This window comes from Brevibacillus sp. HB1.1 (assembly GCF_013332445.1).
Classification (GTDB): domain Bacteria; phylum Bacillota; class Bacilli; order Brevibacillales; family Brevibacillaceae; genus Brevibacillus; species Brevibacillus porteri.
Window position 1 is genome coordinate 1 of record NZ_JABMIV010000005.1, and the last position, 55,856, is coordinate 55,856.

Annotated in this window: 61 protein-coding genes, 7 tRNA genes, 2 riboswitches and 1 other annotated feature (1 of these 71 running past the window's edge); of the genes, 44 read left to right on the plus strand and 24 right to left on the minus strand. The window is 46.9% G+C overall.

From position 1 onward, the window contains the following. Window positions 1-38: 38 nt before the first annotated feature. From HPY27_RS14635 to HPY27_RS14670, 8 genes are all read left to right on the plus strand, one after another. A tRNA-Phe gene (locus HPY27_RS14635) sits at window positions 39-111 on the plus strand. Window positions 112-118: 7 nt separating this feature from the next. Further along, a tRNA-Trp gene (locus HPY27_RS14640) sits at window positions 119-192 on the plus strand. Between the two features lie 27 nt (window positions 193-219). After that, window positions 220-295: transfer RNA gene (locus HPY27_RS14645), tRNA-His, on the plus strand. A 26-nt stretch (window positions 296-321) separates the two neighbouring features. Further along, window positions 322-396: transfer RNA gene (locus HPY27_RS14650), tRNA-Gln, on the plus strand. A gap of 7 nt (window positions 397-403) precedes the next feature. Next, window positions 404-479: transfer RNA gene (locus HPY27_RS14655), tRNA-Gly, on the plus strand. A gap of 28 nt (window positions 480-507) precedes the next feature. Next, window positions 508-581: transfer RNA gene (locus HPY27_RS14660), tRNA-Cys, on the plus strand. 8 nt (window positions 582-589) lie between these two features. Continuing rightward, a tRNA-Leu gene (locus HPY27_RS14665) sits at window positions 590-671 on the plus strand. A gap of 128 nt (window positions 672-799) precedes the next feature. After that, window positions 800-2,128, plus strand: a complete 1,329-nt coding sequence (locus HPY27_RS14670) for a purine/pyrimidine permease (RefSeq protein WP_174225323.1) — start codon at window positions 800-802, stop codon at window positions 2,126-2,128. A gap of 15 nt (window positions 2,129-2,143) precedes the next feature. Here HPY27_RS14670 and HPY27_RS14675 read toward each other — a convergent pair whose 3' ends face one another. Beyond that, a complete protein-coding gene (locus tag HPY27_RS14675; RefSeq protein ID WP_174225324.1) occupies window positions 2,144-2,815 on the minus strand; it encodes a B3/B4 domain-containing protein in 672 nt (223 codons plus the stop codon). A gap of 115 nt (window positions 2,816-2,930) precedes the next feature. On the opposite strand from HPY27_RS14675, the gene rnhA reads away from it, so the two are divergent. The 4 genes from rnhA (at window position 2,931) to HPY27_RS14695 (ending at window position 6,170) form a co-directional block, all read left to right on the plus strand. Beyond that, window positions 2,931-3,365, plus strand: a complete 435-nt coding sequence (gene rnhA, locus HPY27_RS14680) for a ribonuclease HI (protein WP_174225465.1) — start codon at window positions 2,931-2,933, stop codon at window positions 3,363-3,365. Beyond that, window positions 3,362-4,513 (plus strand): tRNA epoxyqueuosine(34) reductase QueG, encoded by a 1,152-nt coding sequence (gene queG / locus HPY27_RS14685; RefSeq protein ID WP_174225325.1) that lies wholly within the window; start codon window positions 3,362-3,364, stop codon window positions 4,511-4,513. The genes rnhA and queG overlap by 4 nt, the downstream gene beginning before the upstream one ends. Before the next feature lie 26 nt (window positions 4,514-4,539). Beyond that, window positions 4,540-5,076, plus strand: a complete 537-nt coding sequence (locus tag HPY27_RS14690) for a methylated-DNA--[protein]-cysteine S-methyltransferase (RefSeq protein ID WP_069853095.1) — start codon at window positions 4,540-4,542, stop codon at window positions 5,074-5,076. A 125-nt stretch (window positions 5,077-5,201) separates the two neighbouring features. Then, on the plus strand, window positions 5,202-6,170 hold the full coding sequence (locus HPY27_RS14695) for an amidase domain-containing protein (protein WP_174225326.1): 969 nt from the start codon (window positions 5,202-5,204) through the stop codon (window positions 6,168-6,170). Here the strand turns inward: HPY27_RS14695 and HPY27_RS14700 are convergent, their stop codons facing one another. Beyond that, window positions 6,171-6,878, minus strand: coding sequence for a ferric reductase-like transmembrane domain-containing protein (locus HPY27_RS14700; protein WP_174225327.1), 708 nt, complete (start codon window positions 6,876-6,878; stop codon window positions 6,171-6,173). Between the two features lie 138 nt (window positions 6,879-7,016). Between HPY27_RS14700 and trmL the strand changes: the two genes are divergently transcribed. The 3 genes from trmL to HPY27_RS14715 all read left to right on the plus strand — a co-directional run bounded on the left by trmL (window position 7,017) and on the right by HPY27_RS14715 (window position 8,943). Next, a complete protein-coding gene (trmL, locus tag HPY27_RS14705; protein ID WP_048031461.1) occupies window positions 7,017-7,487 on the plus strand; it encodes a tRNA (uridine(34)/cytosine(34)/5-carboxymethylaminomethyluridine(34)-2'-O)-methyltransferase TrmL in 471 nt (156 codons plus the stop codon). 25 nt (window positions 7,488-7,512) lie between these two features. Next, window positions 7,513-8,238 carry an HAD family hydrolase gene (locus HPY27_RS14710; RefSeq protein ID WP_069853086.1) on the plus strand — a complete coding sequence of 242 codons (726 nt, stop codon included), beginning with the start codon at window positions 7,513-7,515 and terminating at the stop codon, window positions 8,236-8,238. Window positions 8,239-8,382: 144 nt separating this feature from the next. Continuing rightward, on the plus strand, window positions 8,383-8,943 hold the full coding sequence (locus HPY27_RS14715; RefSeq protein WP_174225328.1) for a hypothetical protein: 561 nt from the start codon (window positions 8,383-8,385) through the stop codon (window positions 8,941-8,943). 222 nt (window positions 8,944-9,165) lie between these two features. Here HPY27_RS14715 and HPY27_RS14720 read toward each other — a convergent pair whose 3' ends face one another. Beyond that, the gene (locus HPY27_RS14720) at window positions 9,166-9,381 is read right to left on the minus strand and encodes a hypothetical protein (protein WP_174225329.1); all 216 of its coding nucleotides are present in this window, start codon (window positions 9,379-9,381) and stop codon (window positions 9,166-9,168) included. A 358-nt stretch (window positions 9,382-9,739) separates the two neighbouring features. Between HPY27_RS14720 and HPY27_RS14725 the strand changes: the two genes are divergently transcribed. The 3 genes from HPY27_RS14725 to HPY27_RS14735 all read left to right on the plus strand — a co-directional run bounded on the left by HPY27_RS14725 (window position 9,740) and on the right by HPY27_RS14735 (window position 13,210). Further along, on the plus strand, window positions 9,740-11,638 hold the full coding sequence (locus HPY27_RS14725) for a PrkA family serine protein kinase (RefSeq protein ID WP_173623242.1): 1,899 nt from the start codon (window positions 9,740-9,742) through the stop codon (window positions 11,636-11,638). Window positions 11,639-11,708: 70 nt separating this feature from the next. Further along, window positions 11,709-12,866: a sporulation protein YhbH gene (yhbH, locus tag HPY27_RS14730; protein ID WP_017251936.1), complete on the plus strand. Its 1,158-nt coding sequence runs from the start codon at window positions 11,709-11,711 to the stop codon at window positions 12,864-12,866. 56 nt (window positions 12,867-12,922) lie between these two features. Further along, window positions 12,923-13,210 carry a YiaA/YiaB family inner membrane protein gene (locus HPY27_RS14735; RefSeq protein ID WP_017251937.1) on the plus strand — a complete coding sequence of 96 codons (288 nt, stop codon included), beginning with the start codon at window positions 12,923-12,925 and terminating at the stop codon, window positions 13,208-13,210. Between the two features lie 110 nt (window positions 13,211-13,320). Here HPY27_RS14735 and HPY27_RS14740 read toward each other — a convergent pair whose 3' ends face one another. From HPY27_RS14740 to HPY27_RS14765, 6 genes are all read right to left on the minus strand, one after another. Continuing rightward, the gene (locus HPY27_RS14740) at window positions 13,321-14,370 is read right to left on the minus strand and encodes an alpha/beta hydrolase (RefSeq protein ID WP_174225330.1); all 1,050 of its coding nucleotides are present in this window, start codon (window positions 14,368-14,370) and stop codon (window positions 13,321-13,323) included. 120 nt (window positions 14,371-14,490) lie between these two features. Then, entirely contained in the window at window positions 14,491-15,981 is a 1,491-nt protein-coding gene (locus HPY27_RS14745; RefSeq protein WP_017251939.1) for a methyl-accepting chemotaxis protein, read from the minus strand. Next, a complete protein-coding gene (locus HPY27_RS14750; protein ID WP_174225331.1) occupies window positions 15,974-16,528 on the minus strand; it encodes a GNAT family N-acetyltransferase in 555 nt (184 codons plus the stop codon). The genes HPY27_RS14745 and HPY27_RS14750 overlap by 8 nt, the downstream gene beginning before the upstream one ends. Window positions 16,529-16,722: 194 nt before the next feature. Further along, window positions 16,723-16,806: riboswitch (cyclic di-GMP riboswitch) on the minus strand. Window positions 16,807-16,979: 173 nt separating this feature from the next. After that, the gene (locus HPY27_RS14755) at window positions 16,980-17,642 is read right to left on the minus strand and encodes a peroxiredoxin-like family protein (protein ID WP_174225332.1); all 663 of its coding nucleotides are present in this window, start codon (window positions 17,640-17,642) and stop codon (window positions 16,980-16,982) included. 84 nt (window positions 17,643-17,726) lie between these two features. Then, window positions 17,727-18,404 (minus strand): Crp/Fnr family transcriptional regulator, encoded by a 678-nt coding sequence (locus HPY27_RS14760; RefSeq protein ID WP_174225466.1) that lies wholly within the window; start codon window positions 18,402-18,404, stop codon window positions 17,727-17,729. Further along, entirely contained in the window at window positions 18,404-19,243 is an 840-nt protein-coding gene (locus HPY27_RS14765) for a DNA alkylation repair protein (RefSeq protein WP_017251943.1), read from the minus strand. The genes HPY27_RS14760 and HPY27_RS14765 overlap by 1 nt, the downstream gene beginning before the upstream one ends. Window positions 19,244-19,377: 134 nt before the next feature. On the opposite strand from HPY27_RS14765, the gene HPY27_RS14770 reads away from it, so the two are divergent. The 5 genes from HPY27_RS14770 (at window position 19,378) to HPY27_RS14790 (ending at window position 22,824) form a co-directional block, all read left to right on the plus strand. Then, window positions 19,378-19,563, plus strand: a complete 186-nt coding sequence (locus HPY27_RS14770) for a hypothetical protein (RefSeq protein WP_017251944.1) — start codon at window positions 19,378-19,380, stop codon at window positions 19,561-19,563. Between the two features lie 123 nt (window positions 19,564-19,686). Then, the gene (locus HPY27_RS14775; RefSeq protein WP_174225333.1) at window positions 19,687-20,394 is read left to right on the plus strand and encodes a DNA alkylation repair protein; all 708 of its coding nucleotides are present in this window, start codon (window positions 19,687-19,689) and stop codon (window positions 20,392-20,394) included. Between the two features lie 160 nt (window positions 20,395-20,554). Beyond that, window positions 20,555-21,331, plus strand: coding sequence for an amino acid ABC transporter substrate-binding protein (locus HPY27_RS14780; protein WP_174225334.1), 777 nt, complete (start codon window positions 20,555-20,557; stop codon window positions 21,329-21,331). 72 nt (window positions 21,332-21,403) lie between these two features. After that, window positions 21,404-22,063, plus strand: a complete 660-nt coding sequence (locus HPY27_RS14785) for an amino acid ABC transporter permease (RefSeq protein ID WP_173623239.1) — start codon at window positions 21,404-21,406, stop codon at window positions 22,061-22,063. A 14-nt stretch (window positions 22,064-22,077) separates the two neighbouring features. Then, the gene (locus HPY27_RS14790; RefSeq protein WP_017251948.1) at window positions 22,078-22,824 is read left to right on the plus strand and encodes an amino acid ABC transporter ATP-binding protein; all 747 of its coding nucleotides are present in this window, start codon (window positions 22,078-22,080) and stop codon (window positions 22,822-22,824) included. 65 nt (window positions 22,825-22,889) lie between these two features. Here the strand turns inward: HPY27_RS14790 and HPY27_RS14795 are convergent, their stop codons facing one another. Next, complete coding sequence (locus HPY27_RS14795) at window positions 22,890-23,153, minus strand: KTSC domain-containing protein (protein WP_174225335.1); 264 nt, start codon at window positions 23,151-23,153, stop codon at window positions 22,890-22,892. A 466-nt stretch (window positions 23,154-23,619) separates the two neighbouring features. Between HPY27_RS14795 and HPY27_RS14800 the strand changes: the two genes are divergently transcribed. The 3 genes from HPY27_RS14800 to HPY27_RS14810 all read left to right on the plus strand — a co-directional run bounded on the left by HPY27_RS14800 (window position 23,620) and on the right by HPY27_RS14810 (window position 27,137). Next, window positions 23,620-23,946 (plus strand): PadR family transcriptional regulator, encoded by a 327-nt coding sequence (locus HPY27_RS14800; RefSeq protein ID WP_173621031.1) that lies wholly within the window; start codon window positions 23,620-23,622, stop codon window positions 23,944-23,946. After that, window positions 23,939-24,706: a VanZ family protein gene (locus HPY27_RS14805; protein ID WP_238144666.1), complete on the plus strand. Its 768-nt coding sequence runs from the start codon at window positions 23,939-23,941 to the stop codon at window positions 24,704-24,706. Before HPY27_RS14800 ends, HPY27_RS14805 begins: the two co-directional genes overlap by 8 nt. A gap of 139 nt (window positions 24,707-24,845) precedes the next feature. Next, complete coding sequence (locus tag HPY27_RS14810) at window positions 24,846-27,137, plus strand: glycoside hydrolase (RefSeq protein WP_174225336.1); 2,292 nt, start codon at window positions 24,846-24,848, stop codon at window positions 27,135-27,137. 54 nt (window positions 27,138-27,191) lie between these two features. Here the strand turns inward: HPY27_RS14810 and HPY27_RS14815 are convergent, their stop codons facing one another. Further along, complete coding sequence (locus HPY27_RS14815) at window positions 27,192-28,118, minus strand: LysR family transcriptional regulator (RefSeq protein WP_017251954.1); 927 nt, start codon at window positions 28,116-28,118, stop codon at window positions 27,192-27,194. Window positions 28,119-28,254: 136 nt separating this feature from the next. Between HPY27_RS14815 and HPY27_RS14820 the strand changes: the two genes are divergently transcribed. The 6 genes from HPY27_RS14820 (at window position 28,255) to HPY27_RS14845 (ending at window position 34,866) form a co-directional block, all read left to right on the plus strand. Continuing rightward, a complete protein-coding gene (locus HPY27_RS14820; protein WP_017251955.1) occupies window positions 28,255-29,010 on the plus strand; it encodes an SDR family NAD(P)-dependent oxidoreductase in 756 nt (251 codons plus the stop codon). A gap of 41 nt (window positions 29,011-29,051) precedes the next feature. Further along, on the plus strand, window positions 29,052-29,795 hold the full coding sequence (locus HPY27_RS14825; protein WP_017251956.1) for an SDR family NAD(P)-dependent oxidoreductase: 744 nt from the start codon (window positions 29,052-29,054) through the stop codon (window positions 29,793-29,795). Between the two features lie 153 nt (window positions 29,796-29,948). Further along, window positions 29,949-30,209 (plus strand): spore germination protein, encoded by a 261-nt coding sequence (locus tag HPY27_RS14830; protein WP_017251957.1) that lies wholly within the window; start codon window positions 29,949-29,951, stop codon window positions 30,207-30,209. 125 nt (window positions 30,210-30,334) lie between these two features. Then, window positions 30,335-31,480 carry an alpha-hydroxy-acid oxidizing protein gene (locus HPY27_RS14835; RefSeq protein WP_174225337.1) on the plus strand — a complete coding sequence of 382 codons (1,146 nt, stop codon included), beginning with the start codon at window positions 30,335-30,337 and terminating at the stop codon, window positions 31,478-31,480. Between the two features lie 241 nt (window positions 31,481-31,721). Beyond that, a complete protein-coding gene (locus HPY27_RS14840; RefSeq protein WP_017251959.1) occupies window positions 31,722-33,848 on the plus strand; it encodes a bifunctional diguanylate cyclase/phosphodiesterase in 2,127 nt (708 codons plus the stop codon). A gap of 112 nt (window positions 33,849-33,960) precedes the next feature. Next, entirely contained in the window at window positions 33,961-34,866 is a 906-nt protein-coding gene (locus HPY27_RS14845; protein ID WP_017251960.1) for a DMT family transporter, read from the plus strand. 56 nt (window positions 34,867-34,922) lie between these two features. On the opposite strand, the gene nadD is transcribed toward HPY27_RS14845, so the two are convergent. The 4 genes from nadD to HPY27_RS14865 all read right to left on the minus strand — a co-directional run bounded on the left by nadD (window position 34,923) and on the right by HPY27_RS14865 (window position 37,833). After that, the gene (gene nadD, locus HPY27_RS14850; protein ID WP_017251961.1) at window positions 34,923-35,561 is read right to left on the minus strand and encodes a nicotinate-nucleotide adenylyltransferase; all 639 of its coding nucleotides are present in this window, start codon (window positions 35,559-35,561) and stop codon (window positions 34,923-34,925) included. A 30-nt stretch (window positions 35,562-35,591) separates the two neighbouring features. Continuing rightward, window positions 35,592-36,137: a cysteine hydrolase family protein gene (locus tag HPY27_RS14855; RefSeq protein ID WP_017251962.1), complete on the minus strand. Its 546-nt coding sequence runs from the start codon at window positions 36,135-36,137 to the stop codon at window positions 35,592-35,594. Between the two features lie 66 nt (window positions 36,138-36,203). Further along, window positions 36,204-36,992 (minus strand): NUDIX hydrolase, encoded by a 789-nt coding sequence (locus tag HPY27_RS14860; RefSeq protein WP_017251963.1) that lies wholly within the window; start codon window positions 36,990-36,992, stop codon window positions 36,204-36,206. A gap of 154 nt (window positions 36,993-37,146) precedes the next feature. Continuing rightward, on the minus strand, window positions 37,147-37,833 hold the full coding sequence (locus HPY27_RS14865) for a YceI family protein (protein WP_173623233.1): 687 nt from the start codon (window positions 37,831-37,833) through the stop codon (window positions 37,147-37,149). Between the two features lie 280 nt (window positions 37,834-38,113). Here HPY27_RS14865 and HPY27_RS14870 point away from each other — a divergent pair, with 280 nt between their 5' ends. The 5 genes from HPY27_RS14870 (at window position 38,114) to HPY27_RS14890 (ending at window position 43,444) form a co-directional block, all read left to right on the plus strand. Beyond that, window positions 38,114-38,797, plus strand: a complete 684-nt coding sequence (locus HPY27_RS14870) for a response regulator transcription factor (RefSeq protein WP_020477559.1) — start codon at window positions 38,114-38,116, stop codon at window positions 38,795-38,797. Then, window positions 38,794-40,290, plus strand: coding sequence for a sensor histidine kinase (locus tag HPY27_RS14875; protein ID WP_174225338.1), 1,497 nt, complete (start codon window positions 38,794-38,796; stop codon window positions 40,288-40,290). Before HPY27_RS14870 ends, HPY27_RS14875 begins: the two co-directional genes overlap by 4 nt. A gap of 49 nt (window positions 40,291-40,339) precedes the next feature. Then, window positions 40,340-40,581, plus strand: a binding site (T-box leader). 126 nt (window positions 40,582-40,707) lie between these two features. Beyond that, window positions 40,708-41,208, plus strand: a complete 501-nt coding sequence (locus tag HPY27_RS14880; protein ID WP_173623232.1) for an Lrp/AsnC family transcriptional regulator — start codon at window positions 40,708-40,710, stop codon at window positions 41,206-41,208. Further along, window positions 41,205-42,383 carry an aminotransferase gene (locus tag HPY27_RS14885; protein ID WP_017251967.1) on the plus strand — a complete coding sequence of 393 codons (1,179 nt, stop codon included), beginning with the start codon at window positions 41,205-41,207 and terminating at the stop codon, window positions 42,381-42,383. The genes HPY27_RS14880 and HPY27_RS14885 overlap by 4 nt, the downstream gene beginning before the upstream one ends. A 149-nt stretch (window positions 42,384-42,532) precedes the next feature. After that, a complete protein-coding gene (locus HPY27_RS14890; protein ID WP_174225339.1) occupies window positions 42,533-43,444 on the plus strand; it encodes an aminoglycoside phosphotransferase family protein in 912 nt (303 codons plus the stop codon). A 71-nt stretch (window positions 43,445-43,515) separates the two neighbouring features. Here the strand turns inward: HPY27_RS14890 and HPY27_RS14895 are convergent, their stop codons facing one another. From HPY27_RS14895 to HPY27_RS14920, 6 genes are all read right to left on the minus strand, one after another. After that, window positions 43,516-44,571, minus strand: a complete 1,056-nt coding sequence (locus tag HPY27_RS14895) for a TolC family protein (protein WP_174225340.1) — start codon at window positions 44,569-44,571, stop codon at window positions 43,516-43,518. A 217-nt stretch (window positions 44,572-44,788) separates the two neighbouring features. Continuing rightward, complete coding sequence (locus HPY27_RS14900; protein WP_173623229.1) at window positions 44,789-44,935, minus strand: hypothetical protein; 147 nt, start codon at window positions 44,933-44,935, stop codon at window positions 44,789-44,791. Then, window positions 44,928-45,119 carry a hypothetical protein gene (locus HPY27_RS14905; RefSeq protein WP_173623228.1) on the minus strand — a complete coding sequence of 64 codons (192 nt, stop codon included), beginning with the start codon at window positions 45,117-45,119 and terminating at the stop codon, window positions 44,928-44,930. Before HPY27_RS14905 ends, HPY27_RS14900 begins: the two co-directional genes overlap by 8 nt. Window positions 45,120-45,225: 106 nt before the next feature. Then, a complete protein-coding gene (locus tag HPY27_RS14910) occupies window positions 45,226-46,083 on the minus strand; it encodes a hypothetical protein (protein WP_174225341.1) in 858 nt (285 codons plus the stop codon). A 218-nt stretch (window positions 46,084-46,301) separates the two neighbouring features. Next, complete coding sequence (locus HPY27_RS14915; RefSeq protein ID WP_017251973.1) at window positions 46,302-47,750, minus strand: amino acid permease; 1,449 nt, start codon at window positions 47,748-47,750, stop codon at window positions 46,302-46,304. A gap of 113 nt (window positions 47,751-47,863) precedes the next feature. Continuing rightward, window positions 47,864-48,049, minus strand: a riboswitch (Lysine riboswitch). Window positions 48,050-48,133: 84 nt separating this feature from the next. Further along, window positions 48,134-48,628, minus strand: coding sequence for a DinB family protein (locus HPY27_RS14920; RefSeq protein WP_174225342.1), 495 nt, complete (start codon window positions 48,626-48,628; stop codon window positions 48,134-48,136). 168 nt (window positions 48,629-48,796) lie between these two features. Between HPY27_RS14920 and HPY27_RS14925 the strand changes: the two genes are divergently transcribed. Then, the gene (locus HPY27_RS14925; RefSeq protein ID WP_173623225.1) at window positions 48,797-49,354 is read left to right on the plus strand and encodes a CGNR zinc finger domain-containing protein; all 558 of its coding nucleotides are present in this window, start codon (window positions 48,797-48,799) and stop codon (window positions 49,352-49,354) included. A gap of 107 nt (window positions 49,355-49,461) precedes the next feature. Next, complete coding sequence (locus HPY27_RS14930; RefSeq protein ID WP_017251976.1) at window positions 49,462-50,214, plus strand: alpha/beta fold hydrolase; 753 nt, start codon at window positions 49,462-49,464, stop codon at window positions 50,212-50,214. On the opposite strand, the gene HPY27_RS14935 is transcribed toward HPY27_RS14930, so the two are convergent. The 3 genes from HPY27_RS14935 to HPY27_RS14945 form a co-directional block, all read right to left on the minus strand. Further along, entirely contained in the window at window positions 50,192-50,590 is a 399-nt protein-coding gene (locus tag HPY27_RS14935; RefSeq protein ID WP_017251977.1) for a hypothetical protein, read from the minus strand. The two genes, HPY27_RS14930 and HPY27_RS14935, sit on opposite strands and share 23 nt — an antisense overlap. Window positions 50,591-50,623: 33 nt before the next feature. Beyond that, window positions 50,624-51,148, minus strand: a complete 525-nt coding sequence (locus tag HPY27_RS14940; protein ID WP_017251978.1) for an ImmA/IrrE family metallo-endopeptidase — start codon at window positions 51,146-51,148, stop codon at window positions 50,624-50,626. A 72-nt stretch (window positions 51,149-51,220) separates the two neighbouring features. Continuing rightward, complete coding sequence (locus HPY27_RS14945) at window positions 51,221-51,667, minus strand: helix-turn-helix domain-containing protein (protein ID WP_026043354.1); 447 nt, start codon at window positions 51,665-51,667, stop codon at window positions 51,221-51,223. A 180-nt stretch (window positions 51,668-51,847) separates the two neighbouring features. Between HPY27_RS14945 and HPY27_RS14950 the strand changes: the two genes are divergently transcribed. The 5 genes from HPY27_RS14950 to HPY27_RS14970 all read left to right on the plus strand — a co-directional run. Then, the gene (locus tag HPY27_RS14950) at window positions 51,848-52,042 is read left to right on the plus strand and encodes a BhlA/UviB family holin-like peptide (protein WP_017251979.1); all 195 of its coding nucleotides are present in this window, start codon (window positions 51,848-51,850) and stop codon (window positions 52,040-52,042) included. 190 nt (window positions 52,043-52,232) lie between these two features. Beyond that, complete coding sequence (locus HPY27_RS14955; RefSeq protein WP_174225343.1) at window positions 52,233-53,210, plus strand: homoserine kinase; 978 nt, start codon at window positions 52,233-52,235, stop codon at window positions 53,208-53,210. Window positions 53,211-53,305: 95 nt separating this feature from the next. Beyond that, the gene (locus HPY27_RS14960) at window positions 53,306-54,238 is read left to right on the plus strand and encodes a cysteine peptidase family C39 domain-containing protein (protein WP_174225344.1); all 933 of its coding nucleotides are present in this window, start codon (window positions 53,306-53,308) and stop codon (window positions 54,236-54,238) included. 189 nt (window positions 54,239-54,427) lie between these two features. Continuing rightward, window positions 54,428-55,594 carry a dicarboxylate/amino acid:cation symporter gene (locus HPY27_RS14965; protein WP_017251983.1) on the plus strand — a complete coding sequence of 389 codons (1,167 nt, stop codon included), beginning with the start codon at window positions 54,428-54,430 and terminating at the stop codon, window positions 55,592-55,594. Between the two features lie 210 nt (window positions 55,595-55,804). Next, on the plus strand, window positions 55,805-55,856 hold the beginning of the coding sequence (locus HPY27_RS14970; protein ID WP_017251984.1) for a hypothetical protein. The gene runs 329 nt beyond the window's last position; only the first 52 of its 381 coding nucleotides appear in the window; its start codon is at window positions 55,805-55,807; the stop codon falls past the right edge of the window.

Here is a 55,856-nt window from a genome sequence, read left to right on the forward strand (position 1 = left end):
CTATTCAAATGAAATTGGCGCGTAAAGCATAGATATAAGGCTCGGTAGCTCAGTCGGTAGAGCAGAGGACTGAAAATCCTCGTGTCGGCGGTTCGATTCCGTCCCGAGCCACCTTTATAGGGGCATAGTTTAACGGTAGAACGAAGGTCTCCAAAACCTTTGGTGTGGGTTCGATTCCTACTGCCCCTGCCATTTTTCAAAACATTAGTAGTAATCATGGCGGTCGTGGCGAAGGGGTTAACGCACCGGATTGTGGCTCCGGCACTCGTGGGTTCAAGTCCCATCGATCGCCCCATAAATACATAGTTGGGGATTACTTATTGGGGTATAGCCAAGCGGTAAGGCAACGGACTTTGACTCCGTCATTCCTAGGTTCAAATCCTAGTACCCCAGCCATTAAAATGCGGACGTAGCTCAATTGGTAGAGCGTCGCCTTGCCAAGGCGAAGGTCGAGGGTTCGAGACCCTTCGTCCGCTCCATTTCTCAAATTGTTTCACCTTATATCATGGAGGCATAGCCAAGTGGTAAGGCACGGGTCTGCAAAACCCTCACCCCCGGTTCAAATCCGGGTGCCTCCTCCAAAGTATTTGCCGGTGTGGCGGAATGGCAGACGCGCGCGACTCAAAATCGTGAGGGAAACCGTGGGGGTTCAAGTCCCTTCACCGGCACCATACATTTACAAGCTAACCCTGAATGTCAAGATATCTTGATGATTGGGGTTTTTTTCTGCATTGATATGCGCATAGTGTAGACAGGGGAAATAGACAACTTGTGTAAGTAACAGGACGAGGTGGTTGAGGTGTTTTACAAACTGCAAGACAAACCGCCAATGGGGATCACGACGCTGTCCGTATTGCAATGGATGATCGTAACTGTTTCCAGCAGTGTGGCGGTACCACTAATGATTGGAGATATGTACGGCTTGCAGGCTGATGAAATTGGAAAGCTGATGCAGCAGACCATGTTTTACATTGGGCTCGCGTCGTTACTGCAAGTGTGGATTGGACACCGCTATCCGATGATAGAAGGACCGGCTGGATTATGGTGGGGGATCTTTATCATTTTGGCTCAACTCGGAACGAGCATGGGTATTCATCCACAAGAAATTGGACAATCCTTTCAAGTGGGGATGATATTAGCAGGTCTACTCTTTTTCATTTTTGGCTTATTAGGCTGGATTGGAAAATTACAGAAGTGGTTTACACCACTGGTATCAGGTACGTATATGATTTTGCTTGCTGTTTCTTTGTGTAGCAACATTCTCACGGGCATGCTCGGTATTGGTTTTCAGCATTCAAAAGAGGTACAACCGGGTGTAGCAATCGTGTCCATAGGGATCGTAGCCCTTGTTGTGTTCATTATGAGAACGAAACGATTCTCCAGTTTTGCGGTTTTGTTTGGCATGGTTGGGGGCTGGATCGTGTACGCGCTTCTTGGATGGACAGAACCTGTCCGACCTACTGAGCAATTATTTTCATGGCCTTCCATTTTCTTTTGGGGACCCCCACGTTGGGATTGGGGCGTTGTATTAACAAGTATGCTGACAGGATTCGTTCTGTTGACAAACCTCATGACGAGTTTGTCAGTCATGGGAAAAGCGACAGACACTGTGCCTACTGAAAAGCAGTACAATCGCGGTGGTATTTTTACAGGGGTATCCCATTTCCTGTCAGGCTTGAGCGGTGTGGTTGGTATGATTCCACTTTCCTTGGCAGCAGCGGTTATTCAAACGACGAAAATGGCTTCGCGCTTGCCATTTATAATAGCGATGCTGGGGATGATGCTGATTGGGCTGATTCCCACTGTTGCCCATTTTTTGGCGGCTTTGCCTACTCCAGTGGCATATGCGGCGATGTTCATTTCCTATACGCAACTGCTTGGCTTCGGGTTGAAGGATTATGTGAATCTGAAGATGGACGAACGTACGATTATTGTTGGGGGAAGCTCACTTCTGGTCGGGATCGGAGTCATGTTCGTACCTGCTGTAGCTTGGAAGCAACTTCCTGCACTAGTCAGCTTTTTGTTTGGCAATGGCTTATTGCTCGGAGTTATTGTGTCCCTGGTCCTAGAACATATTGTTTTTAGAAAAAAGGAAGATAGCGTAGAAAAAGACGGCCAGGCTGCATGACGGGCCGTCTTTTTCTTAGGCGGTAACAATAGAGGAGTGAGTCAGCTCGCCACCGTTGATTTCCGTAAACATGCGGCCAACTGAACCTACGATTTCTTCTTTTTTAGATTGTTCCATTTTTTCATGGAAAAAGATGACTTGGAGTAGTGTGCGGCTTTGTTCCGTTACGCATGAGCGCTTGGAATCGACGATGGGACTCCCAAATGCGCCGTTACCATCAGCGAGAAGCAGTTTCCCTTCCATGTTGACTTCGCGTCCGTTTAATCCTTCATAGACATCATCGGCGTGGCCAAGACGACAAGTGATATCACCTGCTAAGTGATTGACGTCATAAATCCCAAAAGGAAGCGCGTGCAAAACTGAGAAAAAATTATTAACATCAACAGCGCTGTTGATCCAGAAAAAATGATTTCCCTGCAGCAGTCGGCGCAGTAATGCTTCGGAGGAAGGGCGGTATCTGGACGGATCAATGCCAACTTGCTTAAAGCAGGCCCTCCACTCGCGGACGCCTTCTATTTCTGTTAGGTTTGCAGTGTCGTGCGCAAGCCGCAAGCTCTCCACATAATAATTAATGCGTCCCTGCAGCATTTTTGGGGAGTCACTGACGGTAGCATTGTTGTATTGTAATATGCCGAGAGAAAATTGCGGCAGACGCTCGGACACGGAACAATCTAGCTGAACTTTCATCTATAGACACTCCTTACTAAACCTATTTTTGGTAGTATAACAAAAAATTTTTGTGGAAGCGACTAAGCTTCGATACAATAGAAGAGAACAGAGGAGGGAACCCCTGACGATGACGATGCGTGAGGTTGAAATTTATACAGACGGAGCTTGTTCTGGCAATCCAGGACCAGGTGGTTGGGGAGCTGTACTGATGTACGGCCAACACATCAAGGAAATGTCCGGAGCCGAGCCGCATACAACGAATAACAGAATGGAGCTGTTGGCAGCCATCAAGGCGCTCTCTACATTGAAGGAGCCATGTAAGGTGACGCTATATAGCGACAGTGCATACTTGGTTAACTGCTTCAAACAAGGCTGGTATAAAGGCTGGCTGAAAAACGGCTGGAGAAACAGCAAAGGCCAGCAGGTGGAAAATCAGGACTTATGGAAAGAACTGCTGCAATTGATGGACACACACAAGGTAGAGTACGTAAAAGTCAAAGGACACGCCGACAACAAATGGAACAACCGCTGCGACGAATTGGCGACAGGAGCGATTAAACAGCTGTGAACGACTTGCAGTACTGGGAGCAGACAAAGCAGTCCATCATTGACTATGCCAAGGAAATCGGAATCGATAAGATCGGGTTTGCCAGTGCCGATCCATTCACGACCTTAAAAGAACGGCTTCTTGTACACCGGGAAAAGGGTTATGAATCTGGATTTGAGGAGCCTGATTTAGAAAAGAGGACGAATCCAGAACTGTTGTTGGACGGGGCACGTTCGCTGATTTCTATCGCACTTGCCTATCCATCCAAGTTAAAAAATCCACCAAAGTCAGAACCTGGTGCGTATCGGGGAATCTTGTGCCGTGCAGCATGGGGAACCGATTACCATCACGTTCTGCGCGACAAGCTGGACAAGCTGACTCGATTCATTATGGAGCTGGAGCCAGGAGCTCGGATCGAATCCATGGTAGACACGGGAGCATTGTCTGATCGGGCGGTTGCCGAGCGAGCTGGGATTGGGTTTGTAGGAAAAAATTGTGCCATCATAACGCCGGAGTTTGGATCATGGGTGTACTTGGGTGAGCTTGTAACGAATCTTCCGTTGCCAAGCGACCTACCGATCGAAGAAGGCTGTGGCGACTGTAATATATGTGTAGATGCTTGTCCGACCGGAGCCTTGATTCAGGGCGGACAGCTTGATGCACAGCGATGTGTTGCGTATTTGACTCAGGTAAAAGATTTTATTCCCGATGAATTCCGCGGGAAAATCGGGAATCGGCTGTATGGTTGCGACACTTGTCAGACGGTATGTCCTAAGAATCGTCGCATCGACAACGACCATCATGCTGAATTTCAGCCTGATCCAGAGATTGCCAAGCCTTTATTGATTCCGCTGCTTCAGATGAGCAATAAGGAGTTCAAGGAAAAGTTCGGTCTATCCTCTTCATCTTGGCGGGGCAAAAAGCCCATTCAGCGCAATGCCATATTAGCACTTGCACATTTCAAAGATCGGACGGCTGTTCCTCATTTGGAGCGTCTTTTGTTCGAAGACCCCCGTACCGTCATTCGTGGAACTGCTGCATGGGCACTTGGAAAAATCGGAGGAGAGCAGGCACAAGAAGCGCTCATTTCCGCAAAAGCAAAAGAGGCGTCACCAGAAGTGGTGGAAGAGATAGAAAAAGGCATGAGCATGATTCGCGCACAGGCTTAGTTTGAACGAGAGAGGGAGGACGTAAAATGGCAAAGGAATTAGGCTATACCATGATGGATTCACCGATTGGACCATTGCTCTTGGCTTCTACAGAAGAAGGGCTGTGCTACATTCAGTTTGCCAATGAACAAGACGGATTAGCGCCTCTGGTGCGCTGGTGCAAAAAAACGTTCTTAGGAATTACTCCAACGCGCAACGATACGATCAATGAGTCTGCAAAAAAACAATTAGAAGAGTATTTTGCAGGCAAGCGAAAGACGTTTGATGTTCCAACCGTATTGTACGGAACTCCCTTTCAAAAGGATGTATGGAATGAGCTATCGAACATCCCCTATGGAGAAACTCGTTCTTACAAAGATATTGCCTTGGCTATTGGAGCAGCGAAAGCTGTTCGGGCCATTGGCGGTGCGAACAATCGAAATCCGATTCCTGTCATTATACCTTGCCATCGTGTCGTTGGCTCGAATGGTGCCTTGGTCGGGTACGGGGGTGGCTTATCCATTAAAAAATATTTGCTGTCCTTAGAAGAAGGTCCACTTTTTGCTCACGCTTCTTCCAAATAAGCTGTCTGCTTGCTCGGGCAGCTTTTCTTTTTCTTCTGAATGCTCCGCGAGTGACATATTCTTCATTGAGATGAACGGTTCATGGGTCTATGTCGCAGTCTGGAGGGGGAAAGGAGGAGGGGAAAGTGGAGTGGCGTGAATTTGTTCAGCAATACTTTCAAGCAGTTCACCAGTCATCTATGGACGGAAGATATGAGCGGCTGCTGCCTTTTTATTGCACAGGAGAGTCTGGCGCACAGGAAGAATGGGATCGACTGAACCGGGAAAAGCGGAAAATCGAGGAGCGGGGAGTCAAATTGTTGGCTGTCCAGGGACAAGTAACGCCCATGTGCTGGGTAGATACCGATGCCACCATGGAAATAACGGTTCAATGGCAAGAAAATAAAACCTTGGGGATCAAGCATACCAAGTATAAAGAGGCAAACAAAAGATTGTTCCAGCTCCAGTTGCTCAAAACGAATGAAAAGTGGTCGATTATCGGGGCAAGGGAGTCGAATGGTGATCAAAAATTGGTGGTCGAGGAAGAGGAGGAGCCTGTCATCGTTGTGTCAGGCGTCGAGGATGCCATTGACCAACCTACGCTGGTTGTTCATGGAGCAGGAGGATACAACGCTACAAATGCAGTCGCGTATGCGGAACGCTACTGGAACACGACCAATCCCGTATATCCTCGTTTTCCGGATGACTGTACGAATTTTATTTCGCAATGTTTACACGCTGGTGGAATCCCTATGCTGATGTCGAAAGAGATGGGCAAGGGTTGGTGGATTCGCACGGGAAAAGGCACCTCTTGGAGCTATAGCTGGACGGTGGCGCATAGCTTGTATTTGCTTTTGAAATCGGGTGGACCACCTATGCGGGCGGTTACGAAAAGCTCTGCGGCCGAATTGGTCCCAGGTGATATCATTTGTTATGATTTTAACGGGGATGGGCGTTTTCAGCACAATACGATCGTGGTCGCAAAAGACGCGAATCAGATGCCGTTAGTGAATGCCCATACGACAGATAGCAGCATGCGTTATTGGGCATATGAAGATTCCACAGCCTACACGCCCAAAATGCGCTATGCCTTCTTTCATATAAGAGGGGTATAATTATCGCTTGCGAAAAAAAGCTCTTCGTATAAAAGAGATGCTGCGAATCATCCAAATCATTGCCGCGAAAACGAGCATGTCTGAAAAGGTATGCGGTTCTCCTTTAATGGATTGGATGTAAATCAAGCCATGGAATAAGACGATGACAAACAGCCATGGATTGGCGAGATGAAGCCTTTTCCAACTGGAGCCACCCAGCCATTTTTCTGCCCGTGCAGAAGACGTCAGCCACAGGGCCAGTAGCATGAAAAAAGCAAGCAGCCCAAGATAGTTTGCAACGCCTGTGAGGGTCCAGTTGGGAGATGGCCACATGGTTGGATCCGAGGAAGAGAAAAAGAACAGACCCAGCCATCCATCAGCCTTTTCAGAACGGTTGTTATCTATGATCATCAGGCGAGGCTCACTTTCAAAAAGGACGAGCACAAGAATGACGTGCAGCAGTCCAGTTAGCCCAGCCCATATGCCGATATCTCGGCGGATGGACAAGCTGACAGCCATCCTGCCAGCAGGGAGCCAGGACTGGAATGGACCAATCAGTAAGGTGCAGCCAATCAAAATAAATGAGAGATAGCCGAGAATCATACTCCATGTTTCCAGGGCGGGGAACGAAGAAAAATCAGTCCACATCCAACTGGCGCCTAATAGGATCAAACTCAGGATGCTCACATGTGCGACAAGTCTTCGCACAAATGATAGGGGTGTCCCCATCTAATCGTCACTCCTTCGATAGCCAAAAGTTTCTGATTAGATGCAGCAGGCACTCCATTTGTTACAGAAGCTGGGCACGGTGGTATAATAGGACGTGTACAGGTATCAAGTTCGCAATTTACAAGGAGATTTTCAGATATGCCGTTACATATTGTTTTGCATGAGCCGCTCATTCCGGCCAATACGGGAAACATTGCCCGTTCATGTGCAGCGACAGGAGCGCATCTGCATTTGATTCATCCGCTCGGATTTTCAACGGACGATCGTTACCTGAAGCGGGCTGGTCTCGATTATTGGCATGCAGTAAATGTTCATCATCATGAGAGCTTTGAGCACTTTGCTGCGGCACAAGGAGAAGGTGCGGGCACCTTTTACTTTGTGGAGACCTGGGGGGAAAAGTTGTATACGGACGTTTCTTTCCGAGATGGCGACTACATTATCTTGGGCAAGGAGACGACGGGTTTGCCGGAAGAGCTGACAGAAAAATATCGGGAACAGACTATTCGTATCCCGATGAGCGGTGCGACCCGATCTGTGAACCTGTCCAATTGTGCAGCTATTGTCTTGTTTGAGGGACTTCGTCAGTTAGGTTTTCCATCGCTATCGTAAGGCATTTGGGAGGGAGAGATTCATTATGACTGTGAACACCATCCTGTTTGATTTGGACGGTACGTTATTAGAGATGCAGACAGAACCCTTTGTCAAAAGTTACTTGGTTGAAGTAGGTCGTCATGTCGGAGATAAGTATGATACCGAAAAGCTGTTGGCGCTGATTTGGGATGCGACCAAGGCAATGATCATGAACCAAGAGCCGGATAAGACGAACGAACAAGTTTTTATCGAACATTTTATGGAACACAGTGAGTGGGATCGGGAGGAAATATGGCCTCTGTTCGATTCGTTTTATCGCGATGTGTTTCCGACACTTTCTCACCTGACGTATCCTTCGCCATGGGCAAAGCAGATTATTACTGCCGCCAAAGAGCAAGGATTTCGGGTTGCAGTAGCGACGAATCCTGTTTTCCCGCGTGATGCGATTCACCATCGCCTTGCTTGGATCGGGATGTCCCCGGATGAATTCGAGCTAGTCACCGTCTACGAGGAGTCGCATTTCACGAAGCCGAATCCTGGTTATTACAATGAGATTTGCCAAAAGCTCGGGGTTGAACCGACAGACTGTGTCATGGTCGGGAATCACATGCAGGAGGACATGGTCGCATCCAAGCTGGGGATGAAGACGTTTTTGGTAACCAATTGGATGGAAGACCGTGGGGAGCCTCAGTATCCGGTAGATCAGCGGGGATCATTAGAAGAGCTGTTTACGGCGATTTCTGAGAAAAGCGGTGTGTTTGCGCGTTAAGAAATGGCCATGAAAGAATAGGCGAGAAGCAGGCTGTCCGTTTGAAAAAATGGTCAAGCCTGCTTTTTCACATACTTTTCCCAAAATCATCAGGTAGGCTAGGGGTGTACGATCACGTTTTACATAATAAAGGAGGAAATCTGCATGAAAAAACTTGTTTCGTCTCTGGTGATGGCTACCTTGTTGTTTAGCGGTATCTCTGGAGTGACTGCGGCGGATACAGCAGCGGATGCTACGGTTAAGCACTCCAAAGCGGAGAAAAAGGAAGAAAACAAAGCAAAACTGAACGCGAAGGCTGCCAAGTGGGGCGTAAAAACCACGGATAAAACAAATAAGGAAGTAAAAGCAGCCATTCAAGAAGCAAAAGCAGCAAAGAAAGCAGAAAACGCTGAGAAAAAAGCGGCAAAAGAAGCGAAGAAGCAAGAACAACTCGCCAAGCTAAATGATAAAGCTGTGAAGCTGGGCGTTGATACGGCAGGTAAAACGGCGAAGGAAGTAAAAGCGGCTATTAAAGAAGCAAAAGTAGCAAAAAAAGCAGAAAACGCTGAGAAAAAGGCAGCCAAAGAAGCGAAGAAGCAAGAACAGCTCGAGAACCTGAAAGAAAAGGCGGCCAAGTGGGGCGTTGACACAGCAGGTAAGAGCACAAAAGAAATCAAGGCTGAAATCGAAGCGAAGAAAGCAGAAAAGAAAGAGAATAAGAAATAACAAGAAAACAAAAAAAGCAGGTTGCCACAGTAGGCAGCCTGCTTTTTTCCCCTGGATGCTTCTTACATGTTCCAGGTTTTGTCTTCGTTGTAGCCCGCTGTCAGCATGAAAAACAGAAAAGCTCCGAGGACCAATGCTACGATAAATGTACCCACGTTTGACAGCTCCTTTCGTAAACAAACTACTCCCATTATAGCGTAGCCTGCCCACTTTGCAAACGAATTAAAGCTGTTGCGCCCTTGTGAGTGACAATTTTCGATAGTCATACACAAGCTTCAAAAAAGCACTTAGCGCAATATATACACTCAGTTTCTCACCAGTATCGAGTTCCATCCCTGTCACTGCTTGGTAAATGAATATCGCAAGAATCACCAAGCTCGCGATGCCAGTCAAATAAAGTCCTTTTTTCACTTGAATGCATTCTGCTTGAATATCCATGATCGTTCCTCCTATTATTTTACGCCAATCCGTCTTGGCCTCCGTGTATGTTGCTTATGATTGTATTTTACAGGGGAGATGGGCTTACAAACCATCGAATCAACTTACAGCTACGCACGGTAAACCTTACAATTCCGTAATCTTCCAAGCTGTTAAAAAGCAATGTGACGGATTTTTTATGGGAAGATTGCTGAAACTTGTGCAGATGTCTCGCATACACATATGTAAAGGCTGTAAGAGCCTGTTGGCAACCGGAGAAAACGGCTTGCACGTGAATGCGTGACCGCAGGCGGACATATACATGAGAGTACATTGTCGTTGGGAAGAGAGAGGGGCTTAAGAGGGAGGAGTGTCGAACATGGACATTTTAAAACGGATCGCTGAGCACCGGGCCCGCGAAGAAAACCTGATGTGGAGAGGAACATTCGCCGAATATTTGCAACTGGTACGTAAAAATCCGCAAATTGCCCAAACGGCGCATTCACGCGTCTACAACATGATTAAAAGTGCGGGGGTTGAAGAGAACGAGGACGGCTCACGTTCGTATCAATTTTTTAGTCGGGAAATCTTCGGACTGGATCGTTCTGTTGAGCGCCTAGTGGAGGAATATTTCCACTCGGCTGCGCGTCGTCTGGATGTCCGCAAACGCATCTTGCTCTTGATGGGGCCTGTCAGTGGCGGTAAGTCTACGCTCGTGACGATGCTCAAACGAGGACTGGAAGAGTATTCACGGACGGAAGACGGAGCGATCTATGCACTTGATGGCTGCCCCATGCACGAAGAACCACTTCATCTTATCCCGCACGAGCTGCGTCCAGAGGTGGAAGAAGAGCTGGGAATCAAGATTGAAGGAGAATTGACACCCTATAACCGGATGAGGTTGGAAACCGAATATGGAGGGTGCATCGAGGATTTCCCTGTTCACCGGATTTTGTTTTCTGAAGCCAATCGTGTCGGTATCGGTACATTTAGCCCTTCTGATCCGAAGTCTCAGGATATTGCCGATTTGACGGGGAGCATCGACTTTTCGACGATTACGAAGTACGGCTCTGAGTCCGACCCGCGTGCGTATCGTTTTGATGGGGAGCTGAACAAAGCCAATCGCGGATTGATGGAGTTTCAGGAAATGCTGAAATGCGACGAGAAATTTTTGTGGCATCTCCTGTCGCTGACACAGGAAGGAAACTTCAAGGCAGGTCGTTTTGCCCTCATTTCTGCAGATGAACTGATTGTTGCGCATACAAACGAATCGGAGTACAAGGCTTTTATTGGGAATAAGAAAAATGAGGCGCTGCAATCTCGGATTATCGTCATGCCGATGCCGTATAATCTGCGTGTCAGTGACGAAGAAAAAATATACGCAAAATTAATCAAGCAATCCGACTTGGGGCATGTGCATATTGCACCGCATGCGCTCCGGTCAGCAGCAGTCTTTTCCATTATGACCCGCCTGAAAGAATCGAAAAAACAAGGGGCCGATCTACTGAAAAAGATGCGGCTGTATGACGGTGAATCGGTGGAAGGCTTCAAGGGAGCCGATCTGGAAGAACTGCGTAACGAGCATGCCGATGAAGGAATGTCCGGTATTGATCCGCGTTATGTCATCAACCGTATCTCCAGTGCACTGATCCGCCGCGACACTGAGTGCATCAATGCGCTTGATATTCTTCGGGCGCTTAAAGAAGGCTTTGACCAGCATCCATCTATCACCAAGGAGCAGCGGGAGAGGTATATGAACTTCATCTCTATCGCGCGCAAGGAATACGACGAGCTGGCGAAAAAAGAAGTGCAGAAGGCGTTTGTCTACAGCTACGAAGAGTCGGCAAAAACGCTCATGGATAACTATTTGGACAATGTGGAAGCTTATTGCAACATGAATAAAATCCGTGACCCCGTTACAGGTGAGGAGATGGATCCAGATGAGCGCCTGATGCGTTCCATCGAGGAGCAAATCGGCATCTCGGAAAATGCCAAGCGGGCCTTCCGCGAAGAAATTCTCATCCGTATCTCGGCCTATGCGCGTAAAGGGAAGCGTTTTGACTACAGCACGCATGATCGCCTGCGGGAAGCTATCGAGAAGAAGCTGTTTGCCGATCTAAAGGATGTCGTCAAAATTACGACCTCGAACAAAACGCCGGATGAGCATCAGCTCAAGAAGATTAATGAGGTCACCAAGCGTCTTATCGAAGAGCATCAATATTGCCCCGTTTGCGCAAATGAGCTGCTGCGCTATGTGGGTAGCCTGTTGAACAGATGACAGAACTTTGGCGACATGAGGAGCACGTCATATTCGGCGCAGATTGCGCCAGTTGCTAGGAGGAGACGGCATGAAAGATGAATCATCGTTCATTGTCTCCCGGGAAGACTGGTCGCTGCACCGCAAAGGGTACCAGGACCAAAATCGACACCAGGAAAAAGTGAAAGAAGCGATCAAAAAAAATCTGCCCGATCTCGTCAGCGAAGAAAACATCATCATGTCGAATGGTCGGGAAGTTATTAAGATCCCTATTCGCTCCCTGGATGAATACCGATTGCGTTTTAACTTCCAAAAGGGAAAACATGGCGGTCAAGGTAAAGGAAACAGTAAAGTAGGAGATGTCGTCGCCCGTGACGGCGATCCGGCGCAAGGGCCAGGAAAGGGTCAGGGAGCGGGTGATCAGCCAGGTGTAGACTACTACGAGGCTGAAATCAGCGTAGAAGAATTGCAGGAGATGCTTTTCGCCGAGCTGGAGCTGCCGAACCTTCAACAAAAAGACGAGGAACAAATCGTCGTGGAAGAGACTCGGTTCAATGATGTCCGGAAAAAAGGCTTGATGGGCAACATTGATAAAAAACGTACGCTGATTGCGGCCATCCGCCGAAATGCGCTGGCAGGCTACAGTGATATGGAGCTGGGGATCACCGATGATGACCTGCGCTTTAAGACGTGGGAAGAGATCATCAAGCCTCATTCCAATGCTGTCATTATTGCGATGATGGATACGTCGGGAAGTATGGGCGTGTTTGAAAAGTATATTGCCCGCAGCTTTTTCTTCTGGATGGTACGTTTTCTGCGCACCAAGTACGAAAAAGTCGAGATCGTCTTCATTGCCCATCATACGGATGCGAAAGAAGTAACGGAGGACACCTTTTTCTCGAAAGGGGAAAGTGGGGGGACGATCTGCTCCTCTGCCTACAAAAAGGCGTTGGAGATCATCGATAGCCGCTACCCAACATCGCAGTACAACATTTACCCGTTCCATTTTTCCGACGGCGACAACCTCACGTCTGACAATGAGCGCTGCGTAAAGCTGGTGAAAGAGCTCATGGAGAGATGCAACATGTTCGGCTATGGCGAAGTGAATCAGTATAATCGTCATTCAACCCTCATGTCAGCGTATCGCCACATCAAAGAGCCGAAATTCATGCATTGTGTCATTCGGGAAAAGGGCGAGGTATACAAGGCGTTGCGTACTTTCTTTGGCAAGAAGGAAGCTGTGAAGTAATCATAGTGGCAACCGGGCGAGAAATCGTCCGGTTGACTTATGTGAGGGGTGTTACTATGTATCCACAAAAGCATCGGATGCGCAACACGGGAGCCTTCACTTTCTTGGCATACTTTACATTGGGGGCAGGTGTACTGCTATTTTCAATCGGTTTATACAATGCAACAGGTCTTCAGCTGCACGAAAAGGGGTATTATATCGCATGTATGCTTCTGGTAGCAGTTGGATCGATTTTGACGCAAAAAGTAGTGAGAGATAATGCAGAGGATCGAACAATTATTGAGGAGCAGGAAAGAGAATTTAACTTGAAGGTATCGAAAGCGGAGAAAGAAACGCCGAAATAGCCCAGATGGTGTATGGTTTAGGCAAGGAAAATGTTAAAGTTGTTCATCATCGGGTATTCGCTCCATTTTGGTGGGGAGGAAACCAATGGATCGCAAAAAAACCGCCAGGCTCATGCCCTGACGGTCTTTCGAATGAGCGCTACAAACTCCTCTGCCTTTTCAATGTGTGGAGAGTGCCCCACATTTTCCATGACTATCTCCTGATAGGAACCGCCAGCGCGCTGATATTGTTCGAGCACGTCTCGAATTTGGGAGACCATCGGCTGCGGAGGATATTCGTCTTCCCCTGGCCATCCGGGGACATAGCCAAGCTTGCCTAGTGTACCGAAATCAGCAAGCGACTGATCCGAGATAATGGCATCATCCGCACCGCGAATCCATAAAATCGGACACTTCGGCTCCATCTGGACAATACCGGACAAATTTACGTATTTGGGAGAAATCGCATTCGTAATCCCTGTCGTCCCAGGAGCAACACCGGGCCAATCGTTTACGTATTCAAAGGCACCAGGGTAAAAGCCCTCTCCCGTTCTCGTAGAGATTATCGCGCTCACATAACGATCTTCCTGCTCTGGGCCAACCTGGAACGGGGGATTGAAATAAAGCTGATTCATGACATTGCGAGGACTGGAGGGAGATTCATTACTCATATCTTTGGCTGCTATCCTTTTGACCAGCTCGGAGTTGACAGCTCCTCCACCTGAGCCTGAGAAGCTGCTGTAGCACGGGGTGCCAACTATATCCTTGGTTCCACCAAAGCCGTAAGGAGACATGGGGGCGATTAGAATCAGGGAGCGTACTTCCTGCGGGTGATCGATGGCAAACTGCATCACGATCCCACCGCCCAACGACCAGCCGGCAAGATGGACGGGTGTTGGCAAGTCCAATGCCCGAATAAACGAGTGAAGGTCATCCGACCAGTCTCGCAAACCGCGTGTCGCATCGATGGGCAATGCTTCACTTGCTCCATAGCCACGCATATCAGGTGCGTACACACGGTACTGGTCACATAGAGCCGCTATGGTATCATCCCAGAACAAGTTGGCTGATGCATTGCCGTGAATGAGGAGGAGCGGTTCTCCTTCTAGTACGCCAGCTGTCAGATAAGAAACGAGCAGTCGATCGGTCTGAATCGTTTTTGTTTCGATTCGTGCATCCATCAATGATGTGCTCCTTTCATTGTATAAGATTATAAATATCAGAATATTTACATTATATATCCATTCGGTTACAAAATGAGAAAAGAAAACAACCGCCCGTGAAAGGCGGTTGCAGGAAGGTTACATATGGAGACCACGCATCTGTTGTTCGATTTTCTCAAAGCCGCCAGAAACCTTAACGACTTCGTCTTTTTGTTCAGAAACGAGAACAAGCACTTCTTCCAGGCTCTCTTTGTTCTTGTCGGTAATATCTGCGTTGACTTCAACTTTTGCGCCGACTTCTTGAATCATACTGTGAACATGGATAATGAACTCTTGCAGGTTTTTCGTTTTATCCGCAAAGTTTTGCATGTAGTTGTCTACATTGGTGAACATTTCTTGTACTTCAATGATGCCCTCGCTATTTTTCTCAAAAGAAGTCTGTGACTCAGAAATCATATCTGATACGAGCTTCATTTTTTCGCGAATGGTCATGAGCAGGTTCGAGATCGATTCAGAGGATAGCTTGGAGGATTCAGCCAGCTTGCGTACTTCATCTGCTACGACAGCAAATCCTCGGCCATGTTCGCCTGCGCGAGACGCTTCAATCGTGGCATTGAGTGCCAACAGATTGGTTTGTGCAGAAATCTCGGAAATGGTTTGAATGATTTTCCCAATCGATTCGGTTTCTTTATTGAGCTCTTGAATCAGCTGGTTCGTACCTTGGATATCCTTGATGAATCGTTCAAAGTCATTGCCGATGTTGCCGATGCGTTTGCCGCTCTCATTAGTGGCTTCTTTGGTCGATTCTACGTAATCATGCATCTCTGTAACAGAGCGGGTCATGTCCTCCACTTGCAGATTCGTCGAGCTCATTTCCCGACGCAGTTCGTCGGTATTGCTGGTCTGAACCGTAAAGGACTCCATAATGTCTTGCAGGGAAGCGACGGTTTCGACTGCGCGAATATTTACACCGTCCGTCACCTTGTTCAAATTCTCTTGATAGTCTTGCATAGAGGTGAGTGATTCATTGATCTGATCCAGAACACGTTGCAACGATTCCTTTGAGGCAATCGCTTCTTGTTTTTGTTGCTCACTTTCCTCTTGCAGCTTGTTATTGAATACAGCATGCATCATGCTCGTGACAGAGACGAAGCAGAAGGTAAGCAAGAAGTACATCAGATCAAGGTTGTTTGTCGAATGGAAAATCGTTTCTCTCTGTGTCAGGAAGTAGTAAGAGACAATACCCAATGTCGATACAATCGTCAAAATATTGATGAGTCGGTCTTGATAAATCCCCATGACTGCTACAAAGAACATAATGGTCATGATATTGATCATATGCGGGTCCAGTCCAACTACGATGAACATAAAAATTCCGATTACCGCGAAGTTGAAAAACTTCATGAAGGGCGCTGCTTTTTCACGGAACCTCGGGCGATTAGAGATGTAAGTAAAAGGTGCCAGTACGCCATACAAAATACCCAGTATCGTGAAAACGAATGTGTACGATACGCCTAGAAAAAGGTTTAAGACCTGAACTACCGTAATAATACTTGCGAATACGATTACGACCCAATTGTTTCTTCTTCTCAATAGATCAATGTTATCCATGTTATCCATGTTACCCACCTACCTCGACTTTTACTTGGTTGGATGACGACGAATTGTACCAGGAATATTTCGGATCGTGCTTATTGTCATAGACATCTTTTAGATGGAAGAGGGTCGGAATGGCATCGGCCCCTTTGTAAAAGACGATATCTTTGGTCTGAGTCGCCTTTACTTGATACTTCTTATTAATGAACGTAAAAAAAGTTGGATCTGCTACCCCGATTGCGTGGGTATAACCGTGCTTTTCAGCGTAATCTATCATTAAGCAAATTCCTTTTTGCCCTAGTTGTCCACGGTATTTCGGCAAAACAGCGAGACTGTCTACCTCCATTACTTTCATATCTTCTGTAACAACATCCTGAAAAAGTGATTTCATATAAGCACTTGATTTGGAAAAGGGCGTCATTTCAAATGTTCCACCTGCTTCACCATCTTCGGCAAGTAAGAGGAACTGAGCCGAGCCTTCTTTCGCATGCTCCATCTCGAAGCCCATGCTTGTCCATACTGTTTCTTTGATTTCATGAAATTGTGCTAACTCTTGTACGGTTTCTACTTGTTTGTACATAACTTCTCCACTCCATCATTTTCTCTGATTGAACCATGTTGTGTATGTTTGACGTCACTAAAGTTATGTTTTTCCATCCGATACGATAATGAAAGTGCTTTCATCCTCCTTTCAAAAATGTAAACACAAAAAAAGGCCGTTCCATCGAAATGGAACAACCGAAGCTACCAACATCGAATAAATGGTCTCAAGATGATGGCAACCCGGCTATCATGGTCAAAGACTGTAGACCCGTGGTTTTGCGTCGCCACCTTTCGATGACTTTGCCTTTTGCATTTTTTAGCAAAAATTGTAAAGATGTGTCGAATTTTGCTAGACATAATCATGCAAAATATAAGCCAAAAGATATATTCTTGTCAAGTTTTGGTAGGGAAAATAAACTAATTGTTCATAAAGCATAGACGTAGAAAAAACCAGTTGTGTGATCAACTGGTTTTTCGTTATATAAGCGTTAGGTTAGGGTACGCAGAATGTCTAAAACTTCACTAGGCTCCATGCGTTTTTTGTAATCAGGATCTAAGCCTGCTGAACGGATTACGCCCTGGTTGTCGAGGATATAAGTAGCAGGTATGGGGAGTGTCCATGAATCTTCGCTATTAAAACGATGGAGATCAATATCCAATGATCGGTAGGTATCATGTGAAAAATCAGGCAGTCTGAATCTGAGTTTATATTTTTCTGCTACTTGGTTATTGGTATCGCATAACACGGGAAAGCTCAGACCGTTTTTCTCTTGCATAGTAAGAGAGTGTGCAGGAGATTGTGGACTAATGGCAAACAATTGGGCACCCAGAGAGGTTATCGTATCGATCTGTTTTTGGTATGCTTGCAGCTCCAAATTGCAGTAGGGGCACCATGATCCACGGAAAAATGTAAGGACGACGGGACCTTTTCCGATTTTTTCCGACAAGGTAATGGTCTTGCCAGTGTGATCGTTCAACGAGAAATCAGGTGCAATCGAACCAATCGGCAAGCCCTTTGCGTGTCCAGAGGTCCGCAGCTCCTCGATTGATTTTGTAAATGCATCTGTTACTTCACGAGTGAGGAGGTCTGCTATTTGAATGGTTGTAAAATCTAGCTCTTCGCGCAGGCTCTGAAAATGTGGTTTATCCATATGTTGTTCCCCTCTTTTTCGAAAGAATAGTAAAAGCCATAGCTTTACGATATCTTTCTTTTGGAGGGGAAGATGTAACCTGGATTACATTCTCTTCAAAATTTCGTCCCGATGAATGGAAATGGATTTAAAGCCTGTTTGAATTAGTTCTTCTCTTACTAAAGCACGTAATGCTACCGTCACAGCTTCCCTGGATGCCCCGACAAAATGGGCGAGTTCTTGATGGGAAAGAGGTAAGTCAATTTGTTGAAATGCCGAACTGTTAGGAGTGCCAAATTGATCGGCAAGCCTTACTAATGTGGAAATAATGCGATCTTGTAAAGGGAGAAGAGCAAGATTTTCGGCTGCCTGGCTGATCGAAACCATTCTATCGCTAATGATCTTCATGATCTTCATCATCAGTTGCGGATGTTCGATTATGTAGCTCTCAAATTTTGCTTTGCTCATTTTACAAATGAGGCAGTCTTCGATGGCTTCTATATACATCTCCCGTGTACCTAATGAGAGGAGATCCACTTCTCCAAACACATTGCCTTCCCCGAGGATGTCGAATGTGAACTGCCGCCCATCCCGATTTACTTTATATAAACGTACTTTCCCCTGTTTGATAAAGTAAAAGCTCTCTGAAAAAGTTTCTGGTGTTTGAATGCACGTATTTTTGGGAAAAGGGGATAAGGAGGTTAATTGATCGATTAAGCGCAAACTTTCCTCGGATAATGAATTTAACAAATAAAATTGAGATAAATAGGTGATTTGGTTCATCATTTCTGTTCGGTTTGGGTCTTCAGAATCGTTCTTTTCGCTTTGGTGACAATTCTTTTCGTTTCCTTTGTATCAGAGATTCTTAACCAATCGTCACAAAGCTGCGTCACCCAGTCAGGTTGTGATTTACTCGCATCGTTCAACCAATTCCCAACAGAATCTTGAACATATTTGGATGGATCTGACTTCACTGGCGTAAGCAAGGGCAGACAGCGAGCAGGCTCATTTTTCAATGTGTCAATATGCTTGCACCAGACCCCTCGAGGGCGTGTAGCTTCTACCGCAAAGCGGCGAATATTTTCGTCAGTATCAAGTACCCATTCGCTCAGGAGGTGAATGGAATGGTTCAGATCATGCACGAGAGAATCTCGAATTGCCATCCATGCGATCTCTCTCACTCCAAAATGATGATCTGCCGAGAGTTTTCTTATTTGCCTTAGCTTTTCTTCGAGCGATAAGCTGTTGTCCAAACCAATGATATAGGCACTCCAGCAACGTACACTGTCTGACTTGTGGGTGGCCAACGATAGGAAAACGGGAGACGTAGCTGTGGGTTCACCCGATTTGTGTAAGATCGCAAGTAGTTCTTGGCCAATCAGACGGATAGCTTTCATTCCGCTCGTAGATCCCGTTTCTTCTAATTGATAAACAAGTTGAGAGATATGTGTGTCTAATTGAACATGAGGAAGAACGCTTTGTACCAGATGAATATGATCAACAGCCTGCCATTCAGTCAAATTGACACTTTCTAATTCTCCAGCATGAAGGAGTGCTAAAACATTGTCAGGGATGAGCGAGGCTTTACTTGCTCCTTTTCTCGTGTGTACCGAATCCGGCATTTTCAACAAACCCCTTTTCACAGAAATGGTATACATTCAAAACGGAATAGCTGCAACAAAAGTATACCTAAAAAATCACCCATAACAAAAATTTTCCAACCATCCGATAACTAGAAGGAATAGGAGGGGATTTTATGAAGGAAGTAAAAGTGATTCAATTTTACTTTTCCGGAGGCGGTGAAACGATTAGCGTTGAAACGACGGAACCGGAAGAGATCATTCAAATGGTCGCTAATCAAGACGGTGGATGGCTACAGTACGATGATGTTGTTATCAACGTCAGAAATGTTTCGTATATCAAAGTACGCAGTCAGGCGTAAGGATAGGAAAAGCGCGTCAAGCTCTTCAGGAAAAAGCTCTCCTTTAAATGAGGAGGGTTTTTTCGTGTTGGAGGTAACGCCGCTGGTTATCCTAATTAATAGAAGAAAAAGGAGGGTGACAAGATGACGCTGGAAGAAGTCATGCAGAAGCTCGAAGCGATGCGGACAGAGCAGACGAAAAAAACGTTATTGCGGCATGGAGCAAAAGAGCCTTTGTTTGGCGTGCGAGTCGGCGATATGAAAAAGCTGGTCAAGGAGGTCAAGCGTGATCAGCAACTCGTCCAGGCGCTGTACGATACGGGAAACTACGACGCCATGTACTTGGCCGGATTGACGGTTGACCCAAAGAGCATGACAAAAGAGCGGTTGCAGACTTGGGTCAAGGAAGCGTCTTGGTACGCGCCCGCCGAATATACGGTTGCGAGTGTAGCGGCTGAGAGTCATTTTGCCATGGAGTTGGCACGAGAATGGATCGAGTCAAAGGAAGAGATGGTAGCCACATGTGGGTGGAATACGTATTCGAACTACTTGTCGATTGCTCCCGATGAACAGCTACATAAAGAAGAAATCAAACGGCTCCTCATGAGAGTGAAGGAGACGATTCATCAGGAACAAAATCGCGTACGGTACACCATGAATCAATTCGTTATTTCAGTAGGGGCGTATGTACCGGAACTTCATCAGGAAGCGTTGGAAGTGGCTGCAGCGATTGGCAAAGTACATGTGGACGTCGGACAGACAGCGTGCAAGGTTCCGTTGGCTACGGAGTATATCAAAAAGATAGAGGAACGAGGGAGTGTCGGAAAAAAGAAAAAGACATGCATCTGCTAGTCGGGCATTTTACTCATTCATTTGGCGTATATTTCTAAGGTGCTTTTGTTTGCTAAAGTATCGACTATTCCTTGCTAATGTGCTATCATGATACCTTGTTAACGTATTACCACTTTATCAGAGTAAAATATAGAGTAGGGAAACGAGGGGGATCATCACGATGAAGAAAATAGCATGGATGTCTTTGTTGTTGAGTGCGATGGTTTCATTGGTAGTGGGCTGTTCCAGCGCAAAAACTGGCGCTGACGCGAACAAGCTGATTATCGGAATTGATGATAAGTTTGCACCAATGGGATTCCGGGATGAAAAAAATGAGCTAGTCGGTTTTGATATTGATTATGCGCGTGCAGCCGGCGAAAAAATGGGAAAACAAGTCGAGTTTCAACCAATCGATTGGAGTGCAAAAGAGTCTGAACTAAATAGCGGTCGTATCGACTTGATCTGGAATGGATATACGATTACAGATGAGAGAAAAGAGAAGGTTCTCTTTACCAAGCCTTATCTGAAAAACGCGCAAGTAGTGGTCACGATGGCAAATAGCAACTGGACCAAGCTGTCAGACTTGGCCGGTAAAGCAATTGGTTTGCAAAAGCTGTCTTCCGCATCTGACGCTGTCAATGCAAGTGACATGAAAAATCAGGTCAAATCAATTACAGAGTATCCTGATAATGTACTGGCATTGAGCGATATGAAGATTGGCCGCGTGGAAGCAGTTGTCATCGACCAGATTGTAGCCGATTACTACATGGCAAAAGAACCTGGAACCTTTAAGCTGTTGGAAGAATCACTTGCACCTGAGGAGTATGGAGTGGGCGTCAAAAAAGGGAACGAGGCGTTATTGAACGAACTGCAAAAAGCCTTGGATACCATGAATCAGGATGGAACAGCAACTAAAATATCAGAAAAATGGTTTGGCGAAAATCGCGTGTTGAAATAAACGGAAGATACGATGGCTTCGCCGAATGATTGGCGAAGCCACGCTTTATTATAAGGATTAGGAGCATACCAGATGAGCTTAGACTATATTATCTCCATTACCGTGCCCATGCTAGAAGGGGCGCAGATGACGGTGTTGCTGTTCTTCATCGCCATCCTGGCATCGATCCCATTGGGATTTCTCATTACCTTAATGGCGAATAGCAGCAGCAGAGGTCTGTCTTGGTTCGCGCACACCTATGTGTATGTCATGCGTGGAACGCCTTTATTATTACAGCTATTGTTTTTTGTCTTTGGTCTCCCACTCTTGCCAGTGATCGGAGAATACTTGGTTATGGATCGATTCGTAGCTGCATGCCTCGGCTTCGTGCTGAACTACGCAGCGTATTTCGCGGAGATTTTCCGTGGAGGACTATTGTCGATCGACAAAGGACAGTACGAGGCGGCGCAGGTACTCGGCTTTAGCAAATGGCAGACGACCAACAAGATTATTTTGCCGCAAATGTTTCGCGTGGCTTTGCCTGCCGTCGCAAATGAATCCATTACTCTCGTAAAGGATACAGCGCTGCTCTATGCGGTTGCCGTCCCAGAATTGCTTCACTTTGCACAAACGGCTGTGAATCGCGACTTTACCATCGTTCCGTTTTTTATTGCCGGAATCATTTATTTGTTGATGACGCTATTGTTGACGTTATTCTTTAAGTGGCTGGAAAAAAGGTTCAAATTCGAATAAAGGGCTGGCGCAATATGGATATCATTCAAGTATCGAATCTAAAGAAATCGTTTGGCAATCAGGAAGTTTTGCGAGATGTCTCGTTTTCGGTGAAAAAGAACGAAGTCGTGGCGGTCATTGGACCGTCTGGCTCCGGCAAAAGCACAATGCTACGTAGCTTGGTCAATCTGGAGCAGGTGAATGGTGGCAGCATTCGGGTGCAGGATGATTATTTGGTGAAGGACGGCGTTTACGCCAGTAACCAGGAAATCAAGCAGATCACCTCGAGAATGGGCATGGTATTTCAGCATTTTAATCTGTTTCCTCATTTGACGGTGAAGGAGAATCTTGAGATCGCACCTAGAGTGGTCAAAGGGGAGGCGGCGGAGGACATCCAGCGCATGAGTGCAGAGCTCTTGGAAAAGGTCGGCTTGTCTGATAAGGCAGGCGCATACCCAGCAAGGCTCTCAGGCGGACAGAAGCAGCGTGTGGCGATCGCCAGAGCATTGATGATGAATCCGCAAATCTTGTTGTTTGACGAGCCTACGTCTGCGCTCGATCCAGAACTGACAGGTGAGGTCCTGCAAGTCATCAAGCAGCTTGCCCAAGAGCATATGACGATGATGGTTGTGACGCATGAGATGGGATTCGCGCGCGAGGTGGCGAACCAAATCATGTTTATGGACAACGGGGAATTCGTAGAGTCGGGGACACCTGAGCAATTGTTTACAAACGCTAAATTTGAGCGGACCAAATCATTTTTGCATCGCGCATTAAAATAGAGAAGATCAACAACAAATGCCCTCAGTGTCGAGAAGACAGACTGAGGGCATTTTGTATAGACAGGCTACATCACCTGATAGTTCAAGTACCGTTGGCTGATGAACGAATGAAAATGATCGCTGAACGAGTCAGCATTTAAAAACGCATTGTAAGCGTAAGGAGTGACCCGACAGTAAACGACCTCGCGTCCATCGTGAAAACGGATGTAGAGGTGGTTTGTAACCAGATCGTAGCGAGCAGCTTTGATCAATTTCGAATCCAGTTCCTTGTAGGTAATTTCTTGGGGTTGATTCTGACGTGGCAGAAATTGGCGAAAAAGAGATCTCAATGTACGTGCAAACTCCTTTATCTAAAAATCGGCTTATCTATTTCTACGAGTCTTCATTTTACGCAAAAATTTGGATTCGGAATACAAAAATAGCACACCAATTGCAAAATAGGCTAAGAGAACTGCGTTCAGAACGATCGATGAAAAGTCGGCAAGCATGTAAGTGCCTCCTGTTAGAGAGAATGAAGTCACGAATTGAAAGGAACCTGCTCCATAAAAGGGAAGATCTTCTTTTTGGTTCATTCTATGGGCCTATTATCTAGTTGTGTTTTGAAAAGAATGATCATCCAAAAGTACGTAGACTCATGAAAATCCTTGTCGAATATAGTCTATATTACCTATTTTATTATTGTCAATAATTACATAGAACTAAATGAATTATCCGCAAATTTCCTTGATCAACTACCTTGTATCACGAGGTATAGTGTGGTAATCTCTAGGCATGTCACAGGGAGGAGATGCTTTTGTGAACAAAGAGTTGTTGAAAGGAAGCATCGATCTATTGCTACTCTCGCTGATCGCACAGAAAGATCAGTACGGCTATGAGTTGGCCAAGAAGATTCGCGATAAAAGCGATGAGCTGTATGAAATCGGTGAAGGCACACTATATCCTGCCCTAAAGCGATTGGAGACGCAAAAGGCAGTGGAGTCTTACTGGGGGGAAGCCAATGAGGGCGGACGCCGTAAATATTATCGGATCACCAAGACAGGCCAGGGACTTCTTCAAGACAAGATGAAGGATTGGCAGAGCTTGAGCAGACTCATTACGCTCGTCAATGAGGGAAGTGAGTAAGCGAATGAAGCTGGAAGAATACGCAGAGCGGGTTGTCAATCGTTTGCCGTGTTCCAAATGGGAAAAGCAGGATGTCAAGGATGAGCTGATGGATCATTTAAGGAGCATGAAGTGTGAGCTGGTCGAAGAAGGCTACGAGGAACAGCAAGCCGTCTCTCTGACCATTCAACGATTTGGACCTACGGGGGCAATCAGCCGGGAACTGTCTGAATCGATGCCGCTCATTGATAAATACTTCCGCAAATGGTTCATGACGTTGTTTTTCTTGTATGTAGCGATCTCCAGCTATCTCTTGTTATTGTCGCCTGATCGCTTCCGGCGCAGAGCTTTTACAGTGGAATGGAAGCAGAGGATGATCGAGTACGGCGTCCCGCAATATACGCATCTTTTTCAAAATACGAAGCCATTTCAAACCTTGGTGGATTACGTCTTCCATTATGATCATTACAGCTTCGGTACGGTGATGTATAACTTGATAGGGAATATCCTTATTTTTTTGCCGCTGGGATTGTTTTTGCCGCTGTTATTCTTGTCCTTTCAAAACATGCATCGCGTGTTTTTTCTCACATTGTCTGCCAGTCTTATCATTGAAGCGTTGCAGCTTTTGCTTGCATTAGGAAGCTTTGATGTCGATGATCTACTGCTGAATGTAATCGGGGGACTGATTGGTTATGGCATGTTTCGATTAGGAGCAGCTATGATACACAGGCGAAGGAAAAGTATTCGCTTCGATGATGATTTGTCCGCTACACCCTCGTAAAAAGCAACATAAGTCGAAGAAGACTCATGGACCGAGGTCGCCGGGTTGTAAGGTGACCTTGGACAAGGTTTTCGATGACTTTTTATGCATATGTACATCGTAATACGATATACATAGTTATTCGATCTAGGAGGATTTCATGAAAAGAAAAGCGATTTTACTCATCGTGTTCGCCCTCATGCTCCAAGTAGTAATTGGTTGTGAGAGCAACCATGCTAACGGGCAAGTGCAGGCGAAGCAACACGCAGATTTTACTTTTGATGTGAAGCCGGAGACCTTCGAAGTATTTGTCGAGAAAGACGGAGTCAAGGAAAGCGCTTCTGAGCCTATGCCAGCCCGTAAGGTAGCGAATGTACAAAAAGGTGAGCAAGAGATTACCTGGAGCTACCCAGACGATAAGCTGGATGTCTCGCTTCAAAAGAAAGAAGATCATTTGCAAATCACCCTGACCTCGACAGGGACAGAGAGCTTTTCCTGGCCTACTGTGAAAGGACCTAGCTATATGCTGCCTTTGGGGGAAGGAAAGTGGATTCCTGCCGACGACAGAGAGTGGCAGTCCTTTTTCAAAGAGGAGAGTCTTACTTTCGCGGAGTCATTCTCGATGCGCTTTTTTGCTGTCAATAAGAACAAGTACGCGCTCATGTACGTGGTGGACAACTTGTTTAACAGTACAGTCGATTTTGCAGTCGATCCGACGATTTCCTTCACGTTCTCGCATGAGTTCCCGACGATTCATTCAGACAAGACCTACGGATTCCGCTTGTATGTAACAGACAATGATCCAGTCAGCATTGCAGGCGTGTACAAGGATTATATAAAGGAAAAGGGAGAGCTGCTGACTCTTGCTGAAAAAGCGAAAGCGAACTCGGATGTGGAAAAGCTGTACGGAGCTCCTCATTTTTATTTGTGGAACAAGAGCTTCCTGACTGCTGAGGATGTAAAATGGCGTGTATTGAAAACCAAACTGGACGCGAATTTCATCGGATGGATGGAGCAGTTCTTGCAAAGCAGCGAGGATGGAAAAGAGAGCATCCAGCAATTCCGCGAGATTCAAAAACAGGATTACGTTGCGGACTACCAGAAGAGAGCGATTATCAGCGGGTTCAACTATGCATTGCGCTCGCGTGAGTTTTACAATCCGAAGTTATTTACGAGCGTCGATGAGAAGACAAAAGAACTCATCGGAAAAGGGATCGACAAGCTGACGGAAGCACAGCTGTACGACTTGAACAAACAACTGCTGAAAAGTGTATTGCAGGATGCCGTTCCACCGATAGAAAAGTGGGGCAATGCGGATTCTACTGATCTGCTCAAGGACATGAAAGCAGCCGGAATTACGAATGCATGGATCGGCTTGCCGGACTGGACAGCCGCATACATGAAGCCAGCATTCATTCAACAGGCGAATGATACAGGCTATTTGATCGCTAGCTACGACTCGTACCATTCCATTCATAAGGAAGAAAATCAGGATTGGAATACGGCCATTTTCAAGGATAAGAGCTTGTATGAGAATGCGACAATCACGAAGAAAAATGGAGAAAAGAAGGCTGGTTTTCTGCAACGTGGCAGATTGCTGAATCCAACCTTATCGTTGCCAAGTGTGAAGCAGCGCATGGATGAAATCATGAGTAACGAAGTCGCTTTTAATTCGTGGTTTATTGATGTGGATGCAGCAGGAGATTTCAACGATGATTATTCACCTGAGCACACGACGACAGAAGCACAGGATATGAAGGCGAAGCTTGCACGGATGGACTACATTCGTGATGAAAAGAAATTGGTCGTTGGCTCTGAGACGGGCAACGACTTCGCTAGCAGAAGCATTGCTTTTGCCCACGGGATTGAGACGCCTGTCATCAAATGGGCAGATCCAGATATGCGAAAAAACAAGCAAAGCCCGTATTATGTGGGAGGTTATTGGTCCCCAGCGGGTGAGATTCCAGAGAGATACAAGAAGCAGGTTCCGATCAAGGAAGAGTACCAGCATGTGTACATTGATCCAGCGTACTCCTTGCCGCTATACAAACTGGTGTACAATAACTCGGTGATCACAAGCCATCACTGGGAGTGGGGGAGCCTGAAGATCAAGGGAGAAGTCGGTACTCGTATGCTCAAAGAGCTGCTCTACAATGTTCCGCCGCTCTATCATGTGGATAGAAAGATGTGGGATGCTGAACAAGAGTTGATCATGAACTATCTGAAGGTGTGGTCTCCCTTCCATAAAAAAGCAGTGCAGCAAGAGATGACCGATTATCGCGTGTTGTCTGAAGACAGACTCGTGCAAAAGGCAGTTTATGGGGATGATTTGCAAGTGATCGCCAATTTCTCACAGAAAGATTTCACGTACGAGAATCAAGTGGTGAAGGCTAGATCGGCTCTCATCATCGATGGTAAGAATAAACAGACATTCCTTGCTCCAGCGCAGTAAGAATGAATAGAAAAAGGCTGTCCGCGAAAATAATGCCGGCAGCCTTTTTGCTTACTAAAGAAGCGGGGAGTATTTCTTGCTTTTCAAATCGTATTGGAGTCGATTGATAAAGTTCATGGAAATGCGGGAGTAATGCCGTTCCGCAGAGCGGACCCAGCCATAATAAATAGGTTGCTGATAAGGGATATCCAAATCAAGGGTTCTCGTATCGGAGTCTTGCAAATGTGGTTCATGAACAAAAGAATAATCCAGTCCGATCGTAACAGCGAGATTTTGCCGGATCGCATTGCGGAGGGCTTCTGTGTTGTTAGTCGTAAACAAAATGTCGACAGGACCATACGTAGCGGCAAAATCCTCTACGAACCATTTGACATAGTCGTCGTTGTACAGGACAAAGGATTGCTTGCGAAGCTCTTCGGGCGTAACGGAATCCTGATAGGCAAGGGGCGAGTTTTTGGGGACGCCGACGACCATTTTCCCCTCTAGCAACTGTTCGAACACCAAGCCAAGTCCCTCGCTCTTTTTGAGCAGGTTCTCGTGGATGATGACTAGCCCGATGTCCAGCTTGTCATGAAGAATGTCCTCTAATATTTCCTGCGTGCCTTTTTCTGCAATTTCGGTACGGATGTGAGGATAATCTTTTTTAAAGCTCGCGACGGCATCGACCAGTAGATTCATGGGACCGGGAATCGTAGCGAGTCTCAACTCACCAGTCAACGTGTTCGTGTAGTTTTGTGCTTCCTCCCAAATCTCCTGGATTTTTCCCAAGGCTTCAAACGCTTTTTTGATGATGATGCGCCCCTCAGAGGTCGGTACAGCTCCAAGGCGCGAACGTGTAAACAGAGTAACGCCTAGCTCTGCTTCCAGACTGGCGAGCGACTGACTGATGGCGGAGAGTGTCACATGCTTGTTCTGAGCGGCTTTGGTCAGGGAGCCTGCCTTCGCTATTTCTACGATATATTCCAGTTGTTCCAGATGCATTTGGCAAGCTCACATCCTTTAGTTGTACTTAAGGAAGGGTAAGTATGTTTACATATTTTTAAATATAAAAGAGTCCTATAATGAAAGCAAGGCAAGAGATCAGGTACAAAAGACATAATAAATGGAGGCGTTTACAATGGCGAGACTCGAAGGGAAAGTAGCGATCATTTCCGGTGGTGGAACAGGAATCGGGAAAACAACGGCGATTCGTTTTGCCAAGGAAGGTGCGAAAGTAGTCGTTACCGATATCAATCTGGACAGTGCCTCTCAGACGGTAGCCGAAATCAAGGATGCGGGTGGAGAAGCCATCGCGATTGCGCATGATGTAAGCCGCGAAGAGCAATGGCAGCAAGTAGTAGCAACCACCGTAGAACAATACGAGAAAGTAGACATCCTGTTCAACAATGCAGGCATTTATATCATTAAACCGTTGGCGGAGATTACCGTAGAGGAATGGAATCGCCTCATGGCGATTAACGTAACGGGTGTCTTTTTGGGAATGAAGCATGTGATGCCACTCATGGCAAAACAACAAGGTGGTTCTGTCATCAATGCCTCTTCCATCGCTGGGCTTTTTGGTGCGCCGGGTCACGTCTTGTACGGAGCGAGCAAGGGAGCGGTTCGCATCATGTCCAAGGATGCAGCGATGGAGTATGCGGCACACGGTGTGCGCGTGAACTCGATTCACCCTGGCTATATCGATACAAACATGGTGTCCTATGCTTCGGAAACGACAAAGCATTCCAAATCAGAATTGGCACAAGCGACTCCAACAGGTCGACTCGGAACTGTTGAGGATGTAGCCAATATGGTGCTGTTCCTCGCTTCTGACGAGTCTTCTCATGTCACAGGGGCGGAATTCGTCATCGATGGCGGCGCAACAGCGAGATAAAACGGTATGAATACCATTTTTGAAAATAGGAGGAGTTACCCATGAGACTCGAAAATAAAGTAGCGATCGTAACAGGTGGAGCAAGCGGAATCGGAGAGACGACCGTCCGTCTCTTCGCAAAAGAAGGGGCGAAAGTAGTGATTGCTGACTTCTCCCCACGTGGTAATGAATTGGCGGAAGAGCTGAATCAAACTGGCTTCGATGCGTTGTTCGTGAAAACGGACGTAACGAAAGAAGACGAAGTGAAAAACATGGTGAACGCCACTGTAGAAAAGTTCGGAAAGGTAGACATTCTGTTTGCCAATGCGGGTATCGCGAAAGACGCACCAGGTCATCTGTTGAGCATGGATGATTGGCAAAGAACGATTGATATCAATCTAACTGGCGTGTTCTTGTGCGATAAATACGTTATCGAGCAAATGCTGGCGCAAGGGACTGGCGGCGCGATCGTCAATTGTGGCTCGATCCATAGCCATGCCGGAAAAGCTGGCGTGACCGCATACTCTTCCGCCAAAGGTGGAGTGAAGCTCCTGACCCAGACACTAGGACTTACGTATGCGAAGCAAGGGATTCGCGTAAATGCGGTTTGCCCGGGCTATATTGACACGCCGCTGATCGCTGGTCGAAATGAAGCCTTAAACGAGCACCTGATTGGATTGCATCCGATGGGGCGCTTGGGTAAACCAGAAGAAGTCGCCAAGGCTGTTCTGTTCCTTGCCAGCGATGATGCTTCCTTCGTCACAGGGACAAGCCTACTGGTCGACGGCGGTTATACCGCGCAATAAAAAGGTCTTTCTCCTCGCGTAGATTTGTCTACTCGGGGAGATTTTTTTTTCGCAAGATCACATCAGACAAATGCCCTCAACCATCGTCCAAGCGGGCGCAAAACCGTCCGAATATGATGGAAATAAGCCATTGCAGACGGGGAGGGAGAGGAATTGCCGACTTTTGTGGGAACTGTGACAATCAACAACAATGTCGGAAACATTAACTTTGGTGATACGGCAAATAACTCTCCTAAAAGCGTAACCAAAGCGTTTGCCGGTTCAGGTGGAAACAACAGTGGTAACGTGGTAAAGGTCATCAATGAAAATAGTCAAACCATCACATGGGTGGGTTCAATTACCCGTGGAATGAAGGAAAAAAAAGCAAAGAAACAAATCCGTCGCAAAGCCCGAAAAGGCAAAAAGAAAAAGTAGCCTTGATAAAGGCAGTTGCGAATGTGGACAAGCCTGTGGAATAGAAAAGAGATTAAGACTATTGCGAATTTATGTGAATTGAGATAAAAAAGATGAAAGACGATCGCAGAAAGGAAGCAAACCAGATGATGAAAACAAATGAGGAATCACTCTTATTTACCCGTGTGAACAAAGACACGCAGGCACTGCCGATTTCCATTGAGGATTGGGAGAAAAAGGCGCGAGAGGTGTTACCGGATGGGCCATTTGATTACGTTGCTGGGGGATCAGGGGCAGAGGAAACGCTGGTAGAAAACCGGACAGCTTTTTCCCGTTGGGCAATCATTCCGCGGATGATGCGGGATGTGACGAATCGTACACTTGGTATCTCGCTGTATAATCAAGCGTTACGCACACCGATCTTCTTGGCTCCTGTGGGTATGCAGACGATTTCACATCCCGATGGGGAGCTGGCGTCTGCCAAGGCGGCGGCAGCAGCCGGAGTGCCGTTCGTAGCCAGTACGGTTTCCGCTCACTCGCTCGAACAGATTGCTGAAGTGATGGGCGATGCCTATCGTTGGTTCCAGCTCTATTGGTCGAATGATCGAGAGGTTTCTGCGAGCATGGTCAGACGAGCGGAAAAGTCTGGCTATTCTGCCATTGTCCTCACGGTAGATACCGTTATGCTAGGGTGGAAGCGTAGAGACTTCCGTAACGGGTATTCGCCACTGCGCGAAGGAAGAGGACTGGCGAATTACTTGACAGACCCTATTTTTTGCTCGAGACTCCCTGAGGTAACGCCGGAGAATGCAGTGGAGGAAGTGTTGAAAAACATTTATCATCCAGCGCTGAATTGGAACGATATCGCCTTTTTGCGTGAGCATACGCGTCTGCCGATTTTGGTAAAAGGCATTTTGCATCCAGATGATGCGCGGCTTGCTTTAGAGCATGGCGTAGATGGAATCATCGTTTCCAATCACGGTGGGCGGCAGATGGATGGCGCCATTTCTACACTGGATGCGTTGCCAGCGATTGCCGAGGTGGTAGCTGGCAAAATACCTGTCTTGCTCGACAGTGGCGTGCGTACAGGAGCAGATGTCATGAAAGCGATGGCTTTAGGTGCCAATGCTATCCTGATTGGTCGCCCATTCTTGTATGGACTGGCCGTTGCCGGAGAGCAAGGTGTAGCGAGTGTGTTAGATACACTCATCCATGAATTTGACGTCGCGATGGCGCTGTCTGGCAGCAATTCTGTCGCAGACCTCGATCGCAGCATTCTTGCCCGCTTGTAAGGGGGAGCAGTCTCATCATACCCATTGTTGAAAAAAGTGAGCCAGGCTACGTGTGCTGGTTCATTTTTTTCGTATGGACACATCAAGAAGTTTGTAAAAATGTTGTTTCTACCGCAGTTGTTCTCGTTGAACTTTCGGAAAAACATGGTAAAATGGAACGAACTTGTATTCAGAACGTTACGATCCTTCTGTAAGGATCATTTTTTTTGACTGTATTCGAAAGTATAAACAGGAGATTGAAATGTATAACCAAATGATATCTTCACTGACACCCCAAGATTGGGCTGGGCTACTACGCGAAAAAGATGGTGAGCTGAACATGGTTGTGAATGAGCTGGCAGATGTCAAATACGCTTTGGACCAATCCACGATCTTGGCAATTACGGACCATAAGGGGATTATTTTGCGGGCAAATGAGCAATTTTGCCGCATATCGAAATACGAACGAAGCGAATTGATTGGAAAAGACCATCGTATTCTTAATTCGGGTTACCATCCAAAAGGCTTTTTTAAAGAAATGTGGTCTTGTATTCGATCTGGCCAGGTCTGGCGGGGGGAAATTCGTAATCGCGCCAAAGATGGTAGCTATTATTGGGTCGATACAACCATCGTGCCATTTAAGAACCAAGAGGGCGAAATCTATCAATACCTTTCCATTCGCAGTGATATCACATGTCGCAAGCAAATGGAAGACGAGCTCAAGCGGAGTGAAGAAAAGTATCGCATTATCGCGGAGAACACATCGGATATCATCAGCATCATCAACTTGGATGGGGAGTTTCTCTATTTGTCTCCATCTCACAAGCGGGTATGGGAGCATACCGTTCCTGATGAGGAAATCCATAACCTGTTCGAGTGGATTGTGGAGGATGACCGAGATATTTTTGCTTATGCGATTCAGCATGCCTTCTCTACACGTAAAGAGTACATGGTAGAGTGCCGGATTAACACCCAAAGAAACGATGTTATCTGGACAGAAAGCAAAATCAATCCGATAGCGGATGAAGAAGGAAATGTGACCAAGCTGCTCCTCGTAACCCGTGACGTCACAGACCGGAAACAGTCCGAAGAGACGATTCATCACTTGGCTTACCACGATGCGTTGACAGACTTGCCGAATCGACGGATGTATGTTCAACAGCTCAGCAAGGAAATGATGCAGGCCAAGCGTTTCCAATCGAATCTGGCTGTGCTGTTTTTGGACATGGATCGCTTCAAGGATGTGAACGATTCGTTCGGTCATGATGTTGGGGATATGTTGCTGATCGAAGCATCAAAGCGTCTACAGGCATGCCTCAAGCCAGGAGATGTCGTGGCCAGGTTGGGTGGAGACGAATTTACGATTATGCAGAACCATCTGCAAGATCGAAGCGAAGCGTCTGCATTGGCAGAGCAGATCATGAATCAGTTGCAGCGGCCGTTTGAATTGGAGGGTCATGTGTTCAACGTGTCGTGCAGCATCGGCATCGCCTTGTACCCGCAAGATGGGGACAATCCCGAAGATTTGTTGAAACGGGCCGATACGGCCTTATATACAGTGAAATCGCGCGGGAAGAATGGCTATGACTTTTTCGATCCGACGATGGAAGCGAAGTCGCTGGAGCGTATCTTGATGGAAAATGAGATGCGGAAAGCCATTGAACAAGAGCAGTTCCAAATTTACTACCAGCCCAAAATCGATATTATGACAAGCGCGATGACTGGCATGGAGGCGCTCGTCAGATGGGTGCATCCAGAGCTGGGCATCATCCCGCCGAATCGTTTTATTCCTATCGCTGAGGAGACAGGGATGATTCTGGCGCTTGGGGAATGGATTTTGAAACAGGCGTGCAAACAAAATAAATTCTGGCACGATCAAGGATATACCCTGAAGGTCTCTGTGAATTTGTCAGCGAGACAGATCTATCAAAAAGATCTGGTCGAGATGATCAAGGATATTCTTCGGGAAACAAATCTGTCCCCTGATTGGCTAGAACTCGAGATTACGGAGAGTATTTTTGTCAAAATGGAAGAGGCGACGGCAGTCCTGCAGCAGATTCGGGACATCGGCATCCAAATTTCAATTGATGATTTTGGAACAGGCTATAGCTCGTTTAGTTATATTAAGAGCTTGCCAGTCGATACAATCAAAATTGACGCCTCATTTATTCGCGACATTCATCACAACCAAGAGAGTCAAGCGATTGTAAAAGCGATTGTCACGATCGCGCAAAGTCTCAATATGAATGTCATCGCAGAGGGAATTGAGCTCCATGATCAAGTAGCGGCTTTGAAGGAAAATGGCTGCGACCATGGTCAAGGCTATCTGTTCAGCAAGCCGCTTCCGACAGATGCTTTCGACCAGTTCCTGCGCCAAGAGCTGCAATAATATGGCAGGAAGCAAAGCCGGGTGAGAACATCCGGCTTCTTCTTTTGTGTGGTACTATAAGAGGCGGACAAAAACAGAAGAGCAAGTGTGCAGCTAGAAAGGGAGGCCCCTCGTGGGAAAGTTTTCGGGTAAGACTGTTGTCGCTATTGCAAGTTTGGTATTGATGTGGGGTTTAAGCTGGTCGATCTACAAAATGTCACTCGCCTATACGCCACCAATTTTATTCGCAGGAATGCGTTCGCTGATTGGCGGACTTCTGCTCGCTTTATTCATTTTACCGAAATGGAAAAAGATCAACTGGCGTGAAAACTGGTTGCGCTATTGTATATCTGCCTTTCTGAATACCTTGTGCTTTTACGGCATTCAGACGGTTGGACTCGTATATTTGCCAGGTGGATTATTCTCTGTGTTGGTATACTTCCAGCCAATCTTGATAGGACTCTTTGCTTGGTTGTGGTTGGGTGAGAGCATGACGGTCCTCAAGGTCATTGGGCTGATCATGGGATTCCTCGGGATACTTGCGGTCAGTGCAGATGGACTGACTGGACAGGTTTCCATCGTGGGCGTCATTTTAGGTTTGTTGACGGCTCTTACGTGGGCGTTGGGCGTGATCTATGTGAAAAAAGTCAGTGCCAAGGTAGATTCGCTGTGGATGGTTGCCATGCAATGCATCATCGGTGGCGCGGCCTTAACTCTTTTGGGGACAGGCGTAGAGAGCTGGTCCGACATTGTCTGGAATGTTCCGTATCTGATCGGTCTCAGCTATGGCGCTACATTTGGGGTACCGATTGCCATTGTCATTTACTTTGGGCTCGTGAATGCAGGTGAAGCTAGCAAGGTGGCCGCCTTTACGTTTCTTGTGCCGCTCATTGCAGTCGTCACTGGCACCATTTTTATGGACGAGCCGATTACGTATTCGCTCATTGCTGGTCTGGTATTGATCGTGTGCAGTATTTACTTGGTGAACTATCAGAAAAAGATAAGACAGCCTGCAATTGCCAATACTCTCAATCGTTGATGGAGACGACAAAAACAGCCGACCCTTTTCAGGTTCGGCTGTTTTTCTTTTTGGATTTATACGTAGGGCTCTTTGTAGATTTCTTTTTCATAAATGTACTGAAGGCAAGCATCTGGCAACAGGAAGCTGGGGTCTCCGCCTTTGCGGATTTCGTCTCGGATATAGGTAGAGCTGATTCCCATGTTGATGCCTTTGCTCATAATGAGAAAATGCTCGTCGTGATTGCGCAGCAGCGCGTCCTCCGCGATCAAGTCAGCGGTCGGATAGCCTTCACGCGACATCACGATGAAATGGAAGCCTGCGACCAGCTTTTCAGCGTTGCCCCAGTTCGACAGTCCCTCTAACAAATCCGATCCCATAATGAAAAAGAGCTCGTCGTTTGGATACTTCTTTTTCATGTGAATCATCGTATCATACGTATAGGTTTCACCTGGCAAGGCATCCATCTCGACTGTAGAAATTTCGAAAAGTGGTTCGCCATACTTGTTTGTTTTGTGTGTACTGCTTGCCAAAGCCAGTTTGAGCATGTGCAAGCGATGGACGTCCTCTGTCTGCAATTTTTTATCATGACGCTTTGAAGAGCATGGTACGAAAATGACTTTATCCAGTCGTCTCCGATGAGCGACGGTCGCTGCCGTGAACAAATGGCTGTACGTGATGGGATCAAAGCTGCTGCCATAAATGCCGATTCGCATGAAGATTGCCTCCTATTCGCCATGAGCCTGTTATTTTTTTCGGACAGTCATACCAAGCTGGTTCTGAAAATGACCGAGAGCCCATTTGTGACCTTCTGGAAGAAAGCTCGCTACGGCATCCTCGTGGATGACGACAGAAAATCCATTATAGAAGCCTTCAATCGCTGTATGCAATACACAAATGTCCGTGCAGACACCTACCAGATGAATCTCAGTGATACCTCTCGTGCGCAACAATAGCGCAAGGTCGGTGCCTTGAAAAGCACTGTAGCGCGTCTTATCCATCCAGTGAATCGTATCTTCGAATTCCTCGTAAATCTCCTGAATGCTGCCATATAAATTCCGGCCAGATGTACCGATAATGTTATGCGGAGGGTAGAGGCCTGTCTCAGGGTGGTACGGGTCCTGCTCGCGATGAGCGTCGACTGCCATGACGACAAAATCGCCTTCTGCGAGGAAGTCGCGGATCAATTCTCCAATGCGTCCTTCAATAGCTTGACCAGGCTCACCACAAGTCAATGCACCATCTGTCGCGACAAAATCATTCGTGTAGTCGATCACAATTAAAGCTTTCATGGCAAAAACCTCCTGAATTTGTGCGTTCAAAAAGTCAGCTGTTCAGCACCGAGAAAGTGTCCTTGCTCAGTAAATCATGGCAATTGGGGTAAAGCCAGTAAAGCGATAGAGCTTGGCTGGCGAATTCGAAAACTCGGTCGAGTAGACAGGCTGTCCGTCAGCCGATAGAACTGGCTCGAGAAGTCCTTGTCGTCGGGTTGTCGCAAGCAAGCGACGCTCAAAATTACCGCGATCTTTTGCCGAAAAGGATGGAACGACAGTCTCAATCACTTGCAGCAGCTCACTCAAGGTAAACTCATCTGGCAAAAACGCTTTGGCAATAGTCGTTTGCAGCATCTGCTCACGAACTCGCTGTAAGGCGTCAGTTAAAATTTCACGATGGTCAAAAGCAAGGTTGAGCGCAAAGGCTTCCTCAATCGGAAACAGCTGCGCGTCCGATGCGTCGTCGTTTGCCTGTGCGTGCTTCAATAAATCTTCATGAACGAGGGAGACATAGGCAACACTCGGGATCCAACCACGAGGGTCTCTTCCCGGCTTGTAGTACGTCTTTAACTGCTCGATGTGTACATCGCGGTCAATATTCGTCTCTTCTTTCAGCTCACGATAGGCGCATTCGTCCAGTGTCTCCGATTCATGGGAAAACCCGCCAGGCAAGGCCCATTGCTCTCCAAATATATCGCTTTTTCGCTTGATTAAAAGAACGGCTAATTGCTTGTGTGGCAGCGATTTTGTTTTCGTTTGGCGCGGGATGGAAAGGATCGTAAAGAGGCAAATATCTGTTGGAAGTCCATCCGGCGAGCGGTACTTTTTGGTCCGATAGTGGATGCGTTTGGCTCGAAGGGGAGACGTACTCACAAGATCATCCTTTCCGTTTGCTCGAATCTGTTAGCATGCTTTTATGGTATGATATCGAATTAACAATGTCAATATCACAATGTAAAAATATGTGAAAAAAGACGTCTGTGAATGTCAGACGTCTCTCGAAGCAGTTCCTGCGAAAAGCGATTGTTTAAACAGCATCCAGCGCGAGTCGTAATGTAATGTTAATGTTTTCTTCCGTTTTGGCCACGATTGTATGAGGGCTGGTCAATCCGAAGTCACCAAACGTTACGATGGACGTTCCTTCCAACTGTAGCTTGCCTTGGGAATAAATCGCGTCAGCATTAATTTTCACGTCTTTGGCAATTCCTTTTACGGTCAGGACGCCATTGATGGTGAACGAAGCCTTTTGTCCTTCTGTCCATGCCGTTGGCCAGTTCTCAAAAGATTTCGCTTCAAAAGTAGCAGCTGGGTGCACGGCAGTATCAAAGTAATCAGGAGATTTAATATGGGTGTCGCGCTTTTCATTACCGGAGTTCAGCTGATTCAAGTCAGCGGAAGCTGTTGCTTTCATTTGATCTGGTGCAGAGAGGTTCACATCCCAGCTGCCGGTAATCCCGTCCATTTCAAAGTTTACCGTTTCTTTCGACGTCGTTACGGAGAAATAGACTTTGGACTGGTCATTAATCGTCCATTTTTTATTCAGTTGATCTGCTGTCAGAGCCGTTGAGGAAGCGGTAGATGAGGCTGTGGTTACCGCAGCTGCAGGCTGAATCTCCACATGGTTTCCCACGAAATAGTCATAGAGCATGTAACCTCCGATACCGACCACGAGCGTGGCAACTGAAGCTGTCAGGATAACCGAATTCTTTTTCATTATTGTATAACCTCCATGTTTTTGAAGTGTTCAGACTTGAGTCGTATGTATTTGACTGCGCAGGGATCATTATGAGAGAGGAAGCTGAGTGGGTCTTGAAAGCTGGCTGAAAGTTTGTTGAAAGTGCAATGGTAAGAGAATTATCAACGTTTTTTATGTTAAATTTACATTTTTTGGTTTGTCATTCTGTAAAAAGCCTTCAGCTCGTACTCAGGGCATATTCAGCAAACATTCAGCTACTCTTGGCCTGTTCAGGTAAAATAGAGGTGAGGTGAAAAAAATGAGCCTAAACAAAGGCGTTAAAATATTGCTTGTCGATGATGAACCGACCATCCTGCAATTTTTGGAGATGGGTCTTGAAAATGAAGGCTTCCAAGTATTGACGGCACAAGATGGGATGACCGCGGTGACCATGGTGAAGGAGCATCAGCCCCATGTCGTCATTCTCGATGTGATGATGCCAGGTATGGACGGCTTCGAGGTATGCCGGATGCTGAAAAAGATACAGAATGTAGCAACGATCATGCTAACAGCCAGAGAAGACGTGGAGGATCGGGTAAAAGGTCTGACGCTGGGTGCCGACGATTATATGATCAAGCCGTTTAGCTTTGAGGAGCTGCTTGCCCGTATCCATGCTCGCATTCGCAATCATTACCCGCATCTGCTCTCCAAGGTGCATCTCGGCCCCTTCCAGATCGATGACAGACGAAAGGAGATTAGCTACGAGGACACGCTTCTGGAGCTATCGCCAACGGAATACTCTTTGCTGAAATATTTGGTGACGAATCACGGCTTGGTGTTGAGTAAACCCATGATTCTGGATAACGTGTGGGGCTATGATTTCGGTGGGGAGGAGAATATTGTCGAGGTGTATATCCGCTCCCTGCGTGACAAACTGAACGATCGTCAGCATCGGATCATTCGCACATTGCGCGGTGCGGGCTATCGGGTTGATTTTGTATGACGATGAATCGAAACAATCAATGGGCCGCCTTCCTAGAACCGAACTCTTTGCGCTACCAGCTATTGTCACGTTCGTTATTTATCTTATCCGGGTTGCTGCTTCTAATCGGCATGATTCAATACTTATTGATGGAGCAGTTCTTGTATCGCAGCAAAGCGGAAAGCCTGTTAAATCTGGCAGTTACCGTTCCTTATCAGGTCTTGGAAGACACGGAAACGCTCCCGAAAAACGATCAGTATGTCAGCGCGTTGCTTTCCTTGCGTACACCCGATATCAAGTATGCCTTTATTGACAATGACGCCAACGTGACGGAGCTGTTTGCGAATCCGACCGAAGGGTATTCCCCGCGCTTTCCTGAGAGTTTATACCGTGAGATCTTAGCTAGTGGCGTATGTAGTTTTAAATACAAAATTTTGGAAGGTAGCACTGGGAAGGATTATTTGGTCGTGCTGGCACCTATCAAATCACCTGAACAGCTGCAAGGAATCGTACAACTGAGTACACCTGTTGGCTCGATGCGGGAAGTTCTCTTTCCACAGTTGATCATTTTCTTCTCTGCATCTGCACTCGCCTTGCTCATTGGTTTGTTAACCTATGTGCCTGTGCTCCGTCGTACGCTGAATCCACTTTCGCGTATTGAGGTTACAGTTGAACGGATCAATGCGGGTAATTTGGATGAACGACTGCCGATGGATCAAGGTCAGATGGAGATTGATCAATTATCGGCGGTCTTTAATGGAATGCTGGAGCGTTTGGAAACCTCCTTTAAAATCGAGCAAGAGGCTGGAGAACGGATGCGACGCTTTGTGGCGGATGCCTCTCACGAATTGCGAACACCGCTGACATCCATCCATGGTTTTTTGGAGGTGCTGCTGCGCGGTGCGGCGGCAAATCCCGAACATTTGCAGAAAGCATTGAAAAGCATGCACGGCGAGACAGAGCGGCTGAACAAACTCGTCAACGATTTGCTGTACCTGGCTCGGATGGATCGGGAACCTGCTTTCTTTTTGCAAGAAGGGCAGTTGGACGCGGTCGTGCACAGTATGGAATCGCAGCTCATGGTTCTGGCCGGTGACCGAAACGTTCATTTCCGCGTAGAATCGAATGTTTCGGCTACTTTTGACTGTGACGGAATGAAGCAAGTCATTCTTAATCTGTTTCAAAATGCGGTGCAGCATACTGGACCTGTGAACGGTGAGATCGAGCTTACATTGAGAAAGCTTTCCAATGGGATTGAACTGATGATTAGAGATAATGGGGCCGGGATCGCACCGGAGCATGTCCCACATGTATTCGACCGTTTCTACCGGATTGAATCCTCACGCGCACGCAAAAGCGGAGGTGCTGGCTTGGGGTTGTCGATCACCCAATCCATCGTAGAAAATCATCGGGGAAAAATTGACGTACAAAGCAGCCTGGGAACAGGGACGGTGTTTCGCGTCTGGTTGCCTATTGGTTTGAAAGAGGTTCAGAAGACAGAAGTTGTTGGTTGACAATGAGAGAAAACCTCATTTATAATCTGAGACATTCAATAAAACAACCAACACAGCCGTGAAAAGGAAAGTAAAAAAGGGATTTTGACGTCCAGAGAGTTGCCTGTTAGCTGAGAGGGCAGCCGCGAACTCTTTTTGAAAGCCACCTTGGAGCTCTGCTTTTGAAAATGCCAAGTAGAAAGCAGCGGATGGCCCACGTTATGGGGCGCATGTCTTTGTAGACAGCACAAGTTTGCCTTTTGTGAGAGAGGCAAAAAAGCTGAGTGGTACCGCGATACCTTCGCCTCAGCAATCGGATTCATGGAAATCATGAGTCTGGTTGCTGAGGCTTTTTGCATGATGCCGTTGTTCAAAAAGTCGACTACTTGAACACGCACTTATGTACAAAAAATAAAGAGAAAACTGGAGTGGTGGGGCATGGATCGCTTGAAGCAAAGAGAGCTGTTGCACCTGTTGGAAGAAGACAGTCGCATGAGCGCTGAGCAAATCGGAAAAATGATCGGAGAGCCGACCGACGTCGTTGAGCAGACGATTGCAGCATTGGAAGCCGAAAAGGTCATTGTTAAATATCCAGCGCTGGTGAACTGGGAGCGTGTGGACGATCATCCGTACGTGAACGCCATGATTGACGTGAAAGTCACGCCGAAGCGCGATGTTGGTTTTGATGAAGTGGCGGAGCGAATCTGCCGTTTCCCAGAAGTGAAGGCTGTTTACTTGATGTCTGGTGCAAGCTATGACTTGTCGATTATTTTGGAAGGCAAAACGATGAAAGAGGTAGCTACTTTTGTTTCGCAAAAGCTGTCCACTCTCGATTCAGTTGTCTCAACAGCTACACACTTTATTTTGAAACGTTACAAGCACGATGGTATTGAGCTGGAAGATCGTGACGAAGATCACAGGATGGTGGTTACGCCGTGAGTACACAAGTCAAAGTCAAAAACCGTTTATCCAATACAGTTCAGTCATTGAAGCCATCAGGCATTCGCCGCTTTTTCGATTTGGCAGCATCGATGGAGGGAGTCATTTCCTTGGGCGTAGGGGAGCCTGATTTCGTCACTCCTTGGCGCATGAGAGAAGCTTCGATTTCTTCTCTGGAGCGTGGACATACAGCTTATACATCCAATGCAGGTATGCTGCCATTGCGCGTGGAAATTCAGAAATACTTGGAAGAACGTTTCTCTGTCAGCTATCATCCAGAGACAGAAATTCTCGTGACGGTTGGTGCCAGCGAAGCGATTGATATCGCACTGCGTGCCATTCTTGATCCGGGTGATGAAGTATTGGTCGTGGAGCCTTGCTATGTCTCTTATGAACCAGTCATTCGCTTGGCTGGCGGGGTGCCGGTTTTCCTGAAAACTACGATGGAAAACGAGTTCAAGCTGACACCGCAAGAGCTGGAGACGCACATCACCGCGCGTACAAAAGCAATCATTTTCTGCTATCCAAATAACCCGACTGGGGGGACCATGACGGCTGAAGAGTGGAAAACACTTTTGCCGATCATTGAAAAGCACGACCTTATGGTGATCTCCGATGAGATTTATGCAGAGCTTACTTACGGTCGAATGCACGATAGTATCGCGGCTCTGCCAGGGATGAAAGATCGGACGATCCTGATCTCCGGTTTTTCCAAAGCGTTCGCGATGACCGGCTGGCGTCTGGGATATGTTTGCGCGTCGCCTGATTTGCTCGCAGGCATGCTGAAAATCCACCAGTACACCATGCTGTGTGCACCGACGATGGCTCAGATGGCTGCATTGGAAGCCCTGCGTCATGGACGCTCTGATATGGAACGAATGATTGAGAGCTACCGTCAGCGCCGCAATTATGTGGTAGATGGATTCCGTCAAATCGGATTGACTTGCCACGAGCCGGACGGAGCATTCTACGCATTCCCGTCTGTAGCTTCTACAGGTTTCAGTTCTTCTGAGTTTGCGGAGAAGCTGCTGATGGAGGAAAAGGTAGCTGTTGTACCTGGAGACGTGTTCGGCGAAAGCGGACAGGGGCATATCCGTTGTTCTTATGCAACATCGATGGAGCAATTGAAAAAGGCGCTGGAACGTATGGAGCGCTTGATGGGACGGCTGTCCTAACATTTTCCGGGAAATAAAGGGGGGCGGCTTTCAAGCTGCTCCCTTTTTTATGAGTAGTTGTTGGGGGGAAGAAGCGGCTGTGGTAGGGGAACAGCTTGAAAGCTGGGGCAAGAGGATGTTTTGCAAGTAGTTCGAGGAGGGGGTTCCTAATGATTTCATTGCCAACCCAATTTACCCAAACAATTATGGGCATACATAAAGAAGCGGGACGTCTTTGGCTGGATTCCTTTCATGAGCTGATTGCCGAATGCAAAGCACGTTGGTCTTTAAAAGTGCTTGAGCCGTTTCCGCTCTCTTATAACTTTGTCGCACCTGTTGTGTTGCAGGATGGGAGAAACGCAGTGCTGAAGCTGGGCGTGCCTGGACTGGACTGGCAGAGAGAGCTGACGGCGATTCGGGCTTTTGCGGGGCGGGGGATGGTGCAGCTACTCGATGCTGACGAGGAAAAAGAGATCATGCTTTTGGAGCGCATCATGCCAGGGGAGACACTGGACAAGCTGAGCAGCGAAGAAGAACGAATTCAATGCTTGGCGGACGTGATTAAAAGGATGCATACCCCCGTTTCGAACGCTGGCAAGCTTGCGTCTACGTTTCCAACGATAGCGGACTGGGCTGTGGGACTGGAAAAGATTCGTCCACATTTCCAAGGGGGGACAGGACCGATTCCCGAGCAAATGGTGGAGCGAGCCATGCAATGGTACAAAAAGCTTCTCTCCACACAAAAAGAACAGTGCCTGCTGCATGGGGATCTGCATCATGAAAATATTTTGCGCGCAGAAAGAGAGCCGTGGTTGGCAATTGATCCAAAGGGGCTGATCGGGGAGACGGAGTATGAGGTGATTCCGTTTTTGCTGAACCATTTGCCAGAGGATGGGGTAGAAGAAGTAATGAAACAGCGGGTCGATGGACTGATGAAGGCGCTGTCTTTGCAAAAAGAGAGAGTGTTGGCGTGGGCGTATTGCCATAGTGTGCTATCGGCTTGGTGGTTTATAGAGGATTTTGGTGTAGACAGTGGTCGTCTGGTGATGCCGGGAGTTTTTGAGAGGCTAATAAATGAGTAAAGGCTTCACCCTGTGGGATGAAGCCTCCTATATTTTAAATGAATATATAAGATCCTTCGTGATACGAAATATTAATAACCAGTCGACTGATTCAAGGTGGTAGCAGCGAGATTGTATTGATAAACCGATTCGATTGCTTTTGCTTCGGAGTCAAACAGGTTTGCTTCGTCTTCCATCAGTTCTTTCATCGATGCTTTTCCTAATCTATATTGATCGATTGTTGCCTGATAGCGCTCCAATGCGGTTTCTTTCTTTGTTGTACTTTCCTCTAATGCCTTTTTCGCTGTCAGTACCTTCGTATAGTTGTCACTTACTTCTTGACCGATTTTCTTTTGTGTTTTTTGTTTTTGCAGTTCCGCTTTTTTGTGCTCATTTTTTGCGATTGTACCTTTATGTGTGCTGAGTGCGGAATACTCTGCTGTGTAATCAATTCTTACTTGGGCAAAGTCTATTTCTGCTTGTGCTTTGATCATTTCAGGACGATTTTCATAAGCTTTTGCTTGCAATTGCTCTAAGGAAAGCAACTCGTGTTGGGTCAGATCAGTAGCGATCATTTTCCATTGTCTGTCCGCTTTTTCATTCAATAAATCGTTGAGTTTGGCCAATGCTTGCTTGTAGCTGGTTTCAAGGGCAGCAAGATTTTTGTGAGCTTCTGTTTCTTGGGAGTCCAACCAGTACTGTCTTTGCAAGCTTTTCTTCTGCGATTTGATTTTGGCGTCTAATGATTGGACTTCGAAGAATGCTTTTTGCACTTGCAATTGAATGGTGTTTTTTTGCGTATTCAGGGCGACTTCATCGACAACCACTTCTTTGACTGCTTTGGCAGCGTCTTCGAATTTCTTTTTTGCATCAGCCAGTGACATGATGTCGGCTTTTTTGATTTCTGCTTTTTCTCTCAATGTGATGGATGTTTCGTGCTTCGTAATATCTAAGTCAAGCCGAAGCACCTCCAGATCAACGCTGTTCTTTATTGCCTGTTCGACTGCGAAATCTAGCGACAAAGGGGAAACATCCGTCTGTTCAGCAGTGGCCACGAGTGGTGCGGCCAGAGCCATATGGGCGCCACCTGTGAGGAGAGAAGTGACTAATGTTGTGCTGTAAATGTGTTTGAAGAGCCTGGATTTCATGGGGCAACCTCCTGATCATATATACAAGAATCTGATAACGATTCTCATTATCAAATCCATGAAAAGTATATATTTCCAATAGAGTTTCGTCAATAAGAAAATGTTTTTTCACCATGTTCTTGATCAGAAATCCAAAAGAATCCCCTTCAGGAAACAGGCAAAGTGAGTATCTGCCTGTTTCCCCAAAGGGGATTTGTTCATCGTGACGGGAAAAGAACTATTCTTTGTCCCTGTTTTCTTTTTTTGCCGCAGCCGACTTGTCAGTTTGGTCCAATGTCCCTTCCTTTGCTGTAAGGGAATAACCATGCATATTGCTTCCGTTATAACCCATGTCCGGTTTTTCCTTTGAGCTGCGATCAGTCATTTGCTTCCCCCTTATTTTGTCCAGTGGGTGTAGAGTCTTGCTGCACATACGGATTGTCGACGTCATTTGGTTCCTTGTCTAGATTGGTACGGATTGCGATTATGGGGCTAGTAGGAGGTTGAGCGATCAGTCTGTCATCCAGTTGTTTGAAATCAGGCAGGTCGTTTTCGAGATTGTCATACATGTTCGTCCCCTCCTTTACGGGTTAGTATGTCCATCAACTACACCAAAAAAAGAGCCCCAGTCCCAGGGAAGTTCGGGAGGAGGCTGTGACCATCATCTTTGTGTAGTTAACTTGTTTTCTTGGTCAAGATCTTCATAAAAGAGGCAAGATTCGTTTGAAGCAATGGTGTGAAGGTAGAAAAGGAAGCATTTTCAGCGAGCGTATTCATTCGACGAACAAATTCAGTGTCGTCCTTTGTATTTACATTCTCAAAGCGGTTAGTGATTTTCGTATTTTTTAAATCGGAAAGAAGCGTAGCTTGTTCGTTCCGGTATTGAGAGATCCAGTCTGGTCGATGTTGCAGCTTTTTGACGAATTGAATCAGCATGCTTACTTTCTCTGTTTGATTGGTAGCCGCATGCATTTTTTTGTAGGCTTCCGGGTCATACCGCTCCATCAGCTTGGACGGGTTAACATAGTCGCTCGGCGCCCCATGTGGTTTTTGCGGAAGCTCTACGTAGCTGACACTGCCGGTTGCAGGGTCAACCTTTCGTGTTTTGGCAACGCCAGCGAGCAAATGGAGGGTATCCAAAAATTCAGCAGCATTTTCATCAGCCATGTATTGGTCTGCCAAATATTTGCCTTGGGTTAGACCGACTTCTACCAAAGCAGCTCTTTCTTCATCGGTGTAGGTGGATGGGGAGTTGAAAAAGTTTTGCTCCAGGATGTGGTCAAAGGCTTTGCGAGCCTCGGGTGGTTTATCTGCAAAAATTTTATCCAAACGCTCATTAATCTCTGTGTTAAAGAAAAATTGGACACTGTGATGCTCGATGACATCAGCAGGGAGCTCTCGTGCCTTGTGAGAACGAAGGTCTACTGTATCGTGCTCGGGCAATGCTAGACGAGTTCCTGTCACCATTTTGGGTGCAAGTTGGTTAGTTGAAAGCTGGGGGGTTAGGTAGCGGGTATTCGATTGGATGTACATGTTCTACTCTCCTCACATGGATTCATGTTCAGTCGTGATGGCAGGAGATCTGGTTACCTTATATCAGATGACTGGCATGAGTTGTGAGAACGGAAGGAAACCGATCTCAATGGCTTCTTGTCTATACTATCGGCTATTTTGGGGCAGTTTTTAATATGCCGGCAACCATGAAAAAGGACTTCCGTTATCTGAACGGAAGTCCGTACTTATTTCTTCGATTATTTCGTGTGCTCATCCATGCTGAAGTCTACTTGTTCAAGAGGGACGAGCTCGGTCTTTTTGGTAATTTTATAAGCGAGCCAAACGATTAAGAAGAGTGGCAGGCCAATGTAAGAGACCAGGACGCCATACCAGTCAACCGTTCCACCCATGAATGCGGAGTAGTTTTGTCCAATAATAACGATACAGCAAATGATGAAGGCAAAAATCGGTCCAAACGGGAACCACTTTGCCCGATAAGGCAATTCGCTTAAGTCACGACCCTGAGCGATAAACGCTTTACGGAAACGGTAGTGACTAATGGCAATGCCCAGCCAAGCGATGAAACCTGACATACCGGAAGCATTCAGAAGCCAGACGTACACTTCGCCTTCCCCAAACAGAGAGGACAGAAAAGCAAGGGCGCCGATGAGCGCAGTCAAGATCAAGGCATTGATCGGTACGCCGTTACTTGTTACTTTTGCGAACCATTTTGGTGCGTTTCCTTCTTTCGCCAAGTTCCACAGCATGCGTGTAGAGGCGTACATGCCAGAGTTTCCAGCAGACAATACAGACGTAAGAATAACGGCATTCATGACGGATGCTGCAAAAGCAAATCCGGCATTTTCAAAAACAATCGTAAACGGACTGATCGCAATATCCGTAAGGTCGCCACTGATCAGATTTGGATTATCGTATGGAACCAACAACCCGATGATCAAAATAGCGAGGATATAGAAGAGTAGGATGCGCCAAAAAATTTGACGGATGGCCTTCGGAATGTTGCGGGCAGGGTCTTCGCTCTCCCCAGCTGCGACACCAACGAGCTCTGTCCCTTGGAAAGAGAATCCGGCAATCATAAAGACACCGAGCAGGGCCATGAAGCCGCCATTGAATGGCGCGTCGCCTTTGGTGAAGTTTTGGAGGCCGACTGCTTGGCCGCCCATAATGCCAAAAATCATCAACACACCAACGATAATAAAGACGATCACCGTTACTACTTTAATCAAGGCGAACCAATATTCAGATTCTCCATAGGCTTTCACAGACAGGAGATTCAAGGCAAACAGCAATCCGAGGAACAAAGCGCTCCACAATATCGCTGGGGTATCCGGGAACCAATATTTCATAATGAGTGCGGAAGCTGACAGCTCGACGGCAATGGTAATGGCCCAGTTGTACCAGTAGTTCCAGCCGAGAGCAAAGCCGAGAGATGGATCGACGAACCGTGTGGCATACGTCGAAAACGAACCAGAAACAGGCATGAAGGCCGCCATTTCCCCCAAGCTGGTCATTAAAAAGTAAACCATGATACTAATGGCGAGATAGGCAACTAAAGCTCCACCAGGTCCGGCGGAATGAATCGAGCCTCCGCTCGCGAGAAACAATCCCGTCCCAATCGAGCCGCCGATGGCGATCATCGTCAGGTGTCGGGCTTTTAAACCACGTTGCAATTGATTTTGTGACATAAGCTACTTGCACGACCTTTCTTGATTTTTGAGAAGGAAGGTCGGAAACGAAAAAACCGCCATAGCCAAAAAAATGGCATAGGGCGGTATCATCCAATCCCCACCAAGCCTTCACTGAAGATAGCTCACCACGCTTGCTTGGCATGCAAACGTGACAGTTCTGCCCCTTTCGAGTACAGCCCCAACCCAATCGCACAGAGACGCGATATGAGCTTCGGCGGATTTTCCTTACCTGGAGTCATTGATTTTCTCTGAATCTCGTACAGGATGATATAAAAGCCGCGACCTCTATCCTCACCGTGAAAGATGAGGATAACATGTATGAAATTATGTGATTTATCAACTATAATGGATTGTTTATGATTAATCAATGTGAAATTTTGTTATTCAAATGAGCGTCTGGCAGGCCAAGAGCCTTGTAACTTGCGAATTTGGACAATTTGTCCCGTATGAAACGCATCATGCAGGACCAGACTCATCACGGTTTGGTAAATGGGCGTATAAGTAGCCGTCTGGTTTAAATCCTCATCCGTCAGCAAGGAAAGCTTTTCATGAATGTGGCGATGGACGCTTTCCATGCGCAAGAGGGTAGCTTGCCAAGCGTCTTCGTCATCCGGACCGCCGGACGGGATGAAGGTATCATCGTTCGTCTCAGCCGAGCTAGGAAATTCAGTGCCCAATAGACAATGCAACAGGCGTTCTTTGTAATAAAGAAGGTGGCTGATGTTTTCCCAGATCGTGTTGGCTGCTTCTCCCACAGGGCGCCAGCTGGCCTCGGCTGCTGATACTCCGGAAAGCGCTTCTTTTAAGGGTGGATACCAGTCTTCCTTGTCATACGTACATTCCCATCCATGCAAAAGCAAATCCTTCCGATTCATACGCTTCCTCCTCGTCTGTGAAACAGATTGATGAAACGCTATAATAGCAGTAAGAAATGAAAATGTAACCAGTTAATTTGATTACGATAGTTACAAAAAGATATTACCATATTCTGTATAGTCATACAAGAGAGAAAAATGTAGGGTTTCGTCAGGAGAGATAATAACATGGACTGGCTTTGTATCGATTTTTTAAATAGTGATTGGCGGGATTGGCGTGGTTCTGGTCGTGCGGAAAATCGTTTGGAGAACCAGGAATGGCTGTCATCCTTTTTGCAAACATACAAGCTAACCGCTCCGCTTCCGATAAATGAGGAGTGTGCCGCTTCCCTTTTGCAGCTGCGCGAACGTTTGAGACGTATGCTGGAAGCTGTTGTCCGTGGAGACCGAATCCAAGAGGACGACCTTGCGGAATTGAACAGAGCTTTGGCTCAGGCCCCTTTTCATATACAGGTGTTGTATGTAGATGAGGAGGGCGGCTACGGGCAAAAGCAATCCAGCTCAACAGAGGGCTGGCCTCTCGTCATGGCACAAATTGCGGCTTCTTTCGCGGAGCTGCTTGCCCCGCAGCATTTGGAGCGAATCAAAATATGTGACAACGAGGATTGCCGCTGGGTGTTTTATGATGAAAGCCGCAACCGGGTGCGCCGCTGGTGTGATGACAAAATGTGCGGAAACCTGATGAAGGTGCGCCGTTTTCGGGAGCGACAGAAGGAAAAAGGCTGATGGAGCCATTACTAACGACCGTCGGGATTTTGTCTCTGACGGTTTTTTTCTAGGTTTGAGACATAATATATAGAACTATACATGGGAACGGAAACGAGGTGGGTAGGATGAGTCAAGCACGCAAAAAATGGTTTCAGGCACTCGTATTGGTGACACTTGGAGCGATTTGTCTGGCGATATGGTATTTGCAACCCTATCAACCCGATCAGGCAGCATTAACGGCCATGCAAGGCGGTGAAGGGATTACGGTCATGGATACGAATGACTGGATTATTTTCCAAGGCGGGGAGTCACGCGAGCCGGGACTCATCTTATATCCAGGAGCACTGGTCAAACCGGAGAGCTATGCACCGATTGCCCGTGCTTTGGCAGGCTACGGCTACCATGTTTTTCTCGCACGAATGCCGCTGAATTTGGCTGTAAGTGATATGACGCGAGCCACACAAGTATTAAAGGCGTACCCGAATAAAACGTTTGTCATCGGAGGACATTCGCTCGGTGGTACTATGGCAGCTCAATTCGCAGCAAACCATCCGGACCGAATCAGTGGAGTATTTTTGCTGGGAGCGTATCCGAACAGTCAGGGGAACTTGAAGAAGGTGAATTTGCCTGTGCTGTCTTTACTCGGATCTCGCGACGGTGTGATCCATATAGAAAAGTTTGAGGAGAGCAAGCAATACTTGCCGGAGCGTACCGTGTACATGTCCATAGAAGGGGGGAACCACTCCCAGTTCGGAAGCTATGGATCTCAGGAAGGCGACCAGCCCGCTGCCATTACCCCGCAGGAGCAGTGGCAGCAAACGGTGGCAGCGATCAAGGATTGGCTGCTTAATGAGGTTACGATGATGAACGTGGAATAATACCGGATACAACACCTGTAATGCGAATGTTTTCCGAGGGGAGTAGCATGGGGGTGTCTTGCTCGCGTGTGGTTGTAAACAGACATTCCAATGGATTGACGTCTGCTGCGATACGCACAAGGAACTGCCCCTCCTGTCGGATCAATACAGGTCTGTCTTTTACAGGTTCCATCGAAAAGTCTGAGATCAAGAGGGCGTCTCCGGGAAAAATACCGAGACCACGAAGGCCGTCATCTCGCATGATGAGAGCAAAGCGGGCCACGTGATAGCTGGCTACCTGCAAGGAGGGTAACAGCGACAGCTCCTCGTCTTGGTCCAAGGCGAGATCAAAAAAATGAGTCGTGTATGCATCTCCGGCAATAAAGACTCGTTTCATCAGGTTTCGCCTCCTACATAATAGCGTCGTAATTTACCCATAGACGGGAAAGCCTTTGGCATACATACGGCTCAGTATGCGCTCAAAACGGGCACGAGCAAGAGGCATCGGTACCTGAAAGCGCTGAGCCAACATAGCTGGAGCGTTGTATCGAGAACAATCAGCAAGCAAGGGGCTCATCATGTAAATGGGAAGCAGCAAATGCTCGGCAAAATGATTCGCCTGCGATTCTTGCCAGTCAATCATCCATTCGCTGCTCTGGGGCTGAATGCCTTCATGAAGGAGCAAATGGCCGAGTTCATGCGCGATTTTAACCCGTTGGGTAGCCAGATCGAGTCGCTCATCCACCGCAATGACATAACGTCCCGGCAAAAAAGGATGCGCGTGTGCACGACTCCTGCCGCAAATACGATGGATCTCGATGCCGTACGTCTCACACAGCAGATGCAGATCGATTTGTTCGGGCGAATCGATGCCGTGATGCTGAAGCAGCAAGTACACGCGACTCTCGAGCCATGTTTGCGGTTCGCAGATTTCTTTCAAAAGGGAGTGAAGCATCAAGAACCTCCTAAATGAATGGTGAGGAACGTACGTTCTGCTTTTCGCTGAAAAGAAAACCCCGCACTGGGGTTATTTTTTTTTGATGTCTTCCGTGATGTCAAACAAAGACGGAGGTCTTTCTTCGCGTACTTTACTGACTTTCCACTGTTTCTTCAAGTCGTACCAGTAGCGGCGAATTTCTTTTTTCTCCTCTTCTGAAGCGTCCAGATACCCGTCTAGGAAAAAGTAGTCGTCCGGGTCATCGATCTTTTCCTGCAAGAGCTCGTCCAACGAACGTTGATTTGTCTGCTCTGTTGTTGGGAGAAGATAGGCCGTGACTTCATCTGTGCGACCCAACAACCAATCGGTCGTGACGTCCAGCACATCAGCCAATTGCCGCAGCATGTCATTCGGTGGTGTGCTGTGGTTGTTCTCGTAGTTACTGATCGTCCCCTTGGTCGTGCAGACATGCTCTGCCAACTCTTCCTGGGTCAGACCTTTTGTCTTACGAGCTGTGCGTAAGCGCTGAGATAGCATGAGCGAGCCAGTCCTTCCTGTGAGGATGTACAAATTTATTGTACTAAATGAGAGCGAAAAAGAAAAGTATGGATATTAATTTTGTTTTCAACGAATTATGTACAAGCCTTTTGTACAAAATACAGATAAGGACGATGCAGGAACACTCGTTCTGTACAGCGACAAAAGGGGAGATCAAACATGGAAGATCAAGTAACAACCGTATTACTTCAGCAAGGGCCATTTGCTGCTTTGTTTGTCTGGTTGTTGTTTTATATTATGAAAGCAAATCGCGAGCGCGAGGGGCGTTTACAAGACTTGCTGGACAAATACAGCGACAAATACGATCTGATCCTCGAGGAATTGCGCGAGATCAAGGGAAAAGTAAAGAAATAACTCTTTTACTTATGTTGCCCGATTCCTTGAAGAGCTTATTCAGCAAAGGGGACAAATCGTTGCAGCCTGTACCAGACCTTGATCGGCCTTTAGCCATTCAAGGTCCTTTTTTACTTGCTGTGTCCTTTTCCACATTCACACGTCTTTCCTAATAAATTACCAATACTTAGCAAAAAGGAGCAGCATGACTATGCATCTACCCGTCGTCTACTCAACCATCTGTGAAAAAGCATTACAAAAAGTACTTCAGGAAGCATATCCAACTGAACAAATACAATCTGTTCACTACATGCTTCGAGGCATGAACGATACGTACCTCGTGGAGACGATCGATCAAAAACGAATATTCAGGCTGTATCGCAGCGATTGGCGAACAGAGGAAGCAGCAGTCGCTTTCGAGATGGAGCTGTTGCTCCATTTGAACAGACAAGGAGTATCTGTTTCTGTGCCAATTGCGGCCGGCTCAGGAAATCATGTCTTGAGACTGCAAGCAGCAGAGGGCAATCGCTTTGGTGCGCTGTTCACTTATGCCTGTGGCAAGGAGCAGGAGATCGATAGCGAGGAACTGAGCGCACGGTTTGGCAGAGCCGTTGCTGAGTTGCATGTCAAAGCAGAAGGTTTTTCCACCCAACAAGCTCGCGAGGTGTGGGACGTCAAGACGTTGATTCATCGCCCGTTAGCCATCATCGAGCCACGTCTGCAGCATCGGAAGGAAGATTTTCAAATTCTCCAAAAGCTGGCGATTGAGCTGGAATCCAAGCTGAACGAGCATATCCGTGCGGGACTTGACTGGGGGATTTGCCATGGAGACCTTCAAGGGAATTTTAATACGAATTTTTGCGAGGACAACACCTATACCCACTTTGATTTCGATCTGTGCGGATATGGTTGGCGGGCGTATGATCTGGCTGCTTTCAAGCTGAGCCGAATATTGATCGAAGAAGATGACGAACTGGTGGAATTGCTATGGCGTGCTTTCCTAAAAGGATATACCGAGGTTCGTCCCCTATCTGAAAACGATCAGGCTGCGATGTCTCTCATGACAGGTATTCGCCAATTGTGGCTAATGGGGCTTTGCATGCATGATCCTCAAATCATGGGTAACAGCGAATCAGATGATGCTTTCGTGAGTGAGAAGATACAATTTTTCAGCAAATATTTCGCGTGAACGAGAAATGTTTTTGCAAAGCGTTGTCAGAAAAACATGCGACCCGAAGTCAATGATAGGTAAGCCATACATTGACGAGAAAGAGGGAGAAACGCATGTTACCGTACATCGGAAGTGGCCACTACTGCTACGCAAATTCATCATCAATGCTTTTGGAGACAATTGGGGAGAAGGTATCGCCTGCCGTACTCGAGGTACTCTCCGGCGTAGGAGTCGGAGCCATCTGGTATGAGGAGCAGAAAGTCATTTATTTCGGACAAGTGATTCCTGATCGTGGTGTCAGTCATGCGCTAGAACTGCTTGGTTTTCGTTGGACGGAAAAGTCAGGAGATGCGGAGGGTGAGCCACCGTTGGCGGAATTACGGCGCGATTTGGAAAAGGGGCCCGTGTTGCTCGGACCGCTTGATATGGGCTACCTGACTTATAACCCAAATGCTCAGTACTTGGGTGGCGCTGATCATTTTGTTCTTGCGTACGAGATGGATGATCAATCGATCTACGTGCATGATCCCGCAGGTTTTCCTTTTGTCAGCCTGCCGTTGTCTCAGTTTGTCCTGGCGTGGAAGGCTGAGAAAATCTTTGATGGCCTCTTTTCCTACCATTATTGGACAGCACCAAAGCGTGTAGGCAATCCGACAGAGGAGGAGCTGGTTGCAAATGCGCTTCGTTTATACAAAGGAATCTATCAGGAAAGTGCAGCGGCGGAACCAAACCCTTCGATCCTATACGGAAAGGAAGCAATCTTGCGTGTAGTGAAGCGGATGGAAGAGGAAGATGGACTTTCACCAGCGGAAATGGGCCACTTATCCTATTTTGCATTCCAGCTAGGGGCGAGGCGAGCGATGGATTTCGCTGTATTTTTCTCGAAGTATGAGCCAGAGCTGGCGGCGATCAAAGAGAAGCAAGCGAAGCAATTCGGACGTTGTCACACACTGACCGTAGAAAAGAATGAGAAAGAACTCGCGGATGCCATGCGCGTGCTGGCACATATCGAAGAAGAATTTCGCCAAGTGGTTTGCGCCAAATAATATCGTTCCCCCAAGTGAGTAAGCAACGCTCATTGGGGGTTTTTCTTTAATTTAAATATTATTACTTTTTTATGATTCATGACAATCTCATCCCGGATGTGTTACCTTGTTATTCATTAGTCCATGTAAAGGAGACACAGTCCATTCCACGTGGACGTTTTTTACCAACACGTAACGGGGGTTCAATTCATGAAACAGCTAGGTTTACTACCCAAAATCCTGATCGCCATTGTCCTTGGGATCGGGATTGGCTCCATTTCGCCAATTTGGGTTGTGAAAGGATTGGCTACATTTAGTGGCCTATTTGGAAATTTCCTCGGATTTGCGATTCCGTTGATTATCATTGGATTTATCGCGCCAGGCATCGGTGAGCTGGGCAAAGGGGCAGGGCGCTTGCTTGGGGTAACCACAGGGGTGGCTTACTTATCTACGATCCTTGCAGGAGCGCTTGCTTATTTGGTCAGTACGAGTATTTTTCCACACATTCTTGAGGTAGGTGGACTGGCGAATCAGTATGCCAACCCAGAGAACGCACTGGTGAAGCCGTTCTTTACGGTGGACATGCCGCCGATTGTAGGTGTGATGACAGCATTACTGCTCGCCTTCACCCTTGGTCTAGGGGCGACTGTCATCAAAGGGAAAGCCCTGCAAAATGTGATGGTAGACTTGAGAGATATCGTAGAGAAGCTCATTGCTTCCGTCATTATCCCGTTGCTTCCATTACATATCCTGTCTGTATTTTCCAACCTGACCTATGGTGGACAAGTCACCATGATTTTGTCCGTGTTCGTTAAAGTTTTCGTTATGATTATTGCCTTGCATCTATTTTATCTGTTCGTGCAGTACTTGGTAGCGGGCCAGATGGGGCGCAAAAACCCATTCACGCTGATGAAAAATATGCTTCCCGCTTACTTCACAGCGATTGGAACACAATCCTCTGCGGCCACCATTCCTGTGACACTGAACCAGACCAAGAAAAACGGTGTGAGTGACAAGATCGCGGATTTCGTTGTTCCACTCTGTGCGACGATCCATCTTTCTGGAAGCACGATTACGCTTGTCAGCTGTTCCATGGCAGTCATGATGCTAAACGGAATGACGACATCATTCGACGTGATGTTTCCATTCATTTTGATGCTTGGTGTAACGATGATTGCCGCACCAGGTGTGCCGGGCGGAGCAGTCATGGCGGCACTGGGATTGATGGAGTCTATGCTCGGATTTACTACCACGTTGACTTCGTTGATGATTGCTTTGTACATTGCGCAAGATAGCTTTGGTACCGCTTGTAACGTAACAGGTGATGGAGCGATTGCTGTGATTACAGATCGATTGAGTGAAGAGAAAGTAGCTTGATGATGTAATAGAAAGAAGTAGGGGAAAAAGACCTGTCCATTTTTGGATAGGTCTTTTTTTGTAGGATTCTGAGTGCTTATGCTATAATTCGACAAAATTTTTGCGAGAAATTACATAAAACAACAAATAAAGGCAAAAAACATTATGTTTTGACAATTTTTGAATAAAATGGTATATTCCAATTATCCCAAAATATAGGAGGCAATCATTGTGAAAAAAATCTTACTCGCATTGACACTAGTATTTGCACTATCCTCATCCG

Coding starts and splice junctions, on each gene's coding strand:
- HPY27_RS14675 (WP_174225324.1), bottom strand. CDS start 2,815: ATGAAAGTTCAGCTAGATTGTTCCGTGTCCGAGCGTCTGCCGCAATTT.
- rnhA (WP_174225465.1), top strand. CDS start 2,931: ATGCGTGAGGTTGAAATTTATACAGACGGAGCTTGTTCTGGCAATCCA.
- HPY27_RS14690 (WP_069853095.1), top strand. CDS start 4,540: ATGGCAAAGGAATTAGGCTATACCATGATGGATTCACCGATTGGACCA.
- HPY27_RS14700 (WP_174225327.1), bottom strand. CDS start 6,878: ATGGGGACACCCCTATCATTTGTGCGAAGACTTGTCGCACATGTGAGC.
- trmL (WP_048031461.1), top strand. CDS start 7,017: ATGCCGTTACATATTGTTTTGCATGAGCCGCTCATTCCGGCCAATACG.
- HPY27_RS14710 (WP_069853086.1), top strand. CDS start 7,513: ATGACTGTGAACACCATCCTGTTTGATTTGGACGGTACGTTATTAGAG.
- HPY27_RS14715 (WP_174225328.1), top strand. CDS start 8,383: ATGAAAAAACTTGTTTCGTCTCTGGTGATGGCTACCTTGTTGTTTAGC.
- HPY27_RS14720 (WP_174225329.1), bottom strand. CDS start 9,381: ATGGATATTCAAGCAGAATGCATTCAAGTGAAAAAAGGACTTTATTTG.
- HPY27_RS14725 (WP_173623242.1), top strand. CDS start 9,740: ATGGACATTTTAAAACGGATCGCTGAGCACCGGGCCCGCGAAGAAAAC.
- yhbH (WP_017251936.1), top strand. CDS start 11,709: ATGAAAGATGAATCATCGTTCATTGTCTCCCGGGAAGACTGGTCGCTG.
- HPY27_RS14735 (WP_017251937.1), top strand. CDS start 12,923: ATGTATCCACAAAAGCATCGGATGCGCAACACGGGAGCCTTCACTTTC.
- HPY27_RS14740 (WP_174225330.1), bottom strand. CDS start 14,370: ATGGATGCACGAATCGAAACAAAAACGATTCAGACCGATCGACTGCTC.
- HPY27_RS14750 (WP_174225331.1), bottom strand. CDS start 16,528: ATGTACAAACAAGTAGAAACCGTACAAGAGTTAGCACAATTTCATGAA.
- HPY27_RS14755 (WP_174225332.1), bottom strand. CDS start 17,642: ATGGATAAACCACATTTTCAGAGCCTGCGCGAAGAGCTAGATTTTACA.
- HPY27_RS14760 (WP_174225466.1), bottom strand. CDS start 18,404: ATGAACCAAATCACCTATTTATCTCAATTTTATTTGTTAAATTCATTA.
- HPY27_RS14765 (WP_017251943.1), bottom strand. CDS start 19,243: ATGCCGGATTCGGTACACACGAGAAAAGGAGCAAGTAAAGCCTCGCTC.
- HPY27_RS14770 (WP_017251944.1), top strand. CDS start 19,378: ATGAAGGAAGTAAAAGTGATTCAATTTTACTTTTCCGGAGGCGGTGAA.
- HPY27_RS14775 (WP_174225333.1), top strand. CDS start 19,687: ATGACGCTGGAAGAAGTCATGCAGAAGCTCGAAGCGATGCGGACAGAG.
- HPY27_RS14780 (WP_174225334.1), top strand. CDS start 20,555: ATGAAGAAAATAGCATGGATGTCTTTGTTGTTGAGTGCGATGGTTTCA.
- HPY27_RS14785 (WP_173623239.1), top strand. CDS start 21,404: ATGAGCTTAGACTATATTATCTCCATTACCGTGCCCATGCTAGAAGGG.
- HPY27_RS14790 (WP_017251948.1), top strand. CDS start 22,078: ATGGATATCATTCAAGTATCGAATCTAAAGAAATCGTTTGGCAATCAG.
- HPY27_RS14810 (WP_174225336.1), top strand. CDS start 24,846: ATGAAAAGAAAAGCGATTTTACTCATCGTGTTCGCCCTCATGCTCCAA.
- HPY27_RS14815 (WP_017251954.1), bottom strand. CDS start 28,118: ATGCATCTGGAACAACTGGAATATATCGTAGAAATAGCGAAGGCAGGC.
- HPY27_RS14820 (WP_017251955.1), top strand. CDS start 28,255: ATGGCGAGACTCGAAGGGAAAGTAGCGATCATTTCCGGTGGTGGAACA.
- HPY27_RS14825 (WP_017251956.1), top strand. CDS start 29,052: ATGAGACTCGAAAATAAAGTAGCGATCGTAACAGGTGGAGCAAGCGGA.
- HPY27_RS14835 (WP_174225337.1), top strand. CDS start 30,335: ATGATGAAAACAAATGAGGAATCACTCTTATTTACCCGTGTGAACAAA.
- HPY27_RS14840 (WP_017251959.1), top strand. CDS start 31,722: ATGTATAACCAAATGATATCTTCACTGACACCCCAAGATTGGGCTGGG.
- nadD (WP_017251961.1), bottom strand. CDS start 35,561: ATGCGAATCGGCATTTATGGCAGCAGCTTTGATCCCATCACGTACAGC.
- HPY27_RS14855 (WP_017251962.1), bottom strand. CDS start 36,137: ATGAAAGCTTTAATTGTGATCGACTACACGAATGATTTTGTCGCGACA.
- HPY27_RS14865 (WP_173623233.1), bottom strand. CDS start 37,833: ATGAAAAAGAATTCGGTTATCCTGACAGCTTCAGTTGCCACGCTCGTG.
- HPY27_RS14870 (WP_020477559.1), top strand. CDS start 38,114: ATGAGCCTAAACAAAGGCGTTAAAATATTGCTTGTCGATGATGAACCG.
- HPY27_RS14875 (WP_174225338.1), top strand. CDS start 38,794: ATGACGATGAATCGAAACAATCAATGGGCCGCCTTCCTAGAACCGAAC.
- HPY27_RS14880 (WP_173623232.1), top strand. CDS start 40,708: ATGGATCGCTTGAAGCAAAGAGAGCTGTTGCACCTGTTGGAAGAAGAC.
- HPY27_RS14890 (WP_174225339.1), top strand. CDS start 42,533: ATGATTTCATTGCCAACCCAATTTACCCAAACAATTATGGGCATACAT.
- HPY27_RS14895 (WP_174225340.1), bottom strand. CDS start 44,571: ATGAAATCCAGGCTCTTCAAACACATTTACAGCACAACATTAGTCACT.
- HPY27_RS14900 (WP_173623229.1), bottom strand. CDS start 44,935: ATGACTGATCGCAGCTCAAAGGAAAAACCGGACATGGGTTATAACGGA.
- HPY27_RS14905 (WP_173623228.1), bottom strand. CDS start 45,119: ATGTATGACAATCTCGAAAACGACCTGCCTGATTTCAAACAACTGGAT.
- HPY27_RS14910 (WP_174225341.1), bottom strand. CDS start 46,083: ATGTACATCCAATCGAATACCCGCTACCTAACCCCCCAGCTTTCAACT.
- HPY27_RS14915 (WP_017251973.1), bottom strand. CDS start 47,750: ATGTCACAAAATCAATTGCAACGTGGTTTAAAAGCCCGACACCTGACG.
- HPY27_RS14920 (WP_174225342.1), bottom strand. CDS start 48,628: ATGAATCGGAAGGATTTGCTTTTGCATGGATGGGAATGTACGTATGAC.
- HPY27_RS14925 (WP_173623225.1), top strand. CDS start 48,797: ATGGACTGGCTTTGTATCGATTTTTTAAATAGTGATTGGCGGGATTGG.
- HPY27_RS14930 (WP_017251976.1), top strand. CDS start 49,462: ATGAGTCAAGCACGCAAAAAATGGTTTCAGGCACTCGTATTGGTGACA.
- HPY27_RS14935 (WP_017251977.1), bottom strand. CDS start 50,590: ATGAAACGAGTCTTTATTGCCGGAGATGCATACACGACTCATTTTTTT.
- HPY27_RS14940 (WP_017251978.1), bottom strand. CDS start 51,148: ATGCTTCACTCCCTTTTGAAAGAAATCTGCGAACCGCAAACATGGCTC.
- HPY27_RS14945 (WP_026043354.1), bottom strand. CDS start 51,667: ATGCTATCTCAGCGCTTACGCACAGCTCGTAAGACAAAAGGTCTGACC.
- HPY27_RS14950 (WP_017251979.1), top strand. CDS start 51,848: ATGGAAGATCAAGTAACAACCGTATTACTTCAGCAAGGGCCATTTGCT.
- HPY27_RS14955 (WP_174225343.1), top strand. CDS start 52,233: ATGCATCTACCCGTCGTCTACTCAACCATCTGTGAAAAAGCATTACAA.
- HPY27_RS14960 (WP_174225344.1), top strand. CDS start 53,306: ATGTTACCGTACATCGGAAGTGGCCACTACTGCTACGCAAATTCATCA.
- HPY27_RS14965 (WP_017251983.1), top strand. CDS start 54,428: ATGAAACAGCTAGGTTTACTACCCAAAATCCTGATCGCCATTGTCCTT.